54 protein-coding genes (2 of these 54 running past the window's edge) are annotated in these 55,184 nt (G+C 65.7%); 28 read left to right on the forward strand and 26 right to left on the reverse strand.

Annotation, left to right across the window (positions count from 1 at the left end):
• The 4 genes in view from QQL87_RS03465 to QQL87_RS03480 are tightly spaced (at most 53 nt apart) and all read left to right on the forward strand, a layout consistent with a single transcriptional unit that may run on beyond the window.
• Positions 1 to 375: the end of an AAA family ATPase gene (locus QQL87_RS03465; RefSeq protein ID WP_284419338.1), read on the forward strand. Its footprint begins 582 nt before the window's first position; the window shows 375 of its 957 coding nt (coding positions 583-957); its start codon lies beyond the left edge, outside the window; it ends in the stop codon at positions 373 to 375.
• Positions 372 to 1,685 (forward strand): DUF58 domain-containing protein, encoded by a 1,314-nt coding sequence (locus tag QQL87_RS03470; RefSeq protein WP_284419337.1) that lies wholly within the window; start codon positions 372 to 374, stop codon positions 1,683 to 1,685. The genes QQL87_RS03465 and QQL87_RS03470 overlap by 4 nt, the downstream gene beginning before the upstream one ends.
• Positions 1,686 to 1,738: 53 nt before the next feature.
• Positions 1,739 to 2,740, forward strand: a complete 1,002-nt coding sequence (locus tag QQL87_RS03475; protein ID WP_502871133.1) for a stage II sporulation protein M — start codon at positions 1,739 to 1,741, stop codon at positions 2,738 to 2,740.
• Complete coding sequence (locus QQL87_RS03480) at positions 2,724 to 3,629, forward strand: RDD family protein (RefSeq protein ID WP_284419335.1); 906 nt, start codon at positions 2,724 to 2,726, stop codon at positions 3,627 to 3,629. The genes QQL87_RS03475 and QQL87_RS03480 overlap by 17 nt, the downstream gene beginning before the upstream one ends.
• Before the next feature lie 32 nt (positions 3,630 to 3,661).
• On the opposite strand, the gene QQL87_RS03485 is transcribed toward QQL87_RS03480, so the two are convergent.
• On the reverse strand, positions 3,662 to 4,402 hold the full coding sequence (locus tag QQL87_RS03485) for a hypothetical protein (RefSeq protein WP_284419334.1): 741 nt from the start codon (positions 4,400 to 4,402) through the stop codon (positions 3,662 to 3,664).
• A 55-nt stretch (positions 4,403 to 4,457) separates the two neighbouring features.
• Here QQL87_RS03485 and QQL87_RS03490 point away from each other — a divergent pair, with 55 nt between their 5' ends.
• The 3 genes from QQL87_RS03490 (at position 4,458) to QQL87_RS03500 (ending at position 6,843) form a co-directional block, all read left to right on the forward strand.
• Entirely contained in the window at positions 4,458 to 4,664 is a 207-nt protein-coding gene (locus tag QQL87_RS03490; protein ID WP_284419333.1) for a hypothetical protein, read from the forward strand.
• 79 nt (positions 4,665 to 4,743) lie between these two features.
• Positions 4,744 to 5,619, forward strand: coding sequence for a class I SAM-dependent methyltransferase (locus QQL87_RS03495; protein ID WP_284419332.1), 876 nt, complete (start codon positions 4,744 to 4,746; stop codon positions 5,617 to 5,619).
• 699 nt (positions 5,620 to 6,318) lie between these two features.
• The gene (locus tag QQL87_RS03500) at positions 6,319 to 6,843 is read left to right on the forward strand and encodes an SPOR domain-containing protein (RefSeq protein WP_284419331.1); all 525 of its coding nucleotides are present in this window, start codon (positions 6,319 to 6,321) and stop codon (positions 6,841 to 6,843) included.
• A gap of 78 nt (positions 6,844 to 6,921) precedes the next feature.
• Here the strand turns inward: QQL87_RS03500 and QQL87_RS03505 are convergent, their stop codons facing one another.
• The 8 genes from QQL87_RS03505 to QQL87_RS03540 all read right to left on the reverse strand — a co-directional run bounded on the left by QQL87_RS03505 (position 6,922) and on the right by QQL87_RS03540 (position 16,633).
• A complete protein-coding gene (locus QQL87_RS03505) occupies positions 6,922 to 8,481 on the reverse strand; it encodes an oleate hydratase (RefSeq protein ID WP_284419330.1) in 1,560 nt (519 codons plus the stop codon).
• A 112-nt stretch (positions 8,482 to 8,593) separates the two neighbouring features.
• Positions 8,594 to 10,153 (reverse strand): oleate hydratase, encoded by a 1,560-nt coding sequence (locus QQL87_RS03510; RefSeq protein WP_284419328.1) that lies wholly within the window; start codon positions 10,151 to 10,153, stop codon positions 8,594 to 8,596.
• Between the two features lie 342 nt (positions 10,154 to 10,495).
• Complete coding sequence (locus tag QQL87_RS03515; RefSeq protein WP_284419327.1) at positions 10,496 to 12,025, reverse strand: ABC transporter ATP-binding protein; 1,530 nt, start codon at positions 12,023 to 12,025, stop codon at positions 10,496 to 10,498.
• Positions 12,022 to 12,705, reverse strand: coding sequence for a biuret amidohydrolase (biuH, locus tag QQL87_RS03520; protein ID WP_284419326.1), 684 nt, complete (start codon positions 12,703 to 12,705; stop codon positions 12,022 to 12,024). Before biuH ends, QQL87_RS03515 begins: the two co-directional genes overlap by 4 nt.
• Positions 12,706 to 12,932: 227 nt before the next feature.
• Entirely contained in the window at positions 12,933 to 13,859 is a 927-nt protein-coding gene (locus tag QQL87_RS03525; RefSeq protein ID WP_284419325.1) for an ABC transporter permease, read from the reverse strand.
• Between the two features lie 3 nt (positions 13,860 to 13,862).
• Entirely contained in the window at positions 13,863 to 14,972 is a 1,110-nt protein-coding gene (locus tag QQL87_RS03530) for an ABC transporter permease (RefSeq protein ID WP_284419323.1), read from the reverse strand.
• On the reverse strand, positions 14,969 to 16,078 hold the full coding sequence (locus tag QQL87_RS03535) for a BMP family ABC transporter substrate-binding protein (RefSeq protein ID WP_284419321.1): 1,110 nt from the start codon (positions 16,076 to 16,078) through the stop codon (positions 14,969 to 14,971). Before QQL87_RS03535 ends, QQL87_RS03530 begins: the two co-directional genes overlap by 4 nt.
• A 399-nt stretch (positions 16,079 to 16,477) precedes the next feature.
• Positions 16,478 to 16,633: a hypothetical protein gene (locus QQL87_RS03540; protein WP_284419320.1), complete on the reverse strand. Its 156-nt coding sequence runs from the start codon at positions 16,631 to 16,633 to the stop codon at positions 16,478 to 16,480.
• A gap of 225 nt (positions 16,634 to 16,858) precedes the next feature.
• Here QQL87_RS03540 and QQL87_RS03545 point away from each other — a divergent pair, with 225 nt between their 5' ends.
• Both QQL87_RS03545 and QQL87_RS03550 read left to right on the forward strand, forming a co-directional pair.
• Entirely contained in the window at positions 16,859 to 17,827 is a 969-nt protein-coding gene (locus QQL87_RS03545) for an SDR family NAD(P)-dependent oxidoreductase (RefSeq protein ID WP_284419318.1), read from the forward strand.
• A 161-nt stretch (positions 17,828 to 17,988) separates the two neighbouring features.
• A complete protein-coding gene (locus QQL87_RS03550; RefSeq protein WP_284419514.1) occupies positions 17,989 to 18,378 on the forward strand; it encodes an endonuclease domain-containing protein in 390 nt (129 codons plus the stop codon).
• A 48-nt stretch (positions 18,379 to 18,426) separates the two neighbouring features.
• On the opposite strand, the gene QQL87_RS03555 is transcribed toward QQL87_RS03550, so the two are convergent.
• The 3 genes from QQL87_RS03555 to QQL87_RS03565 all read right to left on the reverse strand — a co-directional run bounded on the left by QQL87_RS03555 (position 18,427) and on the right by QQL87_RS03565 (position 21,290).
• Positions 18,427 to 18,903: a GcrA family cell cycle regulator gene (locus QQL87_RS03555; RefSeq protein ID WP_284419316.1), complete on the reverse strand. Its 477-nt coding sequence runs from the start codon at positions 18,901 to 18,903 to the stop codon at positions 18,427 to 18,429.
• Positions 18,904 to 18,984: 81 nt separating this feature from the next.
• Positions 18,985 to 19,182, reverse strand: coding sequence for a hypothetical protein (locus tag QQL87_RS03560; RefSeq protein ID WP_006614936.1), 198 nt, complete (start codon positions 19,180 to 19,182; stop codon positions 18,985 to 18,987).
• Positions 19,183 to 20,348: 1,166 nt separating this feature from the next.
• On the reverse strand, positions 20,349 to 21,290 hold the full coding sequence (locus QQL87_RS03565) for an acetamidase/formamidase family protein (protein ID WP_284418655.1): 942 nt from the start codon (positions 21,288 to 21,290) through the stop codon (positions 20,349 to 20,351).
• A 130-nt stretch (positions 21,291 to 21,420) separates the two neighbouring features.
• On the opposite strand from QQL87_RS03565, the gene QQL87_RS03570 reads away from it, so the two are divergent.
• Complete coding sequence (locus QQL87_RS03570) at positions 21,421 to 22,209, forward strand: YdcF family protein (RefSeq protein ID WP_284418656.1); 789 nt, start codon at positions 21,421 to 21,423, stop codon at positions 22,207 to 22,209.
• On the opposite strand, the gene QQL87_RS03575 is transcribed toward QQL87_RS03570, so the two are convergent.
• Positions 22,206 to 24,053, reverse strand: coding sequence for a tetratricopeptide repeat-containing glycosyltransferase family protein (locus tag QQL87_RS03575; protein ID WP_284418853.1), 1,848 nt, complete (start codon positions 24,051 to 24,053; stop codon positions 22,206 to 22,208). The two genes, QQL87_RS03570 and QQL87_RS03575, sit on opposite strands and share 4 nt — an antisense overlap.
• 201 nt (positions 24,054 to 24,254) lie before the next feature.
• Between QQL87_RS03575 and QQL87_RS03580 the strand changes: the two genes are divergently transcribed.
• From QQL87_RS03580 to QQL87_RS03590, 3 genes are all read left to right on the forward strand, one after another.
• Complete coding sequence (locus QQL87_RS03580) at positions 24,255 to 25,040, forward strand: DUF169 domain-containing protein (protein WP_284418657.1); 786 nt, start codon at positions 24,255 to 24,257, stop codon at positions 25,038 to 25,040.
• A gap of 121 nt (positions 25,041 to 25,161) precedes the next feature.
• The gene (locus QQL87_RS03585) at positions 25,162 to 26,340 is read left to right on the forward strand and encodes a saccharopine dehydrogenase family protein (RefSeq protein WP_284418660.1); all 1,179 of its coding nucleotides are present in this window, start codon (positions 25,162 to 25,164) and stop codon (positions 26,338 to 26,340) included.
• A gap of 83 nt (positions 26,341 to 26,423) precedes the next feature.
• On the forward strand, positions 26,424 to 27,602 hold the full coding sequence (locus tag QQL87_RS03590) for a saccharopine dehydrogenase family protein (RefSeq protein ID WP_284418662.1): 1,179 nt from the start codon (positions 26,424 to 26,426) through the stop codon (positions 27,600 to 27,602).
• Here QQL87_RS03590 and QQL87_RS03595 read toward each other — a convergent pair.
• From QQL87_RS03595 to QQL87_RS03605, 3 genes are all read right to left on the reverse strand, one after another.
• Positions 27,599 to 28,873, reverse strand: a complete 1,275-nt coding sequence (locus QQL87_RS03595) for an O-antigen ligase family protein (protein WP_284418664.1) — start codon at positions 28,871 to 28,873, stop codon at positions 27,599 to 27,601. The two genes, QQL87_RS03590 and QQL87_RS03595, sit on opposite strands and share 4 nt — an antisense overlap.
• An 87-nt stretch (positions 28,874 to 28,960) precedes the next feature.
• Positions 28,961 to 30,490 carry an undecaprenyl-phosphate glucose phosphotransferase gene (locus tag QQL87_RS03600; protein ID WP_284418666.1) on the reverse strand — a complete coding sequence of 510 codons (1,530 nt, stop codon included), beginning with the start codon at positions 30,488 to 30,490 and terminating at the stop codon, positions 28,961 to 28,963.
• A 153-nt stretch (positions 30,491 to 30,643) separates the two neighbouring features.
• On the reverse strand, positions 30,644 to 31,777 hold the full coding sequence (locus QQL87_RS03605; protein ID WP_284418854.1) for a glycosyltransferase family 4 protein: 1,134 nt from the start codon (positions 31,775 to 31,777) through the stop codon (positions 30,644 to 30,646).
• 349 nt (positions 31,778 to 32,126) lie between these two features.
• On the opposite strand from QQL87_RS03605, the gene QQL87_RS03610 reads away from it, so the two are divergent.
• Positions 32,127 to 34,448 carry a GumC family protein gene (locus QQL87_RS03610; RefSeq protein WP_284418668.1) on the forward strand — a complete coding sequence of 774 codons (2,322 nt, stop codon included), beginning with the start codon at positions 32,127 to 32,129 and terminating at the stop codon, positions 34,446 to 34,448.
• Here the strand turns inward: QQL87_RS03610 and QQL87_RS03615 are convergent.
• Positions 34,445 to 35,674 (reverse strand): GNAT family N-acetyltransferase, encoded by a 1,230-nt coding sequence (locus QQL87_RS03615; RefSeq protein ID WP_284418669.1) that lies wholly within the window; start codon positions 35,672 to 35,674, stop codon positions 34,445 to 34,447. The genes QQL87_RS03610 and QQL87_RS03615 overlap by 4 nt on opposite strands.
• Before the next feature lie 279 nt (positions 35,675 to 35,953).
• On the opposite strand from QQL87_RS03615, the gene QQL87_RS03620 reads away from it, so the two are divergent.
• Positions 35,954 to 37,015 (forward strand): polysaccharide deacetylase family protein, encoded by a 1,062-nt coding sequence (locus QQL87_RS03620; RefSeq protein ID WP_284418670.1) that lies wholly within the window; start codon positions 35,954 to 35,956, stop codon positions 37,013 to 37,015.
• Here QQL87_RS03620 and QQL87_RS03625 read toward each other — a convergent pair whose 3' ends face one another.
• Positions 37,016 to 37,237, reverse strand: a complete 222-nt coding sequence (locus QQL87_RS03625) for a DUF2842 domain-containing protein (protein WP_284418671.1) — start codon at positions 37,235 to 37,237, stop codon at positions 37,016 to 37,018.
• A gap of 115 nt (positions 37,238 to 37,352) precedes the next feature.
• Here QQL87_RS03625 and QQL87_RS03630 point away from each other — a divergent pair, with 115 nt between their 5' ends.
• The 4 genes from QQL87_RS03630 (at position 37,353) to QQL87_RS03645 (ending at position 39,954) form a co-directional block, all read left to right on the forward strand.
• Positions 37,353 to 38,441 carry a COX15/CtaA family protein gene (locus tag QQL87_RS03630; RefSeq protein ID WP_284418672.1) on the forward strand — a complete coding sequence of 363 codons (1,089 nt, stop codon included), beginning with the start codon at positions 37,353 to 37,355 and terminating at the stop codon, positions 38,439 to 38,441.
• Positions 38,442 to 39,083: 642 nt separating this feature from the next.
• The gene (locus QQL87_RS03635) at positions 39,084 to 39,377 is read left to right on the forward strand and encodes a BrnT family toxin (protein WP_284418673.1); all 294 of its coding nucleotides are present in this window, start codon (positions 39,084 to 39,086) and stop codon (positions 39,375 to 39,377) included.
• Between the two features lie 4 nt (positions 39,378 to 39,381).
• Positions 39,382 to 39,582: a hypothetical protein gene (locus tag QQL87_RS03640; RefSeq protein WP_284418674.1), complete on the forward strand. Its 201-nt coding sequence runs from the start codon at positions 39,382 to 39,384 to the stop codon at positions 39,580 to 39,582.
• A gap of 63 nt (positions 39,583 to 39,645) precedes the next feature.
• Entirely contained in the window at positions 39,646 to 39,954 is a 309-nt protein-coding gene (locus QQL87_RS03645) for a transcriptional regulator (RefSeq protein WP_502871130.1), read from the forward strand.
• A 228-nt stretch (positions 39,955 to 40,182) separates the two neighbouring features.
• On the opposite strand, the gene QQL87_RS03650 is transcribed toward QQL87_RS03645, so the two are convergent.
• The gene (locus tag QQL87_RS03650; RefSeq protein WP_284418676.1) at positions 40,183 to 41,091 is read right to left on the reverse strand and encodes an amino acid ABC transporter substrate-binding protein; all 909 of its coding nucleotides are present in this window, start codon (positions 41,089 to 41,091) and stop codon (positions 40,183 to 40,185) included.
• 165 nt (positions 41,092 to 41,256) lie between these two features.
• The gene (locus QQL87_RS03655; protein ID WP_284418677.1) at positions 41,257 to 42,180 is read right to left on the reverse strand and encodes a LysR family transcriptional regulator; all 924 of its coding nucleotides are present in this window, start codon (positions 42,178 to 42,180) and stop codon (positions 41,257 to 41,259) included.
• Positions 42,181 to 42,284: 104 nt separating this feature from the next.
• On the opposite strand from QQL87_RS03655, the gene QQL87_RS03660 reads away from it, so the two are divergent.
• Both QQL87_RS03660 and QQL87_RS03665 read left to right on the forward strand, forming a co-directional pair.
• Positions 42,285 to 42,917 carry an RraA family protein gene (locus QQL87_RS03660; protein WP_284418678.1) on the forward strand — a complete coding sequence of 211 codons (633 nt, stop codon included), beginning with the start codon at positions 42,285 to 42,287 and terminating at the stop codon, positions 42,915 to 42,917.
• A 112-nt stretch (positions 42,918 to 43,029) separates the two neighbouring features.
• The gene (locus QQL87_RS03665) at positions 43,030 to 43,524 is read left to right on the forward strand and encodes a hypothetical protein (protein ID WP_284418679.1); all 495 of its coding nucleotides are present in this window, start codon (positions 43,030 to 43,032) and stop codon (positions 43,522 to 43,524) included.
• A gap of 115 nt (positions 43,525 to 43,639) precedes the next feature.
• Here QQL87_RS03665 and QQL87_RS03670 read toward each other — a convergent pair whose 3' ends face one another.
• Complete coding sequence (locus QQL87_RS03670) at positions 43,640 to 43,975, reverse strand: hypothetical protein (protein ID WP_284418680.1); 336 nt, start codon at positions 43,973 to 43,975, stop codon at positions 43,640 to 43,642.
• Positions 43,976 to 44,274: 299 nt separating this feature from the next.
• Here QQL87_RS03670 and QQL87_RS03675 point away from each other — a divergent pair, with 299 nt between their 5' ends.
• Complete coding sequence (locus QQL87_RS03675) at positions 44,275 to 44,475, forward strand: hypothetical protein (RefSeq protein ID WP_284418681.1); 201 nt, start codon at positions 44,275 to 44,277, stop codon at positions 44,473 to 44,475.
• Positions 44,476 to 44,783: 308 nt separating this feature from the next.
• Here the strand turns inward: QQL87_RS03675 and QQL87_RS03680 are convergent, their stop codons facing one another.
• From QQL87_RS03680 to QQL87_RS03690, 3 genes are all read right to left on the reverse strand, one after another.
• Positions 44,784 to 46,067 (reverse strand): O-acetylhomoserine aminocarboxypropyltransferase, encoded by a 1,284-nt coding sequence (locus QQL87_RS03680; RefSeq protein WP_284418682.1) that lies wholly within the window; start codon positions 46,065 to 46,067, stop codon positions 44,784 to 44,786.
• Between the two features lie 226 nt (positions 46,068 to 46,293).
• Positions 46,294 to 46,878 (reverse strand): CoA-binding protein, encoded by a 585-nt coding sequence (locus QQL87_RS03685; RefSeq protein WP_284418683.1) that lies wholly within the window; start codon positions 46,876 to 46,878, stop codon positions 46,294 to 46,296.
• Between the two features lie 240 nt (positions 46,879 to 47,118).
• Positions 47,119 to 47,940 (reverse strand): enoyl-CoA hydratase, encoded by an 822-nt coding sequence (locus QQL87_RS03690; RefSeq protein WP_284418684.1) that lies wholly within the window; start codon positions 47,938 to 47,940, stop codon positions 47,119 to 47,121.
• A 69-nt stretch (positions 47,941 to 48,009) separates the two neighbouring features.
• Between QQL87_RS03690 and QQL87_RS03695 the strand changes: the two genes are divergently transcribed.
• The 3 genes from QQL87_RS03695 to rpsI all read left to right on the forward strand — a co-directional run bounded on the left by QQL87_RS03695 (position 48,010) and on the right by rpsI (position 49,545).
• Entirely contained in the window at positions 48,010 to 48,438 is a 429-nt protein-coding gene (locus QQL87_RS03695) for a PaaI family thioesterase (protein WP_284418685.1), read from the forward strand.
• Between the two features lie 158 nt (positions 48,439 to 48,596).
• Positions 48,597 to 49,061, forward strand: coding sequence for a 50S ribosomal protein L13 (gene rplM, locus QQL87_RS03700; RefSeq protein WP_015666486.1), 465 nt, complete (start codon positions 48,597 to 48,599; stop codon positions 49,059 to 49,061).
• 1 nt (position 49,062) lies between these two features.
• The gene (gene rpsI / locus QQL87_RS03705) at positions 49,063 to 49,545 is read left to right on the forward strand and encodes a 30S ribosomal protein S9 (protein ID WP_284418686.1); all 483 of its coding nucleotides are present in this window, start codon (positions 49,063 to 49,065) and stop codon (positions 49,543 to 49,545) included.
• A gap of 102 nt (positions 49,546 to 49,647) precedes the next feature.
• Here the strand turns inward: rpsI and QQL87_RS03710 are convergent, their stop codons facing one another.
• A complete protein-coding gene (locus QQL87_RS03710; RefSeq protein ID WP_284418688.1) occupies positions 49,648 to 51,738 on the reverse strand; it encodes a LamG-like jellyroll fold domain-containing protein in 2,091 nt (696 codons plus the stop codon).
• A gap of 387 nt (positions 51,739 to 52,125) precedes the next feature.
• Between QQL87_RS03710 and QQL87_RS03715 the strand changes: the two genes are divergently transcribed.
• From QQL87_RS03715 to QQL87_RS03725, 3 genes are all read left to right on the forward strand, one after another.
• A complete protein-coding gene (locus QQL87_RS03715) occupies positions 52,126 to 53,352 on the forward strand; it encodes a GGDEF domain-containing protein (RefSeq protein ID WP_284418690.1) in 1,227 nt (408 codons plus the stop codon).
• 67 nt (positions 53,353 to 53,419) lie between these two features.
• A complete protein-coding gene (locus QQL87_RS03720) occupies positions 53,420 to 53,722 on the forward strand; it encodes an antibiotic biosynthesis monooxygenase family protein (protein ID WP_284418692.1) in 303 nt (100 codons plus the stop codon).
• Between the two features lie 31 nt (positions 53,723 to 53,753).
• Positions 53,754 to 54,317 (forward strand): HD domain-containing protein, encoded by a 564-nt coding sequence (locus tag QQL87_RS03725; protein WP_284418693.1) that lies wholly within the window; start codon positions 53,754 to 53,756, stop codon positions 54,315 to 54,317.
• A 5-nt stretch (positions 54,318 to 54,322) separates the two neighbouring features.
• Here QQL87_RS03725 and QQL87_RS03730 read toward each other — a convergent pair whose 3' ends face one another.
• Positions 54,323 to 55,184: the 3' portion of an MFS transporter gene (locus QQL87_RS03730; protein ID WP_284418695.1), read on the reverse strand. The gene runs 419 nt beyond the window's last position; 862 of the gene's 1,281 nt are visible here — the last part of the coding sequence; its start codon lies beyond the right edge, outside the window; the stop codon is at positions 54,323 to 54,325.

Here is a 55,184-nt window from a genome sequence, read left to right on the forward strand (position 1 = left end):
ATGCCGACGCTGGCGGATTTTGGTCTCGCCCCCGTGGTCTCGCGCGAGCATCTGCTGGCGGCGCGGGCGATGGTTGCCGAAATCCGGCTGGGAGATCCGCTGGTCGGCTACATCGTCGACATCATCCGCAATACGCGCAACCATCCGTCCATCGAGACTGGCGCCTCGACGCGCGCGGCGAACATGCTGGCGTCGGCGAGCCGGGCGCAGGCCGCCACGCAGGGCCGCGACTTCGTGATTCCGGACGACATCAAGTTCCTCGCGGTGCCGCTGCTGCGGCATCGGCTGGTGCTGGCGCCCAATGCCGAGATCGACGGACTGACGAGCGACGCGGTCGTGATCGAGATTCTCGACCAGACCGCAGCCCCCAGATGATCCGGCCGACGCTCCGTGCGGTGCTGCTGTTCGCCGCGACGGTTCCGGCGACGCTCGTCGTGCTGGTGCTGCGGCCGGAGCTCTGGCCTGTCGCGATCGATCTCGGCCTGTTCGTGCTCGCGCTGATCGGCATCGACGCCTTGCTCTGCACCGGTTTCCGCAATCTCGACGTTGCCTACGATACGCCCGCCCGTCTGTTCGTCGGCAACGAGGCCGCGCTACGGCTCACGATCACGCCTCGGACCGGCGCGCGCGCGGTCACGTTCGAGGCGCTGCTGGAGCAGCGGGGCGAGCTCGCGCCTCCGGCGCTCAGGCGTCTGACCGGCACGCCGCAGCAGCCGGCGTCCGGCCTGCTGCCGATCGTGCCAAGGCGCCGCGGCCGGATCTACCTCGATGCGATCTGGCTGCGCTGGCGGGGGCCGTTGGCACTGGCCGAGCGGATGCAGCGCATTCCGCTCGATGCGACCATCGACGTGCTGCCCGACGTGCGCGGAATCTCGTCCGCAGCGGTGCAGTTCTTCAGCCGCGATGCCATCGAGGGAGTGAAGGTCCAGCAGCAGCGCGGGGAGGGCACGGAATTCGAGTCGCTGCGCGACCATGCTGCGGGGCTCGACAATCGCTTCATCGACTGGAAGCGTTCCGCCAAGCATCTCAAGCTGCTGTCGAAGGAGTTCAGCGTCGAGCGCAATCACCAGATCGTGCTGGCCTTCGACACCGGGCATCTGATGGCGGAGCCGATCGACGGCCTGCCGCGGCTCGATCATGCGATCCATGCCGGATTGCTGCTCGGATGGATCTCGCTACGCAACGGCGATTATGTCGGAAGCTTCGGTTTCGATGCCAAGGTCCGCCAGTTCCTGCAGCCCTCGCGTGGCATGCCGTATTTCGTCAAGCTGCAGAGCGGCTCGAGCCAGCTCGCCTATCACACCGAGGAGACCAACTTCACGCTCGGCCTGGCCGAGCTCAATTTCCGGCTGAAGCGCCGCGCCCTGGTGGTGATGTTCACCGAGTTCATCGACACGACGACCGCCGGGCTGCTGCTCGAAAGCGTGCATCGGATGGCAAACCGCCACGCCGTCATCTTCGTCACCCTGCGGGATCCGTTGCTGCCCAATCTGGTCGATGCGCAGCCCGCACAGTTTCGCGACGTCGCCGAGGCCGTGGTGGCGCACGATCTGTTGCGCGACCGTGCCGTCGTGCTCGAACGGCTGAGCCGGATGGGCGTGCACTGCCTGGAGGTGCCGCCGCGCGGCCTCGCGGTCGGCCTGATCAACCGCTATCTCACGATCAAGAAGAGGGGGCTGCTATAGAGACGATCGCACCAGCCGAGGCAGCGCCGGCGGCGTCCGGTCCGAAGATCACGCTGCGCAGCGCCGAATTCCGCAATAGCCGCGAGCCGGCGTGGCGGACGCTGGAGGACCTGATCTCGCGCGTCGAGGGCAAGGGCATCACGCAGCTGTCGGCGGAGGAGCTGCAAAGCCTGCCGCTGCTCTATCGCGCAACCGCGTCGTCGCTGTCCGTCGCGCGCTCCATCGCGCTCGACCGCAACCTGATCCTCTATCTCGAGAACCTGGTGCTGCGGGCGTTCTTCGTCGTCTACGGGCCGCGGGTCGGGATCATGGAGGCGCTCGGACAGTTTCTGCGCAAGGGGTTTCCGCAAGCCGTGCGCGGCGCCGTCTGGCACCTCGTACTCGCCGCGGCCACCATCGCCGCCGGGATCGTCGTCGGCATCGTGCTCGTGGAGTCGAACGAGGCCTGGTTCAGCGCCGTGGTGCCGGAAGGGCTTGCCGGCGGGCGCGGGCCGGCCAGCACCGCAGCCGACCTGCGCGACAAGGAGATCTTCGCGCCCTGGCCCGGGTTCATCGACTCGTTCGTGGTGTCTGCCAACGCGCTGTTCCGGCACAACGCCACCATCGGCATCATGATCTTCGGGCTCGGCATCGCCGGCGGCGTGCCGACCTTGCTGCTGCTGGGCTATCAGGGGCTGGTGATCGGAGCGTTCCTGGCGCTGCATTCCGAGCGCGGGCTGCTGCTGGACTTCATCGGCTGGATCTCGATTCACGGCGTCACCGAGATCGGATCGCTGGTCGTGTGCGGCGCCGGCGGCCTCGTCATCGCCGAGAAGATTCTGTTTCCCGGCCGCTATGCGCGCCTCGCCAATCTGGCACGGCACGGCACGCTTGCGGCGGCGCTGGCCGGCGGCGCGGTGCTGATGCTGTTCGTCGCCGGCATCATCGAAGGTGGCCTGCGGCAGCTGGTCGGCAGCACGCCGGCGCGTCTCGCCATCGGGTTTCTGACCGGCGCGTTCTGGATGGCCTACTTCCTGTCGAACCGCGAGAGCACGGGCCATGGCCCAGCGACTTGACCGCATCAACACCTTCCTCGAGGGCGCCTCACGCAGCCGCCGCGAGCTCGTCAGCCCCGAGGGCATCGTTCTGGAGGTCGAGGTCGCCAATCACGGCGAACGGCTGATCGCATTCATCATCGATTTCGTCTTCTGGATGGTGGCGACGGGCCTGCTGTATCTCATGCTGGGGCTGCTGATGGTCGAGCGCCTGAGCGGCGCGGTCGCGACGACGGTCGTGCTCTTCATCGCCTTCCTGCTGCGAAACCTGTATTTCATCCATTTCGAGCTGGCCTCGCAGGGCTCGACGCCGGGCAAGCGGATCACCCATCTGCGGGTGATCGACCGCGGCGGCGGCCCGCTGCTCCCGGGCGCGATCGTCGCGCGAAACCTGACCCGGGAGGTCGAGATATTCCTGCCGCTCGGCCTGTTTTTCTCCCAGCCGGCCGCCTCGGCCGGCGCCTATTTCTGGTACTCCGCGGCCTGCCTCGGCTGGGTCCTCCTGATCGCGGCGCTGCCCTTCTTCAATCGCGATCATCTGCGGGCCGGCGATCTGATCGCCGGCACCATGGTGATCTCGGTGCCGCGCCGCCAGCTTCTCGCGGAGCTGGTCGCGACGGAGGCGGCCTACGCGTTCAGCCGAAGCCAGCTCGAGGTCTACGGCGCGTTCGAGCTGCAGGTGCTGGAAGAACTGCTGCGCCGTCCGATGTCGCTCGACACGTCACAGGTGCAGCAGCAGGTCTGTCGCAAGATCTGCAGCAAGATCGGCTGGACCGAGCCGGTGCCGGCGGAGAAGACGGCCGAATTCCTGCAGGCGTTCTATACCGCCGAACGCGCCCATCTGGAGCGCGAGCAGCTGTTCGGACGCTTTCGCGCCGACAAGTCCGAATTGCCCGCCGCGCGACGATAGCCGCACGGCTTGGGACGGAGGAGGTCGGTGCCTCAGTCGAAGATGAGGGCCAGACTGTCGACGTCGATGCCTTCCTTCGCCACGCGCAGGTCGTGATAGACGACTGCCGCCAGCACCGCGCCGAACGCGGTCGTCACCACCTGCCAGGCGAAATAGAGCAGCCCGCCCCACAGCGTGATGCCGCCGAACCAGCCGAACAGGATCAGGACGATGAGGGATACCACGGACACCAGCAGGATCAGACCGAAGATCTGCCAGCGATAGCCCTTCGTCAGGTCGGAGCTTCGGTTGATGCTGTCGAACACGGCCGCCTTCTCGATCACGCAGGCGGGAACGGCGACGTAGAGCGCGCAGTAGACCATCGCGCCGGGGATCAGGAAGAACAAGGATGCGAGCCCGATCCCCAGCGCCGACAACAGCGCCACGCCGATCACCGGAAGGCATCGTCCGAGACCTGCGCTCAGGGATTGGACGATGTTGACGGGCTTGCCTGCCATCCGCTGATAGGCCGCATAGAGCGTCATCGCCTGGGCCACGATCCCCAGCACGAAAGTCAAAATTCCGGCCAGCCCTCCCAGCGCGCCGGCGCGGGCGGGCGCAGGCCCGATGGACGCAAAGATCTTGATCGCGAGCAGGGGCGTGAGCGGAATCAGCGCGAGCAGGAGAAAGCTCCCTGGGCTGCCGCCGAGGACCGAGAAGGTCTTGCTCAGCGCGGAGCCGACCCGAAACGGGGCGCCGATCGTACTTGCCTCGTTGATAGAAACGTCGCTCATCCATTCCCCCTCATTAGTTCCTGAATTCTGACATGGTGGGCCGCTGGTTTGCAAATTGGATTTCGAATTCTCGGCATCGTTTCGCGGCACTTCCGCAAGCAGCCGGAGGCCGACCGTCGTGCTCGATTGTGAATTTTCGGAATGCAACCTAAAAGCCTTCGGCGTCCGCCGCCGCTGCGATCTCTTCGCAGTCACCCTGAACTGGCGTGAGCCGGCGATTGCATCGCAACGTCGGCTTTTCAACGCGCCGGCTGCCGCCTAAACTCCGTGCCCGGGCTTCCGGCGCTCGTTCAGTGACGGAGCTCGCTTTTTTATATCCGACGAATGATTCGAGTTCCCCCATGGACGCCGCCGTGACCGACACCTCCTTCGGCCATTTCGAGAATGCCGAGCAGATCGCCTTCTGGAACGGCGCCGGAGGTGAGCGCTGGGTGGCGCGCCGCGCCGAAATCGACGCGATGCTGGTGCCGGTGCAGGAGGCGCTGCTGGAGCGGGCGGCGATCCAGACGGGCGAGCGGGTGCTCGACATCGGCTGCGGCTGTGGTGCGACCATGATCGCGGCGGCCGAGAAGGTCGGCGCGGCCGGCCATGTGCTCGGCCTCGACGTCTCCGCCGCCATGCTGACCGCGGCCCATGAACTTGCGCCCGCCGACGCTCCCGTCAGTTTCGTGCAGGGCGATGCCATGGTGCATCACTTCAAGGCCGCGAGCGCCGACCTCGTGCTCTCGCGGCTCGGCGTGATGTACTTCGCCAATCCCGTGCGCGCCGTGCTCAACATCCGCAACGCACTGCGCTCGGAAGGCCGCGTCGCCTTCGCCTGCTGGGGCGAGCTGCGCGACAATCCCTGGGCGCTGGAGCCGCTGCAGGCGGCCTATGATCACGTGCCGAAGCTGCCGGGCTTGCGGCCGCATGCGCCGGACGATTTCGCGTTCGGAGCCGCCGAGTGGATCGAGAAGGTGCTGACCGACGCCGGTCTGCGCCGGGTCCGGCTGGAGCGCTGCGACGTCGCGCTCGATCTCGCCGCCGGTGCGGGCCTCGAAGGCGCGGTGCAGACGGCGCTCGCGATCGGACCGGCCGGCCGTGCCGTCGCCGGGCAGCCGTCCGAGGCGGCGGCAGCGGCCACGGCCGCCGTCGGCAAAGCGCTCGCGCGGTACGCCAAGGGGCAGGGCGTCATGGTGCCCGCTGCGTTCTGGATCGTGACGGCGGTCGATCCGTAGCGGCCCCTCGCGGCCGATCGCCCTCGACCTGCTTAGTTCCGTTCGCGGAACTGTTCCAGAGATTGCCGTAGCCGGCAAGCCGCGCATTCGGACGCACTCGCTTCCGAAACCAATCGCGATCCGGGGCGTCGTGAGTTCGCTCGCGCGCAGTTTTGAGAGGTTCCAGTTCCGTCCGGGAACCCATCGCGCCCCCTCGTCGTTGACGCTGCAATCGCCGCCGGGGGCTTGCACCCTGGCATTGAACCTTTGCCCTGATGCGCGCACCAACCTGATGTTCTCGGCTCCGCTCGCGAGCCGATTTTTCAGGAATTTTTGGACCAGCGTCGGGGTTTGTCTCGATGCAGCTTTTGTCGTTGAAGGAGGCGCGTATGGTCCTCAAGACTTTGAAAGTCTCATTATCCGTCTTTGCCGCTGCAACTTCGGTCATTTCGCTGTTCGCAATGAGCTGGGTCGGGCTGGCGCTGCTGGGCTATTAGTTCTGGGATGGAGCCTGCGTCATTTGCATGATGGCGTGCACAACTGGGCGTGGCGCGTTGGACCGGTGGGTCGTGGTGCGCTGACGCCGCGCATTCGTCCAGCGGTTGCAGGAGCTTGGTGATTCGGATGGCAAAGAGGCCATCCGCCATCGCGGGGGTTCCGGCTGGTGTTTGATGATCGCCTGATTATCCTGCCCTCGCTTGGATTGACCAGGAGTGATTCGTGCTGGCGTTGCGGTTCATCGCCGTCGTGGTGTGGGTGTGTTGCATCGGCTGCGGGAGTGCGTATGCGCGGCTCGATCCCCGCGAGTCCTCCGACTTCATCCGCAGCGATGGACTGGAATGGACCTCGGACGCGCAGCGGCCGGCCGATCTGGCCCGCGTCGAATTGAAAAAGATGGCTGCGGAGAACCTGGATCGCGCCGCGCAGCGCGGCCACAAGACCGAGCCGGCGCAATCGGCGCCGCCGGCCGCCGCGGAACCGACGGCCAGCAGCAGCTATCTCGTGGTGATCTCGGTCCAGACCAGCGAAGCCGAGGCCATCGCGTCGTTCAAGGCGTTGCAGGTCAAGTACGCGGCAGTGCTTCGCCAATATCAGCCGATCATCAAGCGGCAGGACCTGGGCCAGAAGGGCGGTGTCAGGTACCGCGCCGCCTTCGGCCCCTTCGCAACGAAGGAAGAGGCCAGCGCGACCTGCGCATCGCTCAAGCGCGCCGGCGGGCAGTGTTTCCCGTTCCGCTATCCGTAGCGCGGCGGGTCGAACCGGTTGACCATTCAGAGGCAGCGACGCTGTATCGCTGCCAACTGAATGCGGCTTGCCGCTGGCTCAGGCGAACGCCTTCTCCACCGTTTCGATCAGCACCCGGAACGACTTGTCGTGGCGGGTGATGGGCGGAATGGCACGGGTGATGCCCAGCAGCTGATAGACCGCCATCTGCGCGGCGCGCACCGAATATTCCACCGTGAACACCACGTCGTCGGGGATCTCGACGAACTGGCTGACGAAGGCGAGATTCTTGGAGTTCGCGGGCACCGGCAGCGGCCGATCGGTCCTGTTGCGCGGCATGAACATGCTGGTGATGTAGGGCAGCCGGCAGGGCACGCAGGTCGCGCTGTCGAACACCGAGAGCTCGAAATTGAGGTGGCCGCACAGCTCCTTGAGAATCTCGGCGCCGCCGCAATCGGCCATCGCCTTGGGCACGAAATTGCCGATGCGGTCGGGATGCAGCGCATAGCCCCAGAACACCTGAACGTCGCGGGGCTGACCGACGAAATGCGGCTGGTGATACAGCACGATCGACATCAGCCAGTTCGAGTCGGTGAAGGTGACGAGGCCGCCGGTGCCGGCCGCGTTGCCGGTGAACGCTTCCATCGCATCGAAGAAGCGCGGATTGCGGCAGGTGACCGTGAACGACTCCCAGCAGGATTCCGGGATCGATAAGTTGAACGAGGCGGGATTGCCGAACTCGGGACGGCCTTGCGCGATCTTCTCCCACAGCGTCCACCCCTTGCTCTCATGCCGCGTCAGGCGTGGCGGCGGCGCATATTGCGAGCCGAGGCTGGTGGCATCCGTCATCGAGCCGTTCTGGAAGAAGACGAGATCGTCGGCCGACAGGGTGATCACCTCCGCGCGGCCGTTGCGGTCGAGCGTCAGCTGCTTGACGACATGCTTGCCGGATTCGGTCGCGATCGCGATGTCGGTGACGTCGACGTCGCCGTCGAAATTGACGCCATGGCCTTCCAGCCATTTCATCAGCGGCACCACGATCGCATCGTACTGATTGAACACGGTGCGCTTGACGCCGGCGAGCGTCTCGATGCGCGGAAACTCGTTCATGAAGCGGTGCAGATAGCGCTTGAACTCGACCGCGCTGTGCCAGGGCTGGAAGGCGAAGGTCGTCTGCCACATGAACAAGAAGTTCGTGCTGAAGAACGGTGGCGACAGCCAGTCGGTGATGCGGGAATTGCCGAGCTTGTCCTCGGGCGTCTCGGTCAGCCTGACCAGCTCGAGCCGGTCCTGCATCGAGAAGCCCATGGTCGAGACGTCGACCTTGTGCCGGTTGCGGTCGACGAGGCGGGCCTGCGAATGCGGGACATGCGACTTGTTGAAGGTGATCGTCTCGTCGCGGACGGTGCGTTTGGGATCGCTGCCCCCTGGGATGGTCGACAGCAGGTCCCACGTGCACTCATAGTGATCGGTGGTCAGCATGCGTCCGCCGCGCAGCGAGAACGAGCCGTCGGGCAATTGCGTGCCGTCGAGGCTGCCGCCGAACGACGTCTGCTTTTCAAAAATGGTGATGTCGCGCCCCGCGACGCCGCCGTCGCGGATCAGGAATGCCGCGCCAGCCAGCGCGCCGATGCCGCTGCCGATGAAATACGCTCTCATGATGATTCACCCGGATCGTCTGTTACGATCCGGGGCTTAGCGGCTGAGTGCAGGGGCGGAACTGATCCAGGTCAACTCGCGCAGGCACAGCGATCACGATCTCGCGCGTGCCTTAGGCGAAGGACTTCACGACCGATTGCAGCAGGACCTTCAGCGATTTGTCATACGGGGTGACCGGGGGAATGGCGCGGTCGATGTTCAGCAGCTGATACACCGCGTGCATCGATGCGCGCACCGAATATTCGATCGTGAACACGGCATCCTCCGGCAGCTCGACGAACTGGCCGATGAAGGCGAGGTTCCTGGACGTCAGCGGCACCGGCAGCGGCCGGTCGCCATAGCTGCGCGGCATGAACATGCTCATGATGTAGGGCATCCAGCACGGCACGCAGGTGGCGTCGTCGAACACCGTGAGCGGGAAGCGCAGATGGCCGCACAGCTCCTTCAGGATCTCGGCGCCTGTGCATTCCGACATCGGCTTGGGCACGAAATTGCCGACGCGGTCGGGATAGAGCCCATAGCCCCAGAAGATCTGGATCTCGGCGGGCTGATCCGGGAAATAGGGCTGCGCGTACAGCACGATCGACATCCGCCAGTTGGAGTCGGTGAAGGTCACGAGGGCGCCGGTGCCGGCGACATTGCCGCTGAAATTCTGCATCGCATCGAAGAAGCGCGGATTGCGGCAGGTGACCGTGAAGGATTCGAAGCTGGATTCCGGGATGTTGGAGTTGAAGATCGCGGGATTGCCGAATTCCGGCCGGCCGGCGGCGAGCTTCTCCCACAACGCCCAGCCGTGACTGTCCTCTTTGGTCAATTGCTTCGGCGCGCTGTCATGGCTGCCGAGGCTGGTCGCATCGGTCATCGAGCCCGCCGTGTAGAACACGAGATCGTCGGGGGCGAGATCGATGCTGCGGCTTGCGCCGTTCTGGGTCAGGTCGAGCCGCGTGGCGCGATGCCTGCCGTTCTCCGTCACCATCGCGATGTCGGTGACATCGGCGCCGCCGACGAAGTTGACGCCGTGATCCTCCAGCCAGCGCATCAGCGGCTTCACGATCGAGTCGTTCTGATTGTAGACCGTGCGCTTGACGCCGCCGAGCGTATTCATGGTCGGGAATTCGTTCATGAAACGGCGCATGTAGCGCCTGAACTCGACCGCGCTATGCCACGGCTGGAAGGCGAACGCCGTCTGCCACATCAGCCAGAAATTCGTGGTGAAGAACGGCGGCGACAGCCAGTCCGAGATCAGGGAGTTGCCGAGCTTGTCCTCCGAGGTCTCGGTGAGCCTGGTCATCTCGATGCGGTCCTGCATCGAGAAGCCCATGGTGGAGACGTCGACCTTGTGCCGGTTGCCGTCGACCAGCCGCGCCTGCGCATGCGTGACGTGCAGCTTGTTGAACATCTCGGTTTCGCTGAGGATGTTCTCGGACGGCTGGGAGGCGCTCGGGATCGTCGACAGCAGGTCCCAGGTGCACTCGTATTGCTCGGTCGTCAGCATGCGCCCGCCGCGCATCGAGTAGGAGCCGTCCGGAAGACGGGCGCCGTCGAGACTGCCGCCATAGGGCAGGCGCTTCTCGAAAAGAGTGATGTCGCGCCCGGCCACGCCGCCGTCGCGGATCATGAATGCTGCGCCTGAAAGAGAACCGATTCCGCCGCCGATGAAATAGGCCTTCATGATATCGACCCGCCATTTAAAGGTTTGAAACAAAATAAGAAAAATGCCGGCAGGTCCGGCCGATCACAGGCCGATGAAAGAACCCGCCGAGGGCCATGTTACCTCGGCGGGATGAAATAGTCGTCAACACGTTGAGATCGTTTGTCCGGGTGCGGCGCAATGTCCCGCGGAGCGGGCCCAACTCCCTCCACCGTCATTGCGAGCGCAGCGAAGCAATCCAGGGCTCGGGTGGGACTCTGGATTGCTTCGCTGCGCTCGCAATGACGCGGTGAAAGTGATGGACGTCAGGAGCAGCGCGGCAGTTTGCTGGCTTCCTCGTCCCGAAACGCATCGACCCTCGCCTCAATGTCCCGCCATGTGCCTTCCGATCTCCGTCAGGTCGGCATCGCTGGCGCGGGTTTCGTAGACCAGCTGGCCATGGAACATCACGACCAGGCGGTCTGACAGTTCGAGCAGCTCGTCGAGATCCTCGCTGACCAAGAGCACGGCGGCGCCGCGGTTGCGGGCGGCCATGATCTCGGCGTGGATCTGCGCCACCGCCGCGAAGTCGAGGCCGAAGCAGGGATTGGCGGCGATCAGCACCTCGACGTCGTGACCGAGCTCGCGCGCCAGCACGGCGCGCTGCACGTTGCCGCCCGACAGCGCCGAGATCGGCGTATCCGGGGTGCGGGTCTTGATCTTGTAGCGGTTGATCTTGGTGGTGGCATCGGCGCGGAACGCTGATTTGTTGAGCCACCAGCCGCCGCGGGCAAACGGCGCGCGGTCGAATTCGCGCAGCGCGATATTGTCGGCCACGCTCATGCCGCCGACGCAGGCGTTCTTCAGCGGCTCCTCGGGCAGCAGCGACATCTTGTGCCGCCGCATCTCCTCGCGGGTCGCGGAATAGGGCGCGCCGGAGACCCTGACGGCGCCGCTCTCGGCCTCGCGCTGGCCCGAGAGCACCTCGACCAGCTGGCGCTGGCCGTTGCCGGAGACGCCGGCGATGCCGACGATCTCGCCGGCGCGGACGGTCAGCGACAGCTCATGTACGGCCGTCCCGCCGGCATCGTCCAGCGCGACCAGTTTTTCGACCTCGAGCTTGACGGTGCCGGCCTCGCCGGTGCGGGCGGGCTGCACCGTCAACTGCTCGGCGCCGATCATCATCCGCGCCATGTCGTCGGGCGTGAGCTCGCTGACCTTGCCGCGGCCGGCGAGCTTGCCGCGCCTGAGGATCGTGACCTCGTCGGCGAACGCCATGACCTCGCGGAATTTGTGCGTGATCATCAGGATGGTCAGCTCGCCGGCCTCGACCATCTTGCGCAGCATGCCCAAGACCTCGTCGGCCTCGCCCGGCGTCAGCACCGAGGTCGGCTCGTCCAGGATCAGGAAGCGCCGCTTCAGATAGAGCTGCTTGAGAATCTCGCATTTCTGCCGCTCGCCGGCGGAGATGTCGGAGACTTTTGCGTCGAGCGGCACGCGGAACGGCATGCGCGACAGGAAGGCTTCCAGCTCCTGCTTCTCGCGCGCCCAGTTCACCACGGCGGGCACGTCGTCACGCGCCAGCACGAGGTTCTCGGCGACCGTCATCGCCGGCACCAGCGTGAAGTGCTGGTAGACCATGCCGAGGCCGAGCGCGTGGGCATCCTTGGGGTTACTGATGGCGCGCTCGCGCTCGGCGATCAGCACGTCGCCTTCGGTCGGGCGGTAGTAGCCCATGATGCATTTGACAAGCGTGGACTTGCCGGCGCCGTTCTCGCCGAGCAGCGCGTGGAACGAGCCGGGCTTCACCTTCAGCTCGACATTGTCGAGCGCGGTGAACGCGCCGAAGCGCATCGTCATCGCGATCGCCTCGACGCCGAACGCGGATGATGGCGTCGGATCCTCGCCGATCATGACAGCGCCTCGATCAGCGCCGCTGAGGTTGCGACCGCGCCGAACACGCCGCCCTGCATCTTGATCATCTTCAGCGCGTGGTCGTGGTTGCCCTTGTCGGTGGCGCCGCAGCAGTCCGACAGCAGCACGCATTCGAAGCCGCGGTCGTTGCCCTCGCGCATCGTGGTGTGGACGCAGACATCGGTGGTGATGCCGGTGAGCACGATGTTCTGGATGCCCTTGAGGCGCAGGATCAGCTCGAGGTCGGTGGCGCAGAACGAGCCCTTTCCAGGCTTGTCGATGATGATCTCGCCGGGCAGGGGCGCGAGTTCAGGGATGATGTCCCAGCCCGGCTCGCCGCGCACCAGGATGCGGCCGCACGGGCCGGGATCGCCGATCCCGGCGCCGATCTGCTGCGAGCGCCAACGCTTGTTGGCGGGCAGGTCCGAGAGGTCGGTGCGGTGGCCCTCGCGGGTGTGGATGATGAGAAAGCCTTGAGCGCGCATCACCGTGAGCAGCTTCTTGATCGGCTCGATCGGGGCGCGGGTGAGAGAGAGGTCGTAGCCCATCTTGTCGACATAGCCGCCGACGCCGCAGAAATCGGTCTGCATGTCGATCACGATCAGCGCGGTGTTCTCAGGGCGCAGATCGCCATTGTAGGGCCAGGCATAGGGCTCGGAGCGGATGGTGCGCTGGGTCATGATTGGGCTCCAATAAAGTTCGAGGCCATCGGTACTTGGCGTTGCGGCGCCGTCTGGGGCCTCATGGTTCGAGACGCGTCGCAAGTGCGACGCTCCTCACCATGAGGGTGGGCATGTCGCCGCGCAGAGACTCCTCATCCTGAGGAGGCCGCCGAAGGCGGCCGTCTCGAAGGATGGCCGCGAAGGAAGTGCCCGCTCCAACGTCTGTCCTCATGGCCAACTGCCTATCACCGCGTGATGGACAGCTCGGCCGGCGCGCCACTGAGCGTGCGCTTCGGCGAGCAGGTGATGATCATGATCAGCAGCGTCAGGATGTAGGGCGCGGCGTTGAACAGATGATAGCCGGAGGTGACGCCGACTGATTGCAGCGCAGGCCCCAGCGCGGCGGCGCCGCCGAAGGCGAGCGAGGCCCACAGGCAGAGCATCGGGTCCCAGCGGGCGAAGATGACGAGCGCGACCGCGGTGATGCCCTGTCCCGACGACAGGCCCTCGTTCCAGCTGCCGGGATAGAACAGCGACAAAAACGAGCCGCCGATGCCGGCGAGGAAGCCGCCGGCCATGGTGGCGCGCAGCCGGATCATCAGCACCGAATGACCCATCGCGCGCGCCGCGTCCGCGCTCTCGCCGGCGGTGCGGATCAGGAGGCCCCAGCGCGTGGTCTTGAAGGCCCAGTAGAGGATTGGCGCCAGCACCACGCCCAGCAGGAACAGCACGTTGATGCGCAACGCGGCGCGGACCTGCGCCACGTCGCTCCACCAGCCGAAATCGATCGCCGGCAATCGCGCCGCGGTCGGCTCGATCAGCGGCTTGCCGAGGAAGAAGGCGAGGCCCGTGCCGAACAGCATCAGCGAGATGCCGACCGCAACGTCGTTGACGCGCGGCAGCGAGCAGATGCCGGCGTGAAGTGCGCCGAGCAGCGCGCCGGTGAGGCCGGCGGCGAGCACCCCGAGCCATGGCGAGCCCGAGAGGTAGGAGATGCCATACGCGCTCATCGCGCCCATCACCAGCGTGCCCTCGAGGCCGAGATTGATGCGGCCGGAGCGCTCGGTGATGCATTCGCCGAGACTGACGAACAGGAACGGCGTGGAGACGCGGATGGCGCCGCCGAGCACCGCGAGCGGGACGGTCCAGAGTCCGATGTTGCCGTCAGCCATGGATCAGGACTTTCCCTTGAGGAAGCCGATGCGTCCGTAGAGCGCGTCGCTCGCCAGCACGGAGATGAAGATGATGCCTTGAAGCACGAACACGGAGGCGTCGGGCAGGCCGAGCCGTCGCTGCAGCAGGCCGCCGGAGGCGTTGATGCCGCCGAGCAGGATCGCAACCGGAATGATCGCCAGCGGATTCTGCCGCGCGAGAAATGCCACCAGGATGCCGGTGAAGCCGTAGCCGACCGCGAGGTTGGCGTTGGTGCGGCCCTGCACGGCGGCGACCTCGACCATGCCGGCGAGGCCCGCGCAGGCGCCCGCGAGGAAGCACACGGTGAGGATCAGTTTGCCGACGGAGAGGCCGACGATTTTGGCGGCGCGGATGTTGCCCCCCGCGACGCGCGCGGCGAAGCCGAAGGTGGTGTGAAAGATCAGAATGTAGGACGCGACCGCCAGGATCAGCCCGAACACCAGGCCCCAATGCACGTCGGTGCCGGGAATGGTGCCGATCATGTTGGCGGCGCCGATCTCGCGGGTCGACGGCTTGTTGAGGCTGGCCGGATCGCGCATCGCGCCTTCGACGAGGTGGTTGAGGATCGCCAGCGCAATGTAGACCAGCAGCAGGCTGGAGATGGTCTCGTTGACCCCGCGATACTGCCGCAAGCCCCCGGACAGCAGAATCCACAAGCCGCCGCCGGTCATGCCGGCGATCACCATCGCGATCTGCACCACGAGCGGCGGCATGCCCTGCAGCGCCAGCGCGGCCGACGTCGCGGCCAAGGCGCCGATCAGAAGCGCGCCTTCGCCGCCGATGATCACCATGCCCAATTGCGCGGGCAGGGCGGTGCACAGCGCCGTCAGGATTAGCGGCGCGGCGCGGCTCAGCGTGTTCTGCCAGGAGAACCAGGTGCCGAACGCGCCGTAATACATGTACCAATAGAGGTCGAGCGGGTTCTTGCCGAACAGCGCGACGAAGATGCCGAACACCAGGAGCGCGGCGACCAGCGCCGCGCCCGGGATCAGGATGTACTCGATTTCAGTGCCCCAGCGTTGCAGGAAGCCTGCATCGGCGGCCGGCGCGATGGCGGCCGCATCAACCGGATCGGCCGCCTCTGATGTCATGACGTCGCTCCGATCACGCCCTCGACCAGATAGTCCATCTTCTCGAGCTCCGGATCCTTCTGGCCGCGCTCGGTGCCGGCGGTGATCACGGTGTTGCCCTTGTTGTCCAGCAGCGGACCCTTGAAGATGGTGTAGCCGTCGCCCATGAACTTGGCCTTGATCTCGTCGGCGTGCTTGCGCGCAGCTTCCGGCACCGCCTCGCCATAGGGCGAGATCTTGACCACCTCTTCCTTGAGGCCGCCGCGATAGAAGTTCGGGATGCTCTCGCCGGCCTGGAGCATCTTGACGAACTTCGGATACAGCGCCTCCCAGTTCCACTCGGCACCGGTGAGATATGCCTTCGGCGCCAGCGGCGACTGGTTGACATGATAGCCCGTGACGAAGGCGCCGCGGCGCGCGGCGTTCTCGACCATCGTCTTCGGACCGTCGACATGGCAGGTCAGCACGTCGACGCCCTGGTCGATCAGGCTGTTGGTCGCCTCGGCCTCCTTGACCGGCATCGACCAGTCGCCGGTGAAGATCACCTGGGTGGTGGCCTTGGGGTTGGCGAGCTTGGCGCCGAGCGTGAAGGCGTTGATGTTGCGCAGCACCTGCGGGATCGGTTTTGCCGCGACGAAGCCGAGCTTGCCGCTCTTCGAGGTGTAGCCCGCGACGATGCCGGCGATGTACTGCGCCTCGTCGATATAGCCGAAATAGGAGCCGGCGTTCTTCGGATCCTTCTCGCTCCACAGGCCGCCGCAGTGCTCGAAGCGCAGCTTCGGGTACTTGTTGGCCATCTTGATCATGTGCGGATTGTAGTAGCCGAACGAGGTCGGGAACAGCAGCGTGGCGCCGTCGAGATTGATCATCGACTCGATCGTCTTCTCGACCGCGTCGGTCTCCGGCACCTTCTCCTCTTCGATCACCTTCAGCCCAGGCAGCTTCTTCAGTGCCGCCGCGCCCTGCGCATGCGCCTGATTGTAGCCGTAGTCGTCGCGCGAGCCGACATAGATGAAGCCGATCGTGGTGTCGGCGGCGAAGGCCGGCCGCAGGCCCGCGGCTGCGCCGAGCGTCAGCGCCGCGCCACCCTGCAACAGATGCCGTCGTGAAATCCTGCCAAAGTCCATTGGTGTGCTCCCTCGGCGAGCTCCGGGCTCGCGCCTCTCATCTCGGCTTCACCGGCACGGCGGAGCCTCGGAGGGAGCTTTTCAAGCTTTGTGCCAGGGCCGACCGAGCGGGCAGGAGGGGTAAGTCGCTGAAATACCTCTGATTTGTGAATGGCTTTGATTTGGGCAGCGGAACCGCGCGGCAGAATTCAGCCTATGATTTAATCAATCGACTTCAATTGTATGCAACGAGTTCGGCCGCACGGGACCACCGCCAACCGTTGCGGAGTCGGTCGGCATGGTCCGCTGCGACGACTTGAAAGTTGGGCAAGGTGAGACGTCGCGCAGCCACAGCGCGCCCCATGGCTCCGCTCAGGCCCTACGCGGATGCGCAAGCGCCCCGCGTTTCCACTGCGGCTCTCAGATGCCGAGCAGCCAGACGGCGACGATGGTGCCGATCACCGCGAGCCCGCTGATCGTCCAGCCCGTGACATAGGCGCCGTCGTCTGATCCTGCAGGATCGACCATCGTGTCGCGCCAGCCATCGTCGTGCCAGTGCCCCTGTTGGTACGCCATGCGAACCTCCTCGAGCCTGCCTCCCCATGGAATAAGTCGGACGGCCGGCCCGCGGGTTCAACCCCAGAGCGCAATCTTTCGGTCGTGCACTGCAGCGTGGATCATCGAGATCTGCTCTGGTCAGTCCCGTCAAACGTCCTAAGCTGATGCCGCGTTCCGCGAAGAGAACGAGGAAGTTGCTGGGGTGGCAAGGCCATCCCGTAGCAAGGGAAGGAAGTGCAATCGATGAAGGATTTTGCCGGCAGGATCGCCGTGATCACCGGGGGCGGCACGGGCATGGGCCGCGAGCTCGCGCGCCAGCTCGTCGCCGAAGGCTGCAACGTCGCGATGTGCGACGTCTCAGCGGAGGCCATGGCCGAGACCAGGCGGCTATGCGAAGCGGAGGGATTGCCGCAGGGCCTGCGCGTCACCACCCACGTCGCCGATGTCTCGATCGAGGCCCAGCTGCAGCGCTTCCGCGACGAGCTGATCGAGCAGCAGGCCACCGACAGGATCCATCTGTTGTTCAACAATGCCGGCATCGGCGGCGGCGGCAGCCTGTTCACCAATTCCCGCGAACAGTGGGAGCGCACCTTCAACATCTGCTGGGGCGGCGTCTATCTCGGCGTCCGCACCTTCCTGCCGCTGCTGCTCAAGGCCGACGAGGCCCACATCGTCAACACCTCCAGCGTCAACGGCTTCTGGGCTTCCGTCGGCATGGGTGTGTCGCACACCGCCTACAGCGCCGCGAAATTCGCGGTGAAGGGCTTTACCGAGGCGCTGATCAACGACCTCCGCCTCAACGCGCCGCACATCAAGTGCTCGGTGGTGATGCCCGGCCACATCGGCACCTCGATCGTGTCGAACTCCCGCAAGATGCAAAGCGGCACCGACACCGACGAGCTCAGCGAGACCGAGATCGCGCTCGCCCGCCAGCGCATGACGGGCATGGGCATCGACGTGTCAGCGAAGAGCGACGCCGACATCCAGAACGCCGCCCGCGAACGCGCCCGCAGCTTCCTCGAGGACGCTCCGACGACGGCGGCGCAGGCCGCGAAGATCATCCTCGACGGCGTCAAAGCCGAGCAATGGCGCATCCTCGTCGGCGAGGACGCCAAGCTGCTGGACATGCGCGTGCGGCAGTCGCCGGAGCAGGCGTATGAGCCGGAGTTCTTCCAGCGCTTCGCGCAAGAGGCGGGCTGGAAGCTGGGGTAGGGCAGGTCCATCGGTTTAGTTGGGACAGAATCTCTCGCCCCGAAGACGGTGAGCTCCCCTCCCCCTTGCGGGGAGGGGTCGGGGGTGGGGGTCCACGAGTCGCGCTATCAGTGATGAGACAGACTACCATGGACGGTCGCCAGCAATCATTCGCCCGCCGGATGCGCGCCGAGCCGACCGAGGCCGAGCATGTTCTCTGGCAACGTCTTCGTCACGACATTAAGCTGGCCGGCTCTCACTTCCGCCGTCAGGCCCAGATCGGGCCTTACATCGTCGACTTCGTCAGCCGCAAAGCCAAATTGATCATCGAAGTCGATGGCGGCCAGCATGATTGGAAGCAGGCGGAAGACGCCGCCCGTACAAAAGAAATCGAGGCGCTCGGATATCGCGTTCTTCGCTTCTGGAACAACGAGGTGCTGGGAAATATCGAAGGCGTACTTCACGACATTCAGCGCGCGTGGACCCCCACCCCCGACCCCTCCCCGCAAGGGGGAGGGGAGACGAGAGCGTCGCGCCGTCCCCGCAGAACGCGGCGACCGAGCGAAGCGTGAAGGTGCGCCCCACAACCGATCATGCGTGAGGTTTGCGCCAGACGGTACCTACCTTGACGCCACCCGGTACGCCATCCGCGTATGGCTCGGGCAATACGGCAACCCGTCGATCGGCTTCGACCCGCAGAAGCAGAAATCATCCGCGCCCGGCGTCGAGATCGGCCAGCGACAGCGTTCCTTGGAGAGTTCGAACAGCGAGCAGCCGTTCTCGACGGGACCTGCCGGCGGCTCCTCGACCATGATCGGCGGCGGATCGTTGCTGACGGCGCGCAGGATGCGGCGGCGCAGCTTGGGCACGGGACGGCGCGAACCGTCGCGTGTCGTCTCGGCACGGACCACGCGCCGGCTGTCGCCGCCATTGTCGCGGGTCAGCGCCAGGCGGGAGATCTTGCCGATCACGGCGTTGCGGCTGACGCCGAGTTCGGCGGCGATCTCTCGGCAGGTCAGCCCGGCCTCAAAGTGCTGCTTCAGGGCCTGGAGCCGTTCCTCGGTCCAGGTGGGTTGGGTCTGTCGTTCGGCGGGCATGTGTCGCTTCCAAGTTTGATCCGTCCTGGATCGTCCTGGCCAACGGCTGCACCGAAACTGTTTCCGCGTGGTGTGTCCCTGTTACGCCCGTCCGTTGTCGCGAATCGACAGCAGCCCGTCCTTGATGGCGAGCCGGATGCCTTCTTCGATCAACGTTCTGCAGACACCCGGAACGCTGGTGCCGTGGGTTCCCTGTTTCACGAGCTTTTCGAGATAGCCGATGGTTGCCAGGGCTAGGGTTACGGGGATGCGGTCAGTTTCGGCTTTTTCCGTCGCCATGCCTAAAAGCTAGTCCGTAACCGGTGTACAGAAAAGTAACTTTTTAGACTCTATTAGGAATCCAATAGGTTGTACAGCGGCCTGGGGATAAGTGGTTAAGATATTGAATTTTATGGAAATATGACGAATCTGCGCGGTCGCGACGGTGACTCTCCGCGCGTGCCGCGAGTCCGGGGCCGGAATGGTACGGAGCGGAGCCGGCTGGAGGATTCGCGCGACCCGTCCCGGAAGCTGGCCGGCGCCCGCGTCGCGCGCGCCCTGCGATCCTCTGTTGCCGGTTGTACGCAACGGTTCTGCCGCCGCGCGACACGGCGACCGCCGGCGGCGACAAATTTCGCTGATTCAGAAAATAAAGCTTTCGCTTTTCCGGAAATCATGATCTGATGTCGCCATCCCGCCTCACTCGGAAGGGGCGTTGCGCGCGATCGTCACGACACGCGAGGCGGGGAGCGATGGCCGCGATGGAGCCGCAGCGTGTCCTTGTGATGCGCGGACGAACGGCTCGGCGCGGACGCGAAGTCGCAGCGGCCTGACACCCCGAAGCTGGTGTTACGTTCGCGGCGGCGCTCGAGGCGCCGCGCGGATCATGGTGGCCAACAAGCCGGCGCACCAGGGCGATTGCGTATAAGCGTGAAACCATCGCGCAGGGAAGGCCGGGCGTGTCCGGCTGCACCTGTGGTACCTGCCGCCTGCATTTTTCTCGCAGGCGGGCCGCAGGCGTCAGCCGACGCCTGGCCTTCCCTGCGCCCTCCGATTGATCGAGGGCGAGAGGCTGCAGCATGACCTGGGCAGGATCTGCCGCGGGGCTGCGGAGGCGCGTCTTCGGAAGCTTGCCGCAGCCGTACTACACTAGGAGTGCGAGATGCCGCCCCACCGTCATTGCGAGCGCAGCGAAGCAATCCAGGAATCCTTCCGCGGAAACACTCTGGATTGCATCGCTGCGCTCGCAATGACGGAGGAGAGTTGTGCGTTCCCTTCGATGCTCCGTCTGCAGGATGGACCGCAGGACATGATCTGCAGGGCGGATGGCGGCATCTGGCTCCGCCGACCGGTGTGGGGGGGGGGGGGGGGGGCCGGCCCGCGCCCCGGCGGCGCCCGGCGCCCCCCCCCCCCCCCCCCCCCCACGGCGGTGGGAGGGGCGCCAGCGTGCGTGCCTGACGCCAATGTCACCCGTGCACGACGGCCTTGGCGATCATGCAATGAATGCCCTTGGAGCCGTTGACGGTCTGGGTGACCCGCAGATCGGCGGCGAGGCTGCACAGCGTGTAGGCGTCCTCGCGCGACAGATTGCGCTTCTCGCCCAACAGCACGATCATGTCGCGCAGCGCCCGGACCACGCACTGGTCGAGGTCGGGGTCCATCGCCATCGTCATGTAATGTGTGGCCGTCTCGCCGCGCGGATAGTCGAGCTTGATGTCCTTGCGCAAGGTGAGGCGGAAGCGGCCCTGCAGCGCGGTCTCGATCGCGGTGACGCAGACCTCGCCGTCGCCCTGCACGCCATGGCCGTCGCCGCAGGAGAACAGCGCGCCCGGCACGAACACCGGCAGATAGAGCTTGGCGCCGGCGCCGAGCTCCTTGTTGTCGAGATTGCCGCCCATCGCGCGCGGGATCAGCGAGGTGATGCGGCCCCAGGCCGGCGGCGGCGCTACGCCCATCACGCCGAAGAACGGCGCCAGCGGCAGCTGCAGGCCCCACGGCATCTTGCCGACCATGCGCGTCCGGTCGAGCGGGATGTTCAGGAGCCGGCTCTCATGGAAATCGTCGGGCAGGGTGCCCGCCAGCGGCCGGATCAGATTGTAGCCCCAGTCCTGCCGCAGCTGCACGTCGAGGATGTCGACCTCCAGTACGTCGCCGACCTCGGCGCCATCAACCGCGACAGGCCCGGTCAGGATGTGGCCGGGCACCATGCGCTCGGACCTCGCATGAACCTCGAACAGCTCCGGGGGTACGTAGAATTGGCTGGTATCGGGCAGCACGTCCGGCCCGCCGCTGATGGTGTCGATCGTGACCTCGTCACCGCTGGCGACCGTGAGCACCGGCTTGAGCCGGGATTCGAAGAAGCCCCAATGGCAGGTCTCGGGGCTCGCGTGCAGATGGTGATGGGCCATGGTCCTCTCATTCGTAGCGGTTCGGCCACGAGCATAGCGCATCAGATGGCGTTCGCAGAGAGATGGCGACGCAGGGCTGCCGTCGTGTATGAGGGCGGCCGTGGCCACTCACCCCGCGCCGGAGTCGTGAATGTTTTTTGTGCTGTCGAAGACGCTCGGCCTGCTGGCGCTGCCGACCAATTTCATGATCGCGCTGGGGCTGCTCGGCGCACTCCTGATGCTGACCCGCTTTGCCGTGCTCGGCCGCAGGCTCGTGGTGTCCGCCATGCTGCTGCTGGCCATCGTCGGGCTGACGCCGCTCGGCAGCCTGATGCTGTATCCGCTGGAGAGCCGGTTTCCGAAATGGGATCCGGCCAGGGGCGCGCCGGACGGCATCATCGTGCTGGGCGGGCCGGTCGATTCCGATCTGTCGGCGATGTACGGCATGCCGGTGACGGTGGCTGGCGCGGACCGGGTGATCCAGGCTGCGGTGCTGGCGCGGCGCTATCCGAATGCGAAGATCCTGTTCACCGGCGGCAGCGCCAATCTGATCGCGACCGAGGCCAAGGAGGCCGATGTCGGCGCCGAGATCCTGGAGAGCCTCGGCGTGCCCAAGGAGCGGCTGCTGCTGGAGCGGCAGTCGCGCAACACCTACGAGAACGCGATCTTCTCCAAGGCGATGCTCGCGCCGAAACCCGGCGAGCGCTGGCTGTTGGTCACATCGGCCTATCACATGCCGCGCTCCGTCGGGCTATTCCGCAAAGCGGGCTTCCCGGTCGAGCCCTATCCGGTGGATTGGCGCGTCGGCCGCGTGCTCGATGTCGACGGCGTCTCGCTGCTCGGCCTGCGGCGCGCCGACATTGCGGTGCGCGAATGGGTCGGGCTGCTGGCCTACCGCCTGCGCGGCCGCACCGACGATCTGTTTCCGGGACCGACCTAAGTCGTCGTCCTGCCGAAGCCGGCTGCCTTCGCCGCCAGATCGCCACGCACGCGCGCGACGACCGGCTCGAAGCGGCAGCTGGCATCCTGCCGGAACAGCCGCACGCTCGGATACCATGGGCTGTCGTCGCGGTCCCTGAGCCAGCGCCAGTCGCCGAGATGAGGCAGCATGATCCAGGTCGGACGTCCGAGCGTCGCGGCGAGATGCGCGGCGCTGGTGCAGACGGTGACGACCACGTCGAGACGGGAGATGAGGGCCGCGGTGTCGGCGAAGTCGGTCAGCTCGGCGGTGAAATCGCGGATGCGGGTCTGCTGCGCGAGCATCGCCCGGTCCGCGGGCCGCAGCTCTTTTTGCAGGCTGATGAAGTCAGCCTCGACATCGAGCAGCGGCAGCAGCGTCGCAAGCGGCATCGAACGGTTGCCGTCATTGGCCTGGTGCGGGTTGCCGGACCAGACGAGACCGACGCGCAGCCGGTCATGCGAACCGAGCCGCTGCTCCCAGGCCGCGACGCGATCGGCCGGCAGCGGCGGCAGGTAGCTGGCCGACGGGATGGTGGCGAGCGTGGTGCCGAAGGCGAGCGGCAGGCTCATGATCGGACAATGCATGTCGAACGTAGGGCGCTGCAGGTCCGGCGCGAAGGCGAGGCATTGCGCGACGCCCGCGATCCCCGTCATCAGCCGCCGCAGCGGCTCGCGCACGACCAGGATCACCCTGGCGCCGCGCGCCGCGACCATGGGCAGATAGCGCGCGAACTGGATGTTGTCGCCGTAGCCTTCGTCCTCCTCGATCAGGACGGTCTTGCCGGCGATATCCTCCTGGCCCAGCCATTTCGGCTGGGCGAAACGCGGATAGTCAGGCGAGAAATCCGGCATGTTCCAGCGCGCCTCGCGGCGGCCCCAGCCGGCGGCGTAGTCGCCGCATTGCAGCTCGATATGGGCGAGCTGCCAGGCAGCCTTGGCATTGCCGGGCTCGATCGCGAGGATCTCGCGATAGACCGCAGCCGCCGCCTCGAAGCGCAGCCCTTGCAGCAGCGCAAAGCCCTTGTTGTGCAGCACGTCGACGAAGCCCGGCCGCAACGCCAGCGCCTTGTCGAACCAGGACAGCGCCTCATCGAAGCGGCGGAGACAGACCAGCGCGTCACCGAGATTGTTGCAGACCAGCGGATCAGCCGGCGCCAGCGCTTGCGCGCGTTCGCAATCCACCAGGTAATCATCGTAGCGCTTCAGCTCGCGGAACGACTTGGCGCGTCTCTGCAACGTTTGCAGGTCGTCCGGCTGCGCGGTCAGGCACACCGTGAAAGCCTGGATGGCCTCGTCATGTCGCTGCTGCTGTTGCAGGAGCAGGCCGCTCTGGAAGGCCGCCTCGCGATGCGCGGGATTGATCGTCAGGGCGTGCTGGTAGCTCAGCAGCGCCTCTGCTCCCCGATCGAGCGCCAGCAGCACGCCGCCGAGATGCTTCCACAATTCGGCGTCGTCGGGCTTGAGCTGGATCGCCTTGTCGAACACGGCGAACGCATCATCGAGCCGGCCCATCTGCTTCAGGGTGAAGCCGAGGGTGGTGAGATAATCGATCTTCGGCATCTGCCGGATGGCACGGGACAGCCATGCCACCGCGTGGTCATGCTGCCGCGACTGCAGCGACACGAGGCCCATCAGATAGAGGCTGTCGGCATGGTTCGGATCCGCGGCCAGCGCCTGCTCGCAGCAGACCTGCGCATCGAGCAGACGGCCTGCGCCGAGGTGATGCATGCCAGCCTCGTAGAGCGCGGCCGGCGACAGCGGCGGCGCCGTTCCCGGGCCGGCCGTCGCGCTTTTGGCGCCTGTCTTCCGGTCGCTGCGGCTCATCGCTGGATCCTGTCCGAGAATCCAAAATTCATAAGTGATTCCCGTGATATCGAGAAGGATCATGGTACGGCGTGCGAGCCGGGGCGGCGGAAGGGCTGGCCTCCCGGGCCGCGAGCGTCTAACAAGCGCCGCGAAGTCGAACCACGCCTCGCGAGGCCAGACACCGCAGGCTTCGACCGTGCGGCAAAGAGGGAGCGCCATATGCAGCAGACGAACGCCTCCGAACGGCTCGACCTGGCGGCGATGGTCGCCGACCTCAACGCTCTGCTGCGGTTGAAGACGACCGTCATCGGCATCAAGATGTTCGCCCGTGTCGAGGACATGGAGACCGTGGAGAAGATCCGCCGCCCGAACGCCGTGCACACCACCGATCAGATCGTCAGCATGGCCTCACGCCTCGGCTGGACCGTCGGCATCACCGGTGACGATCTGGTCGGCGCGCAATGCCGCGCTGTGATCGGGCTCGGCCCGCAGGACGACACTTGGCTGAAGGGCGAGAACTATGTCGGGATCTGGCACGGCACGGCCGAGGACGCCCGCAAGCGGCAGGAGGCGCTCGATGTCGTGCCGTTCGGCCGCTACCAGGCGATGGCGGTGAGCCCGCTTTCAAGCGGGCGGCTCGATCCGCCGGACATCTGTCTCGTCTATGCGACGCCGGGGCAGATGATCATCCTGATCAACGGCCTGCAATATGTCGGCTACAAGAAGTTCGAATGGGGCGTCGTCGGCGAGACGGCGTGTGCGGATTCCTGGGGGCGGGCGCTCAAGACGGGTGAACCGAGCCTGTCGCTGCCATGCTTCGCCGAGCGCCGCTATGGCGGCGTGCCGGACGAGGAAATGCTGATGGCGCTGAAGCCCGCGGATCTCGCCAAGGCGATCGCCGGCATGAAGCAGCTCGCCAAGAACGGCCTGCGCTATCCGATCGCGCCTTATGGCATCCAGAACGACGTGCGTGCGGGCATGAGCGTGTCGTATGGGAAGAAATGACATGTTCCGTCATTGCGAGCGAAGCAATCCAGGGCTGTGGACGCGACTCTGGATTGCTTCGTCGCTTCGCTCCTCGCAATGACGGAGAATCAAAACTGCAGCGGATCGCTAGGGAACAAGAATGACGTCATCCAAATTCGACCTCGTCGTCTACGGCGCCACCGGATTCACCGGCAAGCTCGTGGCCGAATATCTCGTCGCGCAATATCGCGGCGACACCTCGCTGCGCTGGGCGATGGCCGGTCGCAGCCTCGACAAGCTCGCGTCGGTGCGCGATGCGATCGGCGCGCCCGCCGATACGCCGCTGATCGCGGCCGATGCCTCGGATCCGGCGTCGCTGAAGGCCATGGTGGCGCAGACCAAGCTGGTGCTGACCACCGTCGGTCCCTATCAGCTCTATGGCAACGAGCTGGTCGCGGCCTGCGCCGAGACCGGCACCGACTATGTCGACCTCTGCGGCGAGCCGGTGTGGATGCGGCAGATGATCGACAGGCATCAGGCAACCGCCGAGCGGAGCGGCGCGCGCATCGTGTTCTCCTGCGGCTTCGATTCCGTGCCGTTCGAACTCGGCGTCTACTTCGTGCAGCAGCAGGCCAGGAAGGTGTTCGGGGCGGCGGCGGCGCGCGTGAAGGGCCGCGTCCGCGGCATGAGCGGCACCTTGTCGGGCGGCACAGCGGCGAGCGCCAAGGCGACGTTCGATGCGGTGGCCCAGGATCTCAGCCTCGTCGCGATCCTCAAGGATTCGTTCGCGCTGACGCCGGGCTTCAAGGGGCCGAAGCAGCCATCCGGCAACAAGCCGCTCTACGAGGAGGACCTGCAGTCCTGGGCGGCGCCGTTCATGATGGCGCTGATCAACACCCGCAACGTCCATCGCTCCAACATGCTGATGGGTTTTCCGTACGGCCAGGACTTCGTCTACGACGAGATGGTGCTGACCGGGGCCGGTGAGAAGGGCGAAGCCAACGCCAAGAAGGTGATGGCGGCGAATGCCGAGAAGACCGGTCCGAGCGCGCCGAAGCCGGGCGAGGGGCCGTCGAAGGAGGAGCGCGAAAAGGGCTACTACAATCTCCTCTTCGTTGCGATCGCACCCGACGGCCGCCAGGTCCGCGCGTCCGTGAAGGGCGACCGCGATCCCGGCTACGGCTCGACCTCGAAGATGATCAGCGAATGCGCGATAGGCCTGCTGCGCGAAGGTGCTGGCGTGAAGCCCGGCTTCTGGACGCCGGGGGCCGCGCTCGGCGACAGCCTGATCAAGCGTCTGGTCGATCACGCCGGCTTGACGTTCTCGGTGGAGGATTAGGAGGCGGCGCCAGACCGATCGCGGCGGATCCGCTCGCCACAGCCTGGCGGACGCTGATCCGCCTCGATCTCTAGGAAGCGAGAATGACGTCACCCAAATTCGACATCATCATCTATGGCGCGACCGGGTTCACGGGGCAGCTCGTGGCGGAATATCTGGCCATGCAATATCGCGGCGATGCTTCGTTGCGCTGGGCGATGGCTGGCCGGAGCCTCGCCAAGCTCGCCGCAGTCCGCGATGCGATTGGCGCACCCGTTGATACGCCGCTGATCGTCGCTGACTCCAGCGATCCCGCATCCATTCGCGCGATGGTCGGTCAGGCGAGGCTCGTGCTGACGACCGTCGGTCCGTATCAGCTCTACGGCACGGAGGTGCTCGACGCCTGTGTGGCGTCCGGCACGGACTATGTCGATCTCTGCGGCGAGCCGATCTGGATGCACCAGATGATCGGCAGGCATCAGGCCGACGCGGAAAACAGTGGCGCACGCATTCTCTTCTCCTGCGGTTTCGATTCCGTGCCGTTCGAGCTCGGCGTCTACGTCGTCCAGCAGCAGGCAAAGAGGGAGTTCGGTGCACCGGCGGCGCGGGTGAAGGGCCGGATACGCGGCATGAGCGGCTCGCTTTCAGGCGGCACCGCTGCCAGCGCCAAGGCGACGGCCGCCGCGCTCACCAGCGATTTGAGCCTGGTTGCCGTCATGAAGGATCCGTTCGCATTGACCCCCGGCTTCAAGGGGCCGAAGCAGCCGCCCGGCAACCGGCCGCTCTACGAAGAGGATTTCAAATCATGGGCTGCGCCGTTCGCCATGGCGCTGGTCAACACGCGCAACGCCCATCGCTCCAACATGCTGATGGGTTTTCCTTACGGCCAAGACTTTATCTACGACGAGATGGTGCTGACCGGCGACGGCGAGCAGGGACAGGCGAACGCCAAGCTGGTGATGGCGGCAAACGCCGAGAAGACCGGTCCGAATGCGCCCAAGGTCGGCCAGGGACCGTCGAAGGACGCGCTCGACAACGGATATTTCGACCTGTTGTACGTCGCCTCGTGTCCTGACGGACGGCGTGTTTCCGCGTCCGTGAAGGGAACAGGCGATCCCGGTTACGGTCTCACGGCCAGGATGATCAGCGAATGCGCGATCGGACTGCTGCGCGATGGCGCCGATGTGACAGGCGGGTTCTGGACGCCGGGCGCTGCGCTCGGCGATAGCCTGATCAAGCGGCTGGTCGATCATGCCGGTCTGACGTTCACGGTGGAGGATTAGGAGCGAGGCTGTGACAGGGCGATCGCAGTGGCTCGGCTCGCCTCGGCCTGGTGGGCACGCGTGGCGGCAATCATGCCCCACATCGTCCCGAGCATCAGGAAGAAGTGCCTCCAGTGGTCGGTGTCGATGATGAAGCTTTCGCCGACGGTGCCGAGGAAGGCGGAGAAGACCGCGATGTAGGTCCGCTGCCACGGCACCTGCGCAAACAGGTAGCGGAAGCCGAGGATGACGGTGGTGAAGACGAGGGCGGGATAGCAGATGCCGGACACCCAGCCGCCCGACATGAAGGCGTTCAGATAGGAGTTGTGGGTGTCCTCGGGGAAGTAGTTGTGGAACTGCAGCGGTCCGATCCCGAACGGCAGGTCGAGCGCCATGTCGGCGCCCAGGATGTGGCGGCCGAACCGGCCGAACCGGCCCTCGTCATAGCTCTGGTCGAAGCTCGCCCGCTGCTTGAACATGTCGGCGATGGAGTCGATGGAGAGCAGAACGCCGATCAGGACGAGGCCGGCGACCGCCGCGGCCAGCGTCATGACGATGATGCGGGAGCGTTCGCGGGGCGACGTGCTGGTCAACACCATCAGCGCGAGCATGAAAGCGGCCGTCAGGACGAGACCGCCCCAGGCCGCGCGCGAGAAGGCAAGCAGGATGGCGAGCGCCATCATGCCAAGCGCGAAGCTGGCCCGCAGCGTCGCGGCGAGGCGGGCGGTGACGACGTTCTGCAGCGCGAGCAGCGCCGGCAGGATCAGGAACGCGCCGAGCACGTTCGGGTCCTTGAAGGTACCGCGTGCGCGTCCATACAGCGTGAGGAGATCATAGCCACCGGGCACCAGGTGGAAGTAGCCGGCGACGCCTGCGAGCGCCGCGATCGCGCCGCCCATGACGAGACCGCGCCGGAGCATGTCGAGCCGCGCCGCGGTGTCCTCCGAGGTCACCATAGCGAGGAACAGCGCCGTGACAGCCATGTACCACGAGGTCGCGATCCAGGTTGCGATCTTGGAATCATCAAGCAGCGGAACGGCGCTGATCGTATAGCCGAGATTGACGAGGAACAGCAGCAGCAGAAGAGGGAGGAACACCAGGCGGAGCCTGAGGCCAGTCGCAATGAAGACCGCGGCAGAGGCGAGCGTCACGAGCTCATATGGGCTCGGTTCGATGAAGACGATCGCGCCGGAGGCTCCGACCAGCCATACCAGCGCGCGCTGCAGCGCGACGACGCCCGGAGGGGCGATCGGCTGCGACGCGAACTCTTCGGCTGCCGCCGTCATGGCCATCACGAACTCACACTCATACGCAACGCGTGGCGGGACCGGCCTTACAAATCCACGGAGCGGGCTCGCGCCCGTTCCGGATCCCCGACGTCAATAGGCGTTCTCGCTCTTGGTCATCAGCGCCAGCGGCGTCTTGAGCAGGATGTAGAGGTCGAACAGCACGGACCAGTTCTCGATGTAATAGAGATCGAACTCGACGCGCTTCTGGATCTTCTCCTCGTTGTCGATCTCGCCACGCCAGCCGTTGATCTGCGCCCAGCCGGTGATTCCCGGCTTGACGCGGTGACGGGCGAAGTAGCCGTCGACCGCCTCGTCGAACATCCGGTTCTGCAGCTTGCCCTGGACGGCATGCGGCCGCGGACCGACCAGCGACAAATTGCCCTTGAAGACGACGTTGAACAGCTGCGGCAGCTCGTCGAGGCTGGTCTTGCGGATGAAGCGGCCGATGCGGGTGACGCGGGGATCGTTCTTGGTGACGACCTTGGAGGCCGTGGGATCGGCCTGATGGTGGTAGAGCGAGCGGAACTTGAAGACGTCGATGCGCTCGTTGTTGAAGCCGAACCGCTTTTGCCGGAACAGCACCGGACCGGGACTGTCGAGCTTGATCGCGAGCGCGACCAGCGCCATCACCGGCATCGCAAGCAGCAGGATCAGGCCGCCGACCAGCCGGTCGAACATCCACTTCAGAACCAGGTCCCAATCGGTGATGGGCGCCTCGAACACGTCGAGCGTCGGAACCGCGCCGAGATAGGAATAGGAGCGGGGCCGAAATCGCAGCTTGTTGGTGTGGGCCGAGAGGCGGATGTCGACCGGCAGCACCCACAGCTTCTTCAGCATGTCGAGGATGCGTGTCTCAGCCGAGATCGGCAGGGCGAACAGCACCAGGTCGATGCGGGTGCGGCGGGCAAACTCGATGATGTCGTCGACCTTGCCGAGCTTCGGCGCGCCCGCACAGGTCTCGAGCGAGCGGGAGTCGTTGCGGTCGTCGAACACGCCGAGGATCTCGATCTCGGAATCGTCCTGTGCCTTCAGCGCGCGCACGAGATCCTCGCCGCTCTGGTCGGCACCGACAATGATGGTCCGGCGATCGAGCCGCCCCTGTTTGGCCCAGCTGCGGATCAGGCTGCGCAGCACGACGCGGCTCGCGATCAATGCCCCGAGCCCAACGAAGAAGAACGCCGCAAGCCACAGCCGCGAGACCTCGCTGCCGATCTTGGCGAAGAAGGACAGGCCGATGAACAGCAGGAACACGAAGCAATAGGACGAGATCATCCGGGTCATCTGCCGCACCTGGGCGCGGAAGATCTGGAGCTGATAGATGTCGGCTGCCTGGAAGCACACCACGGTACTGACTGCCAGGCCGACGATGGCAACGAGATACTCCCAATGGAAGCCGCTCAGCGGTACGACGTAGCCGAAATAGATGGCGCTGCCGACGACGCTCAGCAGCACGAAGTCCGCAATCCGGACGATGCCGGCAAGGACGATCGGAGAATAGGCGCGGTGGACCTTCTGATTGGCGACGGCCTGCGCAGCCGGCGAGAGGCGGCGACGCCGTTCAACGGCCGGCTGGCCGGCCCCGGCGGTCGACGCGGCCGAGGCCGCAGCAGCATCCAACATCGAGCGAGCGTTGATTGGTTCCACGGTCGTACAAGCCCGGATTATGTTTGTTAGTATTTGTGGTCATGTAAGCGCCGATAGCGCCGGGGGAAATTCCCCACCGGCGGGATTAAGGGGCAAATCGGAAGAAACGGTTAGCGATAGTAAATGAGGTCAGGTCTTGGTAAACGCTTCGCGGTAGCTGTCGAGCACGCCCTCGACCATGGCCTTCTGCGAAAAGTGCTGGAAGACGCGCTCGCGCAGCGCCTTGGCGCGAAGCTGCGCGGTGGCGGGATCGTCGAGCGCGGCTGCGATGGCGTCGGCCAGCGCGCCGACATTGCTGGGCGCAAACAGCGCCTCGCCATGCGGGCCGAAGATCTCAGGGATGCCGCCGATTCTCGCCGCGATCATCGGCACTCCCGCGGCTCCAGCTTCGATCACGACGTAGGGCATGGAGTCGCCACGCGAGGGAACGACGAGCAGGCGTCCCTTGGCAAAGCCGTCACGCGCCTTCACGTGTCCGATGAAGCGGACCGCGGACGCAAGACCAAGACGGTCGACCTGGGCCTTGAGGCTGGACATCTCTTCGCCATCGCCGCCGAGCGTGAGCGTCAGCGCCCGGCCTTTGGCGCGCAATTGTGCCACGGCGTCGATCAGCAGGTCGGCGCCCTTGATATGCCTGAACTCGCCGACATAGGCGAGGTCGGTCTGATCCTCGGCGCGGGCCACGGGATCGAATTCGCTGGCCGTCACGCCGTTGAAGACGCAATGGACCAGGCCCTGGGGATGGCCGATCATGCGCTCATAGGTATCGCGGGCGAACACGCTTTCGAACAGGAACAGCTCGGTCCGGTTCATCAGCGCGCGTTCGAGGCGACCGTAGAGGGCGCCTTTCAGCGTGTTGCGCGGATAGTGCAGCGAGCCGCCGTGGGGCGTGTAGATCCGGATGGTTCCGGGCCGGTGGGGAAGCATGCGGACGAAGGCGCCGGCCTTGGCGCCGTGGCCGTGCAGAACGTCCGGATCGAGCGCATGCGCCAGGCGATAGAACCGGCTCAGCGCCAAGACGTCGGTCGGCCAGGGCTCGCGATGAATGGCAATTCGATGGACGCCGAGCGTCAATCGAGGCGCGATCTGCGCCAGCGCCGCATCCGCGCGTTCGCCACCTGTCAGGCTATCAGCAACGATGCCGACGTCGTGCCCACGATCGACCTGGCCGTTTGCAAGGTCGAGAATGTGCCGAAATATGCCGCCGACCGGAGCTCTCACCGCATGGAGGATTTTGAGCGGCCTGTCCGGCGATGGCGTCACGTCGCGGTGATCCTCATCGTCGGCTTGTACCTGCGTGGGCCAGGCGCCGCTGCGCGAGCTGATCTGACGACTGGCAGATAAAGGGAGCACGGCGTTTCTCGCGCAATTTCCTTCGATGATAGATCTGGATAGATCGTTGATGGTTAACAAAGCTTCACTTCGCATCGCGCCAAACTGGTTCGTTTGAAAATAGTGACGGAAGTCTCTTCCTATTACGCTCCGATGCGTGCCGAGCCTTATTGCGCAACTGCCGGAACGCAATGCGCTTCGATTAACCGGTCGGCAACCTTAATAGAGTGTAATCGTACCACGTAGGGTAGCAGTTTGGCGTGGGTCGCGGGAGTGGATGATGCGGTTGGCGTTCTGGCGTGCCAGCAAGAAGGTTCGGGCTGACAAGGCGTCCGCGCCATCGAAGGTGAGCGTGCCTCTAGCGGCAGATCCTGTGGCGCCCGGCGATCTCGATATCCGGCTGGTCGGTCGGGCGCTGGCGCGGAAGCGCGGTTTCATTCTGCTGCCGACGCTGCTTGCGCTGGCCCTGGCGGTGACGGCGGTCAACATGATCACGCCGCGCTACAAATCCGAAGCGCGCATCCTGATCGATGGCCGCGAGAACGTGTTCCTGCGTCCGAACAATGAGCGCATCGAGGAGCGCGCTGCGCTCGATCCCGAGGCGGTTACGAGCCAGGTGCAGCTGGTGCTGTCGCGCGATCTCGCGCGGGACATCATCAGGACCAACAAGCTTGGCGAGCTGCCGGAGTTCGATCCCGTGTTGCGCGGGGTATCGCCGTTGAAGTCGATTGCCGCGATGATCGGGCTGGTCAAGGATCCGCTCGCCATGAGCCCGGACGAGCGCGTCATGGACGCGTATTATGAGCGCCTGACCGTCTACGCCGTGGACAAGTCGCGCGTGCTGGTCGTCGAATTCCAGTCGCAGGATCCGGCGCTCGCCGCCAAGGTCGCGAACTCGATCGCGGACGGCTATCTCGTCGTCCAGCAGAATGCCCGTCAGGCACAGGCGAAGTCGGCGAGCCAGTGGCTGGCCGGGGAGATCCAGAGCTTGCGCAAGAAGGTCGAGGAGGCGGAATCCAGGGTCGAGGAATTTCGGTCGAAATCGAACTCCTTCATGGGGACCAACAACACCTCGCTGTCCAACCAGCAGATGGGGGAGGTCAACACCCAGCTCAACAACGCGCGCGCGTTGAAATCGGATGCCGAGACCAAGGCGCGGCTGATCCGCGAGATGCTGCAGAGCGGGCAGCCGATCGAGGCATCCGAGGTGGTCAATTCCGAGCTGATGCGGCGGTTGTCGGAGCAGCGCGTGAACCTGCGCGCGCAGCTGGCGGAGCAGTCGTCGACGCTGCTGGACAACCATCCGCGCATCAAGGAGCTGAAGGCGCAGCTGGCTGATCTCGATCGCCAGATCCGCGACGAGGCTGGAAAGATTTCGCGCTCGCTCGACAGCGATGCGCGCATCGCGGAGGGGCGGGTGCAGATGCTGAGCCAGAGCCTCGACCAGGCCAAGAAGCAGGCCACGTCCACCAACGGCCAGGACGTCCAGCTGCGGGCGCTGGAGCGCGATGCCAAGTCGCAGCGTGATCTGCTGGAATCCTATCTTGCCAAATACCGCGAGGCCAACACCCGTGAGTCGCTGGATACGCCGCCGGCGGAGGGGCGGATCATTTCGCGGGCGGTGGTGTCGAATACGCCAGCTTACCCGAAGAAGCTGCCGATCGTGCTGATCGCCACGCTGGCCACCTTGATGCTCACCTCCGGTGTGGTCATCACCGGCGAGCTGCTGCGACTCACCGCGCCTCGCGCCGCCAACCCGACGCCGGTCGCTCCCGTCGTTGCCGCGACGGCGCCGGCAGGGCGGGTCGAGCCGGTGATGGCCGCTCCTGCACACCCGGTCTCTGCCGCACCAGTGATCACAGCGCCGGCGCCCATCGCGTCTCCCGTGGTCGCTCAAGTCGTCACCCCGTCGTCCACGCCTGTCACGCCGCCGCCCGCCGCGGTTTCGCCGCCGGCCCCGCCGGCACCCGAGCCGGTCAAGCCTGCGCCGCTGCCCCTGAGCGAGATCGAGCAGCTCGCCGCCGGCCTGCTTGCCGCGGGCGAGGGCGCCCGCAAGGTCACCGTGCTCGGCACGGCCGGTGGCGAGGCGGTCACCACCACGGCGTTGACGCTCGCCCGCGCCATGGCCCAGCAGCAGGCTCGCGTGGTGCTCGTCGACCTCGCCGGCAGCCCGCAGCTGCTGGCCGGCCTCTCGGTCGATCCGGCCGCCCCCGGCCTGATCGAGCTGATGCTCGGCGAAGCGTCGTTTGCCGCGATCATCACCAAGGACCGCGGCTCGCGGCTGCATCTCGTCAATGCCGGCCGTCCCGGCGCCGATCGCAATCAGCTGCAGTCGCCGCGGCTCGGGCTCGCGATCGACGCGCTGCTGCGGGTCTACGACCACGTGCTGCTCGACGCCGGCAACGCCTCCGACCTGCCGGCCGAGCTCCTGACCGCGGGCGCGCGCGCCGTCGTGGTGCCCGATCCGGCGATGTCTGCCGACGCGCGCGGCCAGATGAGCGAGCAGCTGCGCGAAGTCGGCTTCGGTGCCGTCACGATGCTGAAGACGCCGGCCGGGGGCGCCAACCGCAATCAGCCGACCTCGCGCGGCGTCGCCGCCTAATCGTCGTCCGTCTCGCTCCTGGCCGCGCCGGCCCGCGGCTGCAGCGCGCCGCGCAGCCGTTGCGCGAGACGAAACAGCGCCGGGCTGTGCTTCACCGCATGCTTGGCCCGCCCGACCGCGGCCATCGCCGTCGCAGCCGCGCGGCCGCGCATCGTGAGCGGCACGAAGCTGTCGAACACCGGCTCGTCGTCCTTGCAGAACATCCGCTTGTAGTCGTCCGAGCCGATGCCGAGATCGAGCGCGCGAAAATCCTGTTTTGCGTAGTGATCGATGATCGAGCGCATCAGGATCAGCCCGGGGCTCCAGCGGGCGTTGTCCGACAGCGTGTAGGTGTTGAACATCATCGAGAAGCGATCGCCGTCGGCGACACCCGCAAACAATGCGATGATCTCGGCCTCGCAGCGCAGCGCGTGGATCTCGATCACGCGGCGCCCGCAGCCGAGCTCGGCCATGCAGGCGTGCCGCACGAAGTTTTCGACGCCGGGCTCGGCGAACACGTTCGGCAGCTTCTGCTCGGCCATCCGCACCGGCTTGGTCCGGAAGAACCAGTCGAGCAGCTCGGTGATCTCGGCGTCGCTGCGCGCGATCATGTAGCGATAACCGGGCAGCGCCTGCAGCTTCTTTTCCTTGCTCTTCAGCCGCTTGCGGAACGAGTTCGACAGCAGCGCCGTCGGCGCGGCGCCCGGCGGCATCAGCAGCACCGGGCAGTCGTTCACCGAGGGCTGGTGCGGCCATTGTGCGAAGGGATTGTCCATGTCGCGCCAGCGCGCGGGCTGCTGGGTCAAGGCGAGGGCATCGGCGCCGCCATGCAGGCGCAGCCCGGTGAGGAGGGCGTCGAGATCACCGCTGCCCGCCCGCGCCGCGAAGTCCCGGTCCATCAGCGGCATGTTGAAGGTGGTGTGCTTGCCGCCCATGAAGCTGGCGATGCGAACGCCGAAGGCGTGTCGCAATGTCAGCGGCAGCAGCGCCAGCGGCCGCTGCTCGGCGTCGCGCGCAACGACGATGAACGGCGTCGCATGGTCGCGGGCGCCGATCTCGCGCTGCCAGGCGCCGAGCAGGTCGAAGCGCTGATAGGGCGTCGAGACATGCTCCGGGGCTTCGAGTGCGCGCCAGACCGGATCGGCTGCGGCGAGATCGGAGACGATGTCGACGCGAGCGATACCCGACGTCCGCCGCTGCGCAGGCGCCTGCGCCGTCCGGCTCTCGATCACGGCGGCCATGGTCATCGCGCAACCTGCGTTGTCGTGTTGGAATTTTGTTGCTCTGGGTCGGCAGACCCTCGCAAAGAAGTCTCAACAAAAGGTAATGGCAATCGCATCGTCCCAAATCGGGAAAGACGTCAGCAAAAGACCTGTTCAAATCGGCTCGAGCCACGCGATCTTAAGGGTGGATGACCTTAAAGATCAGGTGTCGGCGACAGGCGCGCGATCGCGCCATCGTCGATCAACATCAGGTGGGCGCGGACGGCTTCGTTTCAAGTGGGTTTTGCGGAAGGGGCGCGGGATTTGTCGTCGGACAACAGCTGGCTGAGGAGCGCCCGGCTCGAGCTGGCCTATTTCACGGGCCGCACGCTCACGGCTTCGCGCGCCACCCGCGGCGCCGGCGCCATCCTGCGCTTCGAGCGGGTGCGGCCGCGCCGCAAGGCGGCGTTCCAGCCGCTCAAGCAGGCCGAGATCACGCCGCGCTTTCTCGACCAGGTGATCCGCGCGCTGAAGCGCTGGGGTTATGACATCGTCTCGCTCGACGAGGCCTGCGCCCGCGCCGTGCGGCTCGCCGATCACCGCCGCTTCGCCTGCCTGACCTTCGACGGCGGCGCGAAGGACCTGATCACGCATGCCTATCCGGTGCTGGCCCGCCATGGCGTGCCGTTCACGGTGTACCTGCCCAGCGCATTTCCGGACGGGCTCGGCGAAGCCTGGTGGCTCGGCCTCGAAGCGGTGATCGCGCGCGAGGCCCGCATCAGCCTCGTGATCGATCATCGCGAGCAGCGCTTTTCCGTGTTCAAGCCGGCGGAAAAATACGAGCTGTTCGCGTATCTCTCGGGCTGGCTGCGCAGGCTGCCGGCGGCCGAGCTGTCGGTCGCGATCCGCGACCTCTGCTCGCGCCATGCGATCGATCTCGCCGCATTGACGCGCGAAGCGTCGCTGGACTGGGCCGACATCGCGCGCCTCGCGGCGGACCCGAACGTCACCATCGGCAGCGCCACCGTGCATCATCCTGTGCTCGCCAATCTCAGGGATTCCGACGCAGAGCGCGAGATCGCGATGGGCAAGGCCGTGCTCGAGACCGCGCTGCGCCGGCCGGTCCGGCACCTGGCGTATCCGTTCGGCGACCGCGAGTCGTTCCGCCGCAGCGATGTCGTGCTCGCCGAGCAGGCGGGCTTCGTCAGCGCCGCCACGGCGATCTCTGGCGTCGTGCAGAGCGAAGGCCGCACCCATCTGCACATGCTGCCGCGCATCGCCTGGGATGGCCGCTCGCGCTCGCTGCGCGCCTTGAAGGTGCTGATGGCCGGGGTGACCCTGCCCAAGGCGAAGGCCGCGCCGCGGCCTAAGCTCGATCTCGGCTGATCAGCTCTGCTGCTGCTCCGGATCGGGACGCAGCATCCAGCTCACGATCGGCATCGCCGGCAGCACCCAGCCCATCCCGACCACGACGTAATACACCGCCTGCATCCAGCCGGAATTGGCGATCAGGGGGAATTGCGCCATTACCATGCCCATCATCGACCAGGCGAAAGCGAGCAGGAGCAGCGCGACGGCGCCGAGCAGTTTGCGGGTGCGGATGGTCATGACGGGAATGTCAGCCTGCGTTGGGAGGGCAGCGGCTTGCGCGTGATTTCACCGGGATTATAAGGGCCTGTCGGCCCCGCTTCAATCGAGCGTTCAACTCCATGACTTCAGCGCCATGACCACGGTTCCCGTCACCAAAGATCTCGCCGCGATCCGCATCTGGCTCACAATCGTGGCCGGCCTGATCGCGCTGATGGTGCTGGTCGGCGGCGCCACGCGGCTGACCGAATCCGGGCTGTCGATCGTCGAATGGAAGCCGGTCACCGGCGCCCTGCCGCCGCTGTCGGAACAGGCCTGGTCCGACGCCTTCGCGGCCTACAAGACCATCCCGCAGTACCGGCAGATGAATGCCGGCATGACGCTGCACGACTTCAAGACCATCTTCTGGTGGGAGTGGAGCCACCGGCTGCTCGGCCGCGTCATCGGCATGGTCTATCTGCTGCCGTTCCTGTGGTGCTTGTGGCGCGGCGCCGTGTCCGGGCCGCTTGGCCGCAGGCTGTGGCTGATCTTCGGCCTCGGCGCGCTGCAGGGCGCGGTCGGCTGGTGGATGGTGGCCTCGGGCCTCACCGAGCGCACCGAGGTGGCGCCGGTCCGGCTGGCGACGCATCTCGCGCTCGCGCTTCTGATCTTTGCCGCGATCGTCTGGACCCTGCGCCGGCTGTCGCCGCGCGAGGAGGCCGAGGTGCCGGCGCGGCTGCGGCTGACCGCCTGGGTGCTGGTCGGAATCACCTTCGTGCAGCTCTATCTTGGCGCGCTGGTCGCCGGCCTGCGCGCCGGGCTCGTCTACAACACCTGGCCCGACATCGATGGCGGCCTGATCCCGACGGCGGCCAATCTGTGGATCCATTCGCCGTGGTGGATCAATTTGTTCGAGAACGACCTGACGGTGCAGTTCATGCATCGCATGACCGCCTACACGCTGTTCGCGCTGGCGGCGTGGCACGCCTTCGACGTGATGCGCAGCGGCGCCGGCCGCGCGGTCGTGCGCGGCGCTCACCGGCTGCTCGCCGCCATCCTGGTGCAGGCGGTGCTCGGCATTCTCACCTTGCTGGCGCTGGTTCCGATCTCGCTGGCGCTGCTGCATCAGGGCACGGCGCTCATCGTGCTGACGTTTGCCGTGCTGCAGGCCGAACGGCTGTCGCCGCGGCGCATCGCTACGGTGGCGGTGCCGCAGGCGGCCGTGGCCGCTGGGCAGGCAGGGTAGGGTCTCTCTTCCGTCATTGCGAGGAGCCGAAGGCGACGAAGCAATCCAGAGTCCCGCCCACGACTCTGGATTGCTTCCGCCGTCGCCCTACAGGCTATGGCGGACAAGTCGCTCCGCTCGCAATGACGTGGAGACATCAGTTCTCATCCTCGCGCGCCGTCGCGCCGAGCCATGCCGGTCGTTTCGCCCTCGAAAACGCGAGGGCGCGGGGAAGGCCGGATGCCTGGCCGGCACCCATGGCCCGCGTGCAAAGAAAAACGCACGCGGCGGTCACCACAGGTACGGCCGGAAACACCCGGCCTTCCCCGCGCGATGGTTTTAACGCTTATACGCGATCTCCCCGGGGACCGGCTGTCTTGCCCCCGTCACCTCGCACGATGCGTCGAGCACCGGCACGAGACTTGGCGCCAGCATCGGGGCGCCAGGACCACGCGATTTCGCCGTCCATGACAGGCCGCTCGTCCGCGCGAACTTTCGCCCACGCACGGCCCGCCACGTCCACCGCATTCCCAATCCCACGCAACTGGACGACCCGGAAGCGCCCCTCGGCTGGACAGGAACAGAAAGGGAACGTAAGCTGAGTTGCGTCGTTTGGCAAGCGCGTAATTCGCCAATTCAGAAGTTTCTTCGCTTGGGCTGACCATGCGGTTCGAATTCGATTGGGACCCGGCCAAGGCAGACAGCAATTGGCGCAAGCACGGTGTTGCCTTCGCGCAGGCGATGGGCATCTTCAACGACCCTCTCGCCCTGTCGCGCTTGGACGACGAGTCTGGCGCTGCCGAGGAACGTTGGGTTACGATGGGACGCAACGCCGCCCAAGAGCTGCTGCTGGCCGTTCATACCTATCGGGAGCTGGCGGCAGATCGCGCAGCGATTCGTATCATGTCTGCTCGTCGGCCGACCCGGCGTGAAATCCGCTCCTATGAGAATGGATGATCCGATGAAGAACGAATACGACTTCTCGAACGCCGAGCGCGGCAAGTTCTTCCGCAAGGACGCGCGCGTCGTGCCGCCGGTGCATCTGGAGCCGGACCTGCTCGATCATCTCGCGGGGCTTGCCACCGCGCGCGGCGTCTCTTTGAACGAACTGGTCAACACGTTGCTGAAGGAGGACATTCGCCGCATTGAGGCTACGAAATAACGCCTTGTGCGCGTTGGAGAGACGGGCCTGACAATGACCTTGGCGAGGAACTTCCGAGAGACGGTGCGGGCGCGTGCAAGCCGCGATCCGGAGTTTCGCGAGGCGTTGTTTCAGGACGCCGTGAGTGCACTGCTGCGCCGAGAGGTCGCCGAGGGACGCGCTGGCCTGCGTGCCTATATCAACGCGACCATCGGAATCGAGCGGTTGAGCGTTGTCCTGGGACGGCCGGAGAAGAGCTTGATGCACATGTTCGGACCGTCGGGCAACCCTACGGCGGAGAACCTCCTCGGCGTGATCAGTGCGTTGCAGGCCGAAACCAGCGTTCATCTCGAGGTCCGTGCCGTCGCAGCGCAGTCAAGGTCTATCCCGTAGCATGATGGACCCGGCGCTGCTCTACGAGCCGCCGTTCACGGGCATCACGACCGGCCGGAGCAGCTGTTCGACGAGAGCAGGGTGGTGAATCTGTTCGAGACCATCAAGGCGATCAACGAGAGCGCGATGGCGTAGCGCTCCCGCAATATCCAAGGGCCTTCGTGTTCCAGGCCACTGCAGCGGAGGAGGCTATCTCCGCCGCTGCTGCTGGCCCTGATATCGCGAGTATCAATTGGGCGCATACGCGTCGGGGTCGGGGCTGCTGCTGGGCGTCTTGAACGCGGCGCGCAAGGGGGCCGGCATCGGGTAGTTGAAGTTGACCCCGGTCGGCGGCACCGGCGATTCGAACCACTTCTTGTAGAGCGCCTCGATGGCTGGGCTTTGATAGAGCTCGGCCGTCACCCGATCGGCGATGGCCTTGAACGGCGCGTCGTCCTTGCGCAGCATGATGCCGAACGGTTCGGGCTTGGAGAAGGCGTCGGCGCTGATCGCGTAGGCCGCCGGGTCCTTGGACCGCGCAATGGCGACGGCGAGCTGGACGTCATCGAGCACATAGGCCTGAGCCCGGTCGGTCTCCATCATCAGGAACGCCTCGGCCTGGTCCTTGGCGGGAACGATGGTGATGCCGAGCTTGCGTTCGACATTGACCTTGTTCAGCTGGGCGAGGTTGGTCGATCCGGCGATCGCGACGGCCGTCTTTCCCTTGAGGTCGTCGATCGTCTGGAGCGCGAGCGACTTCTTGGCTGCATAGCGGGTGGCGCTGAGAAAGTGCGTATTGGCAAAGGCCACGAGCTTCTGGCGCTCGGCGTTGTTGGTGGTGGATGCGCACAACAGGTCGATCGTGCCGTTGGTCATCAGCGGGATGCGATTGGAGGACGTCACCGGAACGGTTTCGATCGTGAGGTTGGGCAGCCCGAGCTCCTGTTTGACGGCGTCGGCGATCCGGGCGCAGATGTCGAGCGCGTAGCCCACCGGCTTCTGGTTGCCATCGAGATAGCTGAACGGCACCGACGATTCCTGGAAGCCGATCGAGATCCTGTTCGTCTCCTTGACCTTCTGGAGCGTGCCCGTCAGTTCCTCGGCGCCGGCGGCGTTTGCAGCGAGCGCTGCCGTCAGCAGAAGTCCCCAAATGCGCATCAAAGCCTCTCCTCGCAGCAATCCTCTTCGTGCGTGCAGCATTGCACGCACAGCGGTGATGCAGCCTCGCTGTGTCCGGCCTGGATGAAAAGGGATAAAAGCGCCTTATTTATCATTCCTGGAGGTGATGGATCGCCGCGTCACGGCGCTGCCGCCTATGCCCGCCTAACCTTCGAGCTGACGGCCGAAATCGCAGGTCTGGCGCGCCAGATCGGCGATGGCGGCCGCGAAGGCCGAGGGTCTGTCGTTGCGATACATGGCCGCATAGGGCACGGCCGGAAGCGTCGGCTTGACGGGCAGGATCACCAGCTTCTTCTGCTCGAACAGAGGACGAAAACAGCGTTGCGGAAGATAGCTGATGCCGAGGCCGGCCACGGTCAGACCGACCAGCGCCGTCAGATTGTCGACCGAGATGGCGCGCTTGAAGGAGACGCCGTTGGCCGTGAGCCATTTGTTGACGAACAGGCCGGAGCCCGAGCGGCGGCCCTGCATCAGGATCGTATGATCACTCAGCCTGTCGAAATCGAGAGCCCGGCGCGATCTGACCAGGCCCGGGCGTGCCGTCCAGACGTTCTGCACGTCGGCCAGCGGCACCGACGTGACCTCCGGGTCGGAGAAGACATCGGGGATGACGATGAGATCGAGGCTGCCCTCGATCAGCCGGTCGTGGAGGCTTCGGGAGGTGTCCACCTCCGGCTCGATCATCACCGCCGGATAGGCTTCGCGGATGGCCGAGACCAGACGCGGCAGCCATGTCAGCGCGGACAGCTCCGTGGCTCCAAGGCGGAGACGGCGGGCCGGGGCCTGCCGGCCGTCCTTCAGCTCCAGGATCTGGTCCTGCAGCGCCAGCATCTGCCGGCCCAGAGCGAGGATCTGCTCGCCACGCTCCGTCAGGCGGGCCCCGCGCTGGCTGCGGTCGAACAGCGGAACCCGCGCGGAGGCCTCCAGCTCCTGGATGCGTTTCGAGATCGCCGATTGCGTCGTGTTCAGCTTGGCCGCGGCGCGTTCGAACGTGCCCAGCTCCGCGATCCAGTTCAGCGCTTCCAGCTGCTTCAGCGTGACCATTCCGGCATTCAAAAAAGCGATCAATCGATATCTCTATTTATCTGTTTTCTGAATTCATGGCCAGTCCTACACCGGCGGCGCGTCGCGATCGGGCGATGCCGCTGAACGGTGCAGGACGGGGAGCACGTATGGGACAAGGACAAGCGCAGTCTGGCGCGCCGATCGATGCCGCGATCATTGCCGCGTTCAGGAGCGTCTCCACGGCTGTCATCAGCGACAATCTGCAGCGGCTGTCCGGTGCGGACGGTCTAAGACCGTTCCATGCGGGCTCGCCGATGGCCGGGATCGCGCTGACCGTGAACACCGCGCCGGGAGACAATCTCTTCATCCATCGCGCGCTCGATCTCATCAAGCCGGGCGACGTCCTCGTCGTCAATGGCGGCGGCAACGAGACGCGCGCTTTGGTCGGCGAGATCATCGCCGCCATCGCGCGGCAACGCGGCGCGGCCGGGATCGTCGTCGACGGCGCGATCAGGGATTCCGGCGTGCTGATGCAATCCGACTTCCCGGTGTTCGCGCGGGCGGCCAATCACCGAGGCCCCTACAAGAACGGTCCGGGCGCGATCAACGTGCCGGTGTCGATTGGCGGAATGGTCGTCACGCCCGGCGACATCGTGGTTGCCGACGCCGACGGCGTGGTCGCTTTCGCGCCGGCGCTCGCATCCGAGCTGCTCGAGGCCGCCCGCGCGCAGGAGCAGCGTGAAGCAGAGATCCTGGCGAGCATCCGCGCGGGGCGTTATGCCGGCGCCTATGCAAAATAGAAGTCCATTGCAGATATCAACGATATATATCATGACTTGATCGGTCACATCCAGTGAGCCGATGTCACGCGATCCTTACAGAATCAATTCGATCCGTTGGAGAACGATCGCCGTGCTGGTCGTGATTTCACAGGGGCTCGTCGCGTATTGTGCGATGCCTGATCTCGATGACAAGCTGCGCCGTGATCTGGAAGTTCTCGCTTCGGGTCGGAGCCTTGCGGAGACGCAGATCATCGGCGGAGCCGATTGGGTTTGTATCGACCAGGGCGCTTTCCGCCGTGAGTTCCTCGCGGAATCCAACAGGCTCGGCGGCCTCTTCACTCGATCGCTCGAAAAGTGCGGGGTGGAGAACAGCTGTTGCATCGACCGAAGCGACCTCGGCGCCGTGGTCGGACTCGTCAAGGATGGTGGGATCCGGTGTGTCGAAACCGGGAGCTACGACCTTTACCTGAAGCCGGAAGCGGCGTTTTGCGTAAAGCCCGGCGGCCTTGCCGTCGCCAAGAAGATCGCAACGGATGGCGAGCGACCGTTGGGGCGTCCCTGGGTCGGTCGAGCCAGCAGAACCTCATTTGAAGTCGGCAAAAGGTCGGATGATCCGCTCCGATAGGTCAGCGGTTATTGGTTGGCGTAGCCCTCCGCGAACCTTCGATCTACGGGCTTCTTTGCGGCCGTAACGTCACTTCGTTCGTCCGGGCTACAGCGACCGACTTTCTTGTGCTATCTCAGCAATATCCCGTCACACCACACGCATAAGGCAGGCGGAACATGTAGTTGGTATAGCCGTCGCCGCCGTAATAGGGGCCCTGGTAGTCGTAGGAGAAGGCGCGGCCGTAATAGCCGGGCAGCTCCTGGCGGCCGAGCAGCAGCGGCGTCGAGGGCAGCATCGGCGAGATCAGCGAGTCCTGGTCCTTGACGACGACGACCACCGGCGGCGCCTTGACGGCGCGGCGCGCCTTGTAGTGCACGATCTTGTCGTGGACGGCGGGCAGGTCGGCGGCGAGCACGACGCCGTTCGCCGCGGTGGCTGCCAGCAGCATCATGATGACCAACATGCGCATCCTGCTCTCCTTGCCTTCTGGTGCATCGTTCGCGGGGGTCCGTTCGCCGCCGGCGCTTGCCGCGATTCCATGGTCGGCAGGATGGGCCGGGTATGGTTAACGAAAACTTTCCCGCGCCGGACCCCGGCTGCAATCCTCCGTAGAAGGACGGGTTTTTTCAGCTTTTGTTAAGTTCTGCGGGTGCAAGCTTACTTCCGCCGGCGATTTTGAAGGCCGGCCGAATGCAGCCTCGCCGCTGTATCCGGGGGAAAAAATCTCTGCTGCATTTCATCAGAGTCTCAGACCAGAAGGGTTCGAGCATGTCGGTCATCGTGTTTTCGGCGTCTGCGCGCCAGAAGCTGCTGTCACGGACCGGCCTATCGACTCCTGGCCTCACTGCCACCGACGAGGACGCGGCCTGTCTGCAGGCGCTGTCGGTGCGGCGGCGCATCGCAGCTTCGGCGCTCGCGCTCGCCGGCGACGCCCAGGACAGCGTGCTGCACCTGATGAAACGATCATGACGAGTTAACGAGGGCGCGGTCCGAGAAGCCGGCAACGGCCCGACCGTGGGACGAAGGAGAGCGCGGAAGCCCAGGGGGGCGCCCGCGCTCTCTTTGTTTGGATGGTTTGCAAGGTTGGCCTCGGTGAACGCAGTGACCTCGCATTGCAAGATCGCAGCTATTTGCTGGTCTCTCTCCACTCGTCATGGCCGGGCTTGTCCCGGCCATCCACGTCGTTCGGCATGCTGAGCACGACGTGGATGCCCGGGACAAGCCCGGGCATGACGGAATAACCAACGGAGAGGATCGTTCGCCGGGACAGCCGCGCCTTACGCGCTCAGCGCCTGCTCGAGGTCGGCGATCAAATCTTCCTTGTCCTCGATGCCGACGGAGATGCGCACGATGTCTGGTCCGGCGCCGGCCTTGATCTTCGAGGCGTCGTCGAGCTGGCTGTGGGTGGTCGAGGCCGGGTGGATCACCAGCGAGCGGGTGTCGCCGACATTGGCCAGATGCGAGAACAGCTTCAGGTTCGACACCAGCTTGACGCCGGCGTCGTAGCCGCCCTTGAGCGAGAAGGTGAACACGGCGCCTGCGCCCTTCGGCGAATATTTGCGGGCGAGCGCGTGATATTTGTCCTCGGGCAGGCCGGCATAGTTGACGGCGGCGACGGCCGGATGCCTGCTGAGATATTCGGCGACCGCCTTGGCATTGTCGCTGTGCTTCTGCACCCGCAGCGGCAAGGTCTCGATGCCGGTCAGGATCAGGAAGGCGTTGAACGGCGACAGCGCAGGGCCAAGGTCGCGCAGGCCGAGCACGCGGCAGGCAATGGCGAAGGCGAAATTGCCGAACGTCTCATGCAGCCGGATGCCGTGATATTCGGGACGCGGCTGCGTCAGCATCGGATATTTGTCGCCGCTGCCGGCCCAGTCGAAGGTGCCGGCGTCGACGATGATGCCGCCGATCGAGTTGCCGTGCCCCCCTAAGAACTTGGTCAGCGAGTGTAGCACGATGTCGGCGCCGTGATCGATCGGGCGGATCAGATAGGGCGAGGCCAGCGTGTTGTCGACGATCAGCGGCACGCCGGCCTTGCGCGCGACCTGCGCGACCGCCTCGATGTCGGTGATGGTGCCGCCGGGATTGGCGATCGACTCGATGAAGATCGCCTTGGTGCGCGGGCTCACCGCGGCCTCGAAGCTCGCGACGTCATCGGTGTCGGCCCACACCACGTTCCAGCCAAAGCTCTTGAACGAATGCGTGAACTGGTTGATCGAGCCGCCATAGAGTTTTCGCGCAGCAATGAATTCGTCGCCAGGAGACAGCAGCTGCTGCAGCGCCACCACCTGCGCGGCATGGCCCGAGGCGACCGCGAGCGCGGCGGTGCCGCCCTCGAGCGCTGCGACGCGCTCCTCCAGCACGGCGTTGGTCGGATTGCCGATGCGGGTGTAGATGTTGCCGAACGCCTGCAGGCCGAACAGCGAGGCGGCGTGGTCGGCATCGTTGAAGACGAATGAGGTCGTCTGATAGATCGGCGTCGCCCGCGCGCCGGTGGTCGGGTCAGGCTGGGCGCCGGCGTGAATGGCGAGGGTGGCAAATCCGGGGGCACGTTCGGTCATGGTGTTTCCTCGTGGGCTTGATCCCTCGCGCGGCGGCGCCGGCCGGCACGGGGACGATGATGGGAGACGGTGTCGATAGCGCGCCTTCGTGCGCCTCCGCGTCATCCCGGCGGGGGACATTTGCCACCGGCCGGGATGGCGTCAAGGTGGGCAGCGACGATCAGTCGGATTTGAAATGCGTTGCTGTGTCGCGGCGTCGTCGCGACAGGTTCCTTTCGCAGATGCGTCAGGTGGGATCGCTTCTGTCCTTTGCGGCGCGGTCGGCCGCTGCCGTGGTGCCGCCGCCGACGCTGGTGCGATTCAGCGACAGCCGCATCCCTTGCGTCGGGATCGGCGCGCGCTTGGCGCTGATGGTGCGGGAGTTGACGCCCATCCAGGAAATCTCCGACGACAGCCGGCCATATTCGATCTTGGGGCAGCGGTTCATGACCACCTTCATCCCCGCCGCCTCGGCCTTTTCCGCCGCGGCATCGTCGCGCGCGCCGAGCTGCATCCAGATCACCTTGGGCAGCGGTGAGAGCTTTAGCGCCTCGTCGACCACGGGCATGATGTGCTGGGAGCTCCGGAAGATGTCGACCATGTCGAGCGGACGGCCGATGTCGGCGAGCGAGGCGACGAACGGCCGGCCCATCAGGCTCTTGCCGACATGGCCGGGGTTCACCGGGATCATGTCGTAGCCGCGCTGCACCAGATATTTGAAGGCGAAGAAGCTCGGCCGGATCTCCGACGGCGAGGCGCCGACCATCGCGATCACCTTCACGCCGTTGAGAATGCCGCGGATGTAGTCGTCGGGATAGGTGTCGTGATTCATGGGCGGTCTGCGCTTCTTATTAGTTGCTGTCATTCCGGGGCGTGCGCAGCACGAGCCCGGAATCCATAACCACGATCGGGAGTATGGATTCCGGGCTCGCCCTCCGGGCGCCCCGGAATGACGAGGTTACAGAAGCCGTCTTTGCGAGGAGCACTTGCGACGAAGCAATCCAGGGGCTCGGGTGGGACTCTGGATTGCTTCGCTGCGCTCGCAATGACGGCGGAGAGAGCAGGGCGGAGGTCACTCATCCCGCCAAATCGGCGTCCGCTTCTCGATGAAGGCGCCGATGCCTTCTTCCGCGTCGCGGGCGAGCATGTTCTGCGTCATCACCTCTGCCGCATAACGATAGGCGTCGGCAAGGTTCATCTCGGCCTGGCGATAGAACGCCTCCTTGCCGAGCTTGATCGTATAGGCGGACTTGCGCGCCACTTGTTGAGCCAGCGCAATCGCCGCGTCGCGTTCCGTGCCCGGCGGAGCCACGCGGTTGATCAGGCCGATGTCGCGGGCGCGGGCGGCGGGAACCGGCTCGCCGGTGAGCAGCATCTCCATCGCCTGCTTGCGCGTTACGTTGCGCGACAGCGCCACCATCGGCGTCGAGCAGAACAGGCCGATGTCGACGCCGGGCGTCGCAAAGGCCGCCGCTTCCGAGGCGACGGCGAGATCGCAGCTCGCGACCAGCTGGCAGCCGGCGGCGGTGGCGATGCCCTGCACCGAGGCGACGACGGGTTTCGGCAGCTGCACGATCGCCTGCATCATCGCGCTGCAGGCGTTCATCAGCTTGGCGAAGAAGGCGCGGCCGCGGTCGGCATCGCTGCGCCGTGCGGTGAGCTCCTTCAGGTCATGGCCGGCGCAGAAGGCGGGGCCATTGGCGGCAATCACCACGGCGCGCACCGCCTTGTCGGCGCCGATCTCGGCCAGCGCCTGGTGCAGCTCCGCGATCAAGGCCTCCGACAGGCTGTTGCGCTGCGCCGGCCGGTTCAGCGTCAGCACCGCGACGGGACCGGCCATGGCGCGCAACAGGATCGGCGCGTGGGCAGCATCGGCAAGGGCAGGAGCAGACATGCGATTTCCGTGTGGGCGGGTGGTTGGCGCTGATGTAACACAAGCGCAAAGGCGAGAGCAGGGGGAGACATGACGGCGAAGATGACGATCGCGGAGCTGGAAGCGTTCCTGCACGCGGAATTTCCGCAGGCGTTCCGCACCGGCGGCGACATCTCGATCGAGAGCGCCGATGGCAAGAGCTGCCGGATGCGCCAGCGCTTCAATGAGCGCATGCTGCGTCCCGGCGGCACAGTCTCCGGACCGACCTTGATGGCGCTGGCGGATTTCGCGATGTACGTGGTGCTGTTGTCGGCGATCGGCCCGGTCGGGCTCGCGGTGACGACGAATCTCAACATCAACTTCCTGCGCAAGGGCGCGGCCGGCGCCGACGTGTTCGCCGAGGCGCGGCTGCTCAAGCTCGGCAAGCGGCTGGCGGTCGGCGAAGTCACGCTGTTGTCAGGGGAATCGCCCGATCCGATCGCCCATGTCACGGCCACCTATTCCATTCCGAATGCGTGAGGTTTTCGAGGGTATTATTGCACCATATTTATAAGCGCATGATTTTATTGAAGTAATTTTGCGTTGGTGGCGTTGACGAATGCGGGGCGCTTCTCTAGAAGCTGCGACCAGTTCGGCGCGTCAGCCGCGCCGCATTCTCCCTGTCACGGATATCTCTCATGAAAACCTTTTCGGCAAAGCCGGCCGAGGTCCAGAAAAAGTGGGTCGTGATCGACGCCAAGGGTCTGGTCGTCGGTCGTCTCGCTACGCTGGTCGCGATGCGGCTGCGCGGCAAGCACCTCCCGATCTACACCCCGCATGTCGACTGCGGCGACAACGTCATCATCGTCAATGCCGCGCATGCCGTGCTGACCGGCCGCAAGCGCGAGCAGAAGGTGTACTACAAGCACACCGGCTATGTCGGTCACGTCAAGGAGCGCACCGCGCGCCAGATCCTCGAGGGCCGCTTCCCGGAGCGCGTGATCGAGAAGGCCATCGAGCGCATGATCCCGCGCGGGCCGCTCGGCCGCGTGCAGATGGGCAATCTGCGTGTCTATGGCGGACCGGATCATCCGCACGAGGCGCAGAGCCCCGAGAAGCTCGACATCGCGAAGTTGAACCGCAAGAACACGAGGGCCGCATAAGATGGCCGAAAGCATCCAGTCTCTCGATCAGCTGTCGCAGCTCAAGGGCGCGGTTTCCGCTCCGGACGCTCCGAAGTATGAGAAGAAGGTCGACAAGTTCGGCCGCGCCTATGCCACCGGCAAGCGCAAGGACGCGGTCGCCCGCGTCTGGATCAAGCCGGGCTCCGGCAAGGTCACCGTCAACACCCGCGACATCGAGGTCTACTTCGCCCGTCCGGTGCTGCGCATGATGATCGAGCAGCCGATGGTCGTCGCCGCCCGCAAGGGCCAGTACGACGTCATCTGCACGGTCGCCGGCGGCGGCCTGTCCGGCCAGGCCGGCGCGGTCCGTCACGGCCTGTCCAAGGCGCTGACCAATTTCGAGCCGGAGCTGCGCGGCGTCCTCAAGAAGGGCGGCTTCCTGACCCGCGACTCGCGCGTCGTCGAGCGTAAGAAGTACGGCAAGGCCAAGGCCCGCCGCTCCTTCCAGTTCTCGAAGCGCTGATTTTGGCGATCCGGCTGTGGCCGGATCCGTCAGTTACCCATACGAACGGGCGCCCTCGCGGGCGCCCGTTTTGTTTTGCGTGGGTTGATTTGCGTGGGTTGATCAGGCGCTGGCGCGGCGCGCCGTCAGCCACTGGCTCGGCGCCAGCGGCTTCGCCACCACGCGCACCTCGCCGATGCTGCCGATGAAGCCGTCCGACGGCGCGCGATCCCACCAGCCGCAGCCGAGCGCCCAGGGCTGCGACGCCGCGACGCTGGCAAGACCGTTGCCGCCGATCACGCTGCGCACCACCGGCGCGCCCTCGATATAGAGCACGGTCGAATTGTCGCTGGGATCGTTGACGATCGCGAGGTGATACCAGGTGTCGAGCATGATCTCGCCGGACCAGTCGGTCTGCGGCTGCTTGGTCGCGCTCGACGGCACCACCTCCCACTGCACCTCGCGCAGGTTGGAGATCGCGAACAGGATCGGCGGCGATTCCAGATCGCCGCCGGCATAGCCCGGCAGCCAGCCGCGGTTGCCGAAGCGGGTCAGGATGTTGCACCAGGCGTGGTCGGCCGCCTTCCAGTTCGGATCGATCTTGATGAAGGCTTCGACCGTGTAGCCCGCCGCGAACGTCGCCGCGTTGATCGGCGCGTTGACGGCGGTGGTGAACCAGCTGAAGCGGCCGGCGCCCTGGTGGGTGGTGTTGAGGAACTGCACGCTGCCCGGCGCCGACGACAGCCGGTGCCTGTCGGTGGTGAAGACGACGTCGGCGACTTGCGCCGCGCCGGCGAGCGAGGCACGCTGCATCGGATTGGCGGCGGTGAGATCAGCCAGCGCGGTGCCGGCGGCGACGGCCTTGCCGATCGCGGTCGCATCGATCCGCCAATGCGCGACGGTCTCGGCGATGACAGGATAGTCCTGTGCGTTGGCCGGCGGCACCACGACCGGATCGGGCGCCTCGGTGTAGTTGGCGTAGAGGTCCTCCTTCACCCGCGGCAGGATCGGCGTGCCGGCGAAGGCCGGCAGGTGGCAGAAATGGGTGAAGCGCGCAAAGCGACGCTGGAAGTCGATGGGAATCGAGAACGCGTGGTTGTCCTCGGTCAGCCACGCGCGGTCGAACTGCTTCAGGCTGTCCTTCGGCTTCTCGACCACCCAGGGCGAGAACGAGGCGACGTCGATCTTGTTGGCCGTGAAGTCGAACTCGTACAGCCGCATCAGGCCGTTGCCGCCCTGATAGGCCATCTGATAGTCGACGACCATCTCGTGCACGGGATTGTGGAAGTCGTTGAACTTCACAAGATGCGCGCCGCCGTGATAGTGGCCGTTGAGCGTCATGAAGATCTGGTCGTTGCTGCGGATCAGCTTGTCCCACAGATACTGGCCGTAGGCGACTTCCAGCGGGCTGACGCCGTCATTGGCGATGTTGAGCAGCTGGTGGTTGGCGAGGATCACCGGCAGCATCGGGTAGCGCGCGATCATGCTGCGCGCCCAGGCGATCGCGTCGTCCGAGGCGCGCCACGATAGCGACAGCACCATGAAGCTGACGCCGCAGGCGTGGAACACATGCGCTTCGTGCCAGCCGCTCGGATGCCGCTCCAGGAAGGTCCGCTGCTTCGCGGCGCGGCTGGTCGGGAACCAGGACAAATACGGCTCGGACGCGCCGCGCTGCGCGTCGGTGCCCGAACTCTGGCTCGCCGCGCTCTCGAACTCCAAGGCCTGCAGCACGTCGTGATTGCCGGCGAGCACCGAATAGGGCCGGCCGACATTTTCCAAGAGCTTCATCGCGGCATCGGCGACCGCCCATTGCTGCGGATGCTTGGACTGGTCGACGACGTCGCCGAGATGGATCGTGAACGGGATGTGGTATTTCGCGGCATTGTCGACGATGAACTGCGTCTGCGCCGGGTAGGGCGTGCTGCCATATTGGCGCTGATAGGCCTGGCCTTCCTCCGATGTCGCATAGCGCGAATAGAATTGCGTATCGGGCAGCACGGCGAGCGCGAAGCTGGTGGTGACCCGGTGATGGTGGTGAAGCATGCGCCAATGCGCGTGCGCTGCCTGGCCCGGCAGCAGGCCGGCGCCGAGGCCGAGCGCCGAGACGCCCATGGCGTTGCGCAGCAGCGTGCGGCGGTCGACGCGCTGCGGTTCGCGCGATGACTCGTCGCCTGCGGCGTGGTTATCGTTCGATGAATCGTTTTCGAAAGACATGATCGTCCCACCCTCGAGCGGCACGTCGTGCCGCGACCGCATCCTGTTAGGGAGGGATGATCTCAAATTTGAGAAGGTTTCTTATCGTTTCGGTGAGGCTTTGCTGCAACCCGCCGAAATCGGCGGTTTGATCGACTCGACGTGCAACTACTAATGAGAGATGATGCGATGGGCGCAACCGAGACGGGCGCAGATCTCTCGCCTGCCTCTCGTTATTGAATCCTGTTTGCAGGAATCTGCGCGGCAAATTGCCGGCGAGTTGATGTGAGTTTTCCAGAAAACTGACGCGTGCGTGCAAACCCATTTCGAACAGGCCACCCGGTACGCTGCTCGAGATAAGGCCGCGCTAACCTAAGTTCCGCGCTGCCGCAGCAACTGAGGTGACGGATGGCGCTCGACAGCCTGACGCTCGACATCGTAGCGACGATGGTCGCGGCCCTGCTTGGCGCCATGTTGCTGCATTTCGGCCGGCAGGAGAATACGCCGGCGCTGCGCTGGTGGGGCGCCGCCTACATCCTCGGCGCCGCCGCGATCGCGCTGTGGACGCTCGTCGCCGACATCTATGGCGAGGTGGTCTCGCTGCTCCTGAGCTCGATCGGGCTGATCGCCACCGCCATGGTGTGGACCGCCGCGCGCGTGTTCCACGGCAAGTCGCCGAGCCTCGCAGGGCTCGTGCTCGGCGCGATCGTCTGGATCGCGAGCGGCATGCTACTCGATCCCGCGGCGCAGGCGCTGCGGCTGACGATCGGCGCAGCCATCGTCGTGATCTATGCCACGCTCACCGCGGCCGAGCTGTGGCAGGAGCGGCGCCGCACGCTGCACAGGCGCTGGCCTGCAGTGCTGGTGCCGGCGATGCACGGCTTCGTGCTGATGCTGCCGATCCTGCTCGGCAACGCGCTGCGCGAGTCCGACGGCGCCTTCGCCGCCGCCTGGGTGACGATCTTCTCGATCGAGCTCGTGCTGTACGCGGTCGGCACCGTGTTCGTGATCTTCATGCTGGTGTCCGAGCGCATCGTCAGCGCCCACAAGCGCGCGGCGACCACCGATCCCTTGACGGGGCTGCTCAACCGCCGCGGCTTCGCGGAGGCTTGCGCGCAACTGATCGAACGCGAAGCGCGGGCGCAGCGGCCGGTCAGCGTGCTGATCTTCGACATCGATCACTTCAAGTCGATCAACGATCGCTTCGGCCATGCCGAGGGCGACGAGGTGCTGAAGATCTTCGCCACCGCCGTGGTCAACAATCTCAGGCTGACCGATCTGTCCGGGCGGATCGGTGGCGAGGAGTTCGCGGCCCTCCTGCCGTGCTCGATCGAGGAGGCGATGGTCGCGGCCGAGCGCGTCCGCGAAGCCTTCGCCGCCTCGGGCGTGGTGTGCGAGGACAAGCCGGTCGACACCACCGTCAGCATCGGGGTGGCGGGGGGACCTGCGGGCACCGATCTCGACGTGCTGCTCGCCGCTGCCGACACCGCGCTCTACAAGGCCAAGCGTTCCGGCCGTAACCGGGTCGAGGCCTCCGCCGAGCTGCCGCTGTCGCTTGAACGCTACCGCCGTCAGCGCGCGGCCGCGGCGACCGCCGCCCCGCCGTCCTCCAACCATGCCGTCATCTCCGGCTGACCCGCGGCTTTCGCTCGCCTGAGGTCTGGGCTAGACAGGCGCTCCACATCAGGGAGGCCGCCAGACCATGATCACGGAAATCGCCCAGATCGACGTCAAGCCCGGCTCGGAGACGGATTTCGAGGCCGCGGTCGCCAAGGCGCGCGCTGCCTTCGGCCGCTCCAAGGGCTTCCACGGCTTCGAGCTGCACAAATCGATCGAGAAGCCGCAGCGCTATCGTCTCATGGTGAAGTGGGAGACGCTGGAGAACCACACGGTGGATTTCCGCGGCTCCGAGAACTTCACCGAATGGCGCGGCCTTGTCGGGCAATATTTTGCATCGCCTCCGGAGGTCGAGCACACCGAGACGGTGCTGACCTCTGCCGGCTGAACCACTGCAAAAAGCCGCAGCGGAGCGCGCCATGACCCGTGACGATCTGATCGCCGCGTACACCGCGGCGGGGCGGCATTATCACAACCTCGGCCATATCGAGGACTGCCTGGCACGGCTCGACCGTGTGGCTGGTCTGAGCGCCCGCGACCGCGAGATCCTGACCTTGGCGATCTGGTGGCACGATGTCGTCTATGATCCACGGCGATCCGACAATGAGGAGCAGAGCGCTGTTCTTGCCGAGCGTCATGTCGCGCCTGACATGCGCGAGGAGGTCGGACGCCTGATCCGGCTGACCCGGACCCACGACGTCGCGCCGGGCGACCGGCGCGGCGCGCTGCTCGTCTCCATCGATCTCGCCGTTCTCGGCGCCGACGAGGTGACCTACGACGCCTACGCGCATGCGATCCGGCGCGAATACGCTGACGTGCCGGATGAGGCCTATCGCGCGGGGCGCGCCGCCGTGCTGGAGCGGTTTGCCAGCCGTCCGGTGATCTATCCGGATCAGGATCTTGCCGCCGCGCTCGACCAGCAGGCCCGCGCCAATCTCGCGCGCGAGCTGCGCGAGCTGCAATCGCAGTCTCAGGCGAGCTGACGCGCTCACGCCCTTTTTCGATAGACCGCCAAGCCGAGCAGGCCGACCGCGGCGGCGAACAGGATGTAGTAGACCGGTGCTGATTTGTCGCCGGTGGCCTGGACCAGCCAGGTATTGATGAACGGCGCCAGGCCGCCGAACAGCATCACGCCGAGATTGTACATCAGCGACGCCCCGGTCGCGCGGACGCCGACGGGATAGATCTCGGTCATGAACGCGGGCACCGCGCCGCCGAGAACGCCGAGGATCAGGCCGACGGCCTGCAGCTGCCACAAATGGTCGACGGAGGGCTCCGCGACCAGCCGCTTGAACAGCACGAAGTAGACGATCGGATAGAGCAGCAGCGCGGGCACGATCACGCTCCGCCGGCCGACGCGGTCGGAGAGCAGGCCCGACGCGAGACCGAGCGGCACATTGGCGAGGCTGACCGCAAGCAGCCCGAGCTGCGCGTCGCCGAGCGGCAGCTTCAGCTCGCTCGCGGCATAGGCCGGCAGGAACACCCCGCCCACATAGTAGATCGCGGTTCCGGCGGCGATCAGTCCGAACGACGCCAGCAGCTCGCGCGGATGCTCCGCGAACAGCTGGCCGAGGGGCGTGCTTTTGCGTGTGGCCGCGCTGGCCGCTCTCGCGGCTGCGTAGGCCTGAAATTCGGGCGATTCATCGCATCTGCGGCGCAGATACCAGCCGACCGGCCCGATCAGGATTCCCAGGATGAACGGCACCCGCCAGCCCCAGCTGGCGAAATCCGCAGCCGACAGCGTCTTGCCGAGGGTGACCGCCATCATCGCGCCGAGCGCGAAGGCGAGCGCCTGCGACACCGTCTGGAAGGAGCCGTAGAGACCCTTGCGGCCCTCCGGTGCGAATTCG

The sequence above is a fragment of the Bradyrhizobium sp. SSBR45G genome, assembly GCF_030159255.1.
Classification (GTDB): domain Bacteria; phylum Pseudomonadota; class Alphaproteobacteria; order Rhizobiales; family Xanthobacteraceae; genus Bradyrhizobium.

Excerpts from the sequence above, each read along its gene's own strand:
- QQL87_RS03470 (WP_284419337.1), top strand. The coding sequence starts at position 372 with ATGATCCGGCCGACGCTCCGTGCGGTGCTGCTGTTCGCCGCGACGGTT.
- QQL87_RS03480 (WP_284419335.1), top strand. The coding sequence starts at position 2,724 with ATGGCCCAGCGACTTGACCGCATCAACACCTTCCTCGAGGGCGCCTCA.
- QQL87_RS03485 (WP_284419334.1), bottom strand. The coding sequence starts at position 4,402 with ATGAGCGACGTTTCTATCAACGAGGCAAGTACGATCGGCGCCCCGTTT.
- QQL87_RS03495 (WP_284419332.1), top strand. The coding sequence starts at position 4,744 with ATGGACGCCGCCGTGACCGACACCTCCTTCGGCCATTTCGAGAATGCC.
- QQL87_RS03505 (WP_284419330.1), bottom strand. The coding sequence starts at position 8,481 with ATGAGAGCGTATTTCATCGGCAGCGGCATCGGCGCGCTGGCTGGCGCG.
- QQL87_RS03510 (WP_284419328.1), bottom strand. The coding sequence starts at position 10,153 with ATGAAGGCCTATTTCATCGGCGGCGGAATCGGTTCTCTTTCAGGCGCA.
- QQL87_RS03515 (WP_284419327.1), bottom strand. The coding sequence starts at position 12,025 with ATGATCGGCGAGGATCCGACGCCATCATCCGCGTTCGGCGTCGAGGCG.
- biuH (WP_284419326.1), bottom strand. The coding sequence starts at position 12,705 with ATGACCCAGCGCACCATCCGCTCCGAGCCCTATGCCTGGCCCTACAAT.
- QQL87_RS03525 (WP_284419325.1), bottom strand. The coding sequence starts at position 13,859 with ATGGCTGACGGCAACATCGGACTCTGGACCGTCCCGCTCGCGGTGCTC.
- QQL87_RS03530 (WP_284419323.1), bottom strand. The coding sequence starts at position 14,972 with ATGACATCAGAGGCGGCCGATCCGGTTGATGCGGCCGCCATCGCGCCG.
- QQL87_RS03535 (WP_284419321.1), bottom strand. The coding sequence starts at position 16,078 with ATGGACTTTGGCAGGATTTCACGACGGCATCTGTTGCAGGGTGGCGCG.
- QQL87_RS03540 (WP_284419320.1), bottom strand. The coding sequence starts at position 16,633 with ATGGCGTACCAACAGGGGCACTGGCACGACGATGGCTGGCGCGACACG.
- QQL87_RS03545 (WP_284419318.1), top strand. The coding sequence starts at position 16,859 with ATGAAGGATTTTGCCGGCAGGATCGCCGTGATCACCGGGGGCGGCACG.
- QQL87_RS03550 (WP_284419514.1), top strand. The coding sequence starts at position 17,989 with ATGCGCGCCGAGCCGACCGAGGCCGAGCATGTTCTCTGGCAACGTCTT.
- QQL87_RS03555 (WP_284419316.1), bottom strand. The coding sequence starts at position 18,903 with ATGCCCGCCGAACGACAGACCCAACCCACCTGGACCGAGGAACGGCTC.
- QQL87_RS03560 (WP_006614936.1), bottom strand. The coding sequence starts at position 19,182 with ATGGCGACGGAAAAAGCCGAAACTGACCGCATCCCCGTAACCCTAGCC.
- QQL87_RS03565 (WP_284418655.1), bottom strand. The coding sequence starts at position 21,290 with ATGGCCCATCACCATCTGCACGCGAGCCCCGAGACCTGCCATTGGGGC.
- QQL87_RS03570 (WP_284418656.1), top strand. The coding sequence starts at position 21,421 with ATGTTTTTTGTGCTGTCGAAGACGCTCGGCCTGCTGGCGCTGCCGACC.
- QQL87_RS03575 (WP_284418853.1), bottom strand. The coding sequence starts at position 24,053 with ATGAGCCGCAGCGACCGGAAGACAGGCGCCAAAAGCGCGACGGCCGGC.
- QQL87_RS03580 (WP_284418657.1), top strand. The coding sequence starts at position 24,255 with ATGCAGCAGACGAACGCCTCCGAACGGCTCGACCTGGCGGCGATGGTC.
- QQL87_RS03585 (WP_284418660.1), top strand. The coding sequence starts at position 25,162 with ATGACGTCATCCAAATTCGACCTCGTCGTCTACGGCGCCACCGGATTC.
- QQL87_RS03590 (WP_284418662.1), top strand. The coding sequence starts at position 26,424 with ATGACGTCACCCAAATTCGACATCATCATCTATGGCGCGACCGGGTTC.
- QQL87_RS03595 (WP_284418664.1), bottom strand. The coding sequence starts at position 28,873 with ATGGCCATGACGGCGGCAGCCGAAGAGTTCGCGTCGCAGCCGATCGCC.
- QQL87_RS03600 (WP_284418666.1), bottom strand. The coding sequence starts at position 30,490 with ATGTTGGATGCTGCTGCGGCCTCGGCCGCGTCGACCGCCGGGGCCGGC.
- QQL87_RS03610 (WP_284418668.1), top strand. The coding sequence starts at position 32,127 with ATGCGGTTGGCGTTCTGGCGTGCCAGCAAGAAGGTTCGGGCTGACAAG.
- QQL87_RS03615 (WP_284418669.1), bottom strand. The coding sequence starts at position 35,674 with ATGACCATGGCCGCCGTGATCGAGAGCCGGACGGCGCAGGCGCCTGCG.
- QQL87_RS03625 (WP_284418671.1), bottom strand. The coding sequence starts at position 37,237 with ATGACCATCCGCACCCGCAAACTGCTCGGCGCCGTCGCGCTGCTCCTG.
- QQL87_RS03630 (WP_284418672.1), top strand. The coding sequence starts at position 37,353 with ATGACCACGGTTCCCGTCACCAAAGATCTCGCCGCGATCCGCATCTGG.
- QQL87_RS03635 (WP_284418673.1), top strand. The coding sequence starts at position 39,084 with ATGCGGTTCGAATTCGATTGGGACCCGGCCAAGGCAGACAGCAATTGG.
- QQL87_RS03640 (WP_284418674.1), top strand. The coding sequence starts at position 39,382 with ATGAAGAACGAATACGACTTCTCGAACGCCGAGCGCGGCAAGTTCTTC.
- QQL87_RS03650 (WP_284418676.1), bottom strand. The coding sequence starts at position 41,091 with ATGCGCATTTGGGGACTTCTGCTGACGGCAGCGCTCGCTGCAAACGCC.
- QQL87_RS03660 (WP_284418678.1), top strand. The coding sequence starts at position 42,285 with ATGGGACAAGGACAAGCGCAGTCTGGCGCGCCGATCGATGCCGCGATC.
- QQL87_RS03670 (WP_284418680.1), bottom strand. The coding sequence starts at position 43,975 with ATGCGCATGTTGGTCATCATGATGCTGCTGGCAGCCACCGCGGCGAAC.
- QQL87_RS03675 (WP_284418681.1), top strand. The coding sequence starts at position 44,275 with ATGTCGGTCATCGTGTTTTCGGCGTCTGCGCGCCAGAAGCTGCTGTCA.
- QQL87_RS03680 (WP_284418682.1), bottom strand. The coding sequence starts at position 46,067 with ATGACCGAACGTGCCCCCGGATTTGCCACCCTCGCCATTCACGCCGGC.
- QQL87_RS03685 (WP_284418683.1), bottom strand. The coding sequence starts at position 46,878 with ATGAATCACGACACCTATCCCGACGACTACATCCGCGGCATTCTCAAC.
- QQL87_RS03690 (WP_284418684.1), bottom strand. The coding sequence starts at position 47,940 with ATGTCTGCTCCTGCCCTTGCCGATGCTGCCCACGCGCCGATCCTGTTG.
- QQL87_RS03695 (WP_284418685.1), top strand. The coding sequence starts at position 48,010 with ATGACGGCGAAGATGACGATCGCGGAGCTGGAAGCGTTCCTGCACGCG.
- rplM (WP_015666486.1), top strand. The coding sequence starts at position 48,597 with ATGAAAACCTTTTCGGCAAAGCCGGCCGAGGTCCAGAAAAAGTGGGTC.
- rpsI (WP_284418686.1), top strand. The coding sequence starts at position 49,063 with ATGGCCGAAAGCATCCAGTCTCTCGATCAGCTGTCGCAGCTCAAGGGC.
- QQL87_RS03710 (WP_284418688.1), bottom strand. The coding sequence starts at position 51,738 with ATGTCTTTCGAAAACGATTCATCGAACGATAACCACGCCGCAGGCGAC.
- QQL87_RS03715 (WP_284418690.1), top strand. The coding sequence starts at position 52,126 with ATGGCGCTCGACAGCCTGACGCTCGACATCGTAGCGACGATGGTCGCG.
- QQL87_RS03720 (WP_284418692.1), top strand. The coding sequence starts at position 53,420 with ATGATCACGGAAATCGCCCAGATCGACGTCAAGCCCGGCTCGGAGACG.
- QQL87_RS03725 (WP_284418693.1), top strand. The coding sequence starts at position 53,754 with ATGACCCGTGACGATCTGATCGCCGCGTACACCGCGGCGGGGCGGCAT.